The sequence below is a fragment of the Mycobacterium kyorinense genome, assembly GCF_002101735.1.
Taxonomy (GTDB): domain Bacteria; phylum Actinomycetota; class Actinomycetes; order Mycobacteriales; family Mycobacteriaceae; genus Mycobacterium; species Mycobacterium kyorinense.
The window spans coordinates 1-50,075 of sequence record NZ_LQPE01000022.1 but is presented as its reverse complement, the minus strand read 5'-3'; the positions used below and the strand labels follow the sequence as shown (position 1 = coordinate 50,075).

Annotated in this window: 47 protein-coding genes and 2 pseudogenes; 16 read left to right on the top strand and 33 right to left on the bottom strand. The window is 68.0% G+C overall.

The features are described from left to right. The 3 genes and pseudogenes from AWC14_RS27990 to AWC14_RS04700 all read right to left on the bottom strand — a co-directional run. Positions 1–73: pseudogene (locus tag AWC14_RS27990) on the bottom strand (type VII secretion protein EsxS); the annotation flags it as partial. 51 nt (positions 74–124) lie between these two features. Then, positions 125–1,738, bottom strand: coding sequence for a PPE family protein (locus tag AWC14_RS04705; protein WP_057003437.1), 1,614 nt, complete (start codon positions 1,736–1,738; stop codon positions 125–127). Beyond that, positions 1,735–2,046 carry a PE family protein gene (locus AWC14_RS04700; RefSeq protein WP_057003438.1) on the bottom strand — a complete coding sequence of 104 codons (312 nt, stop codon included), beginning with the start codon at positions 2,044–2,046 and terminating at the stop codon, positions 1,735–1,737. The genes AWC14_RS04705 and AWC14_RS04700 overlap by 4 nt, the downstream gene beginning before the upstream one ends. Positions 2,047–2,365: 319 nt before the next feature. On the opposite strand from AWC14_RS04700, the gene AWC14_RS29440 reads away from it, so the two are divergent. Further along, on the top strand, positions 2,366–2,665 hold the full coding sequence (locus tag AWC14_RS29440; RefSeq protein ID WP_081968097.1) for a hypothetical protein: 300 nt from the start codon (positions 2,366–2,368) through the stop codon (positions 2,663–2,665). Positions 2,666–2,826: 161 nt separating this feature from the next. Here AWC14_RS29440 and AWC14_RS04690 read toward each other — a convergent pair whose 3' ends face one another. Together AWC14_RS04690 and mrf are read right to left on the bottom strand one after the other, a co-directional pair. Continuing rightward, a complete protein-coding gene (locus AWC14_RS04690; protein WP_045377575.1) occupies positions 2,827–3,081 on the bottom strand; it encodes a type B 50S ribosomal protein L31 in 255 nt (84 codons plus the stop codon). Beyond that, the gene (gene mrf / locus AWC14_RS04685) at positions 3,078–4,277 is read right to left on the bottom strand and encodes a ribosome hibernation factor-recruiting GTPase MRF (RefSeq protein ID WP_045377578.1); all 1,200 of its coding nucleotides are present in this window, start codon (positions 4,275–4,277) and stop codon (positions 3,078–3,080) included. Before mrf ends, AWC14_RS04690 begins: the two co-directional genes overlap by 4 nt. Before the next feature lie 111 nt (positions 4,278–4,388). On the opposite strand from mrf, the pseudogene rpmB reads away from it, so the two are divergent. The 5 genes and pseudogenes from rpmB to AWC14_RS04660 all read left to right on the top strand — a co-directional run bounded on the left by rpmB (position 4,389) and on the right by AWC14_RS04660 (position 5,770). Next, positions 4,389–4,626 (top strand): annotated as a pseudogene (gene rpmB / locus AWC14_RS04680) (50S ribosomal protein L28). Continuing rightward, positions 4,626–4,790 carry a 50S ribosomal protein L33 gene (gene rpmG / locus AWC14_RS04675; protein WP_045377582.1) on the top strand — a complete coding sequence of 55 codons (165 nt, stop codon included), beginning with the start codon at positions 4,626–4,628 and terminating at the stop codon, positions 4,788–4,790. The pseudogene rpmB and the gene rpmG overlap by 1 nt, the downstream one beginning before the upstream one ends. A 4-nt stretch (positions 4,791–4,794) precedes the next feature. Next, the gene (rpsN, locus tag AWC14_RS04670; protein ID WP_045377585.1) at positions 4,795–5,100 is read left to right on the top strand and encodes a 30S ribosomal protein S14; all 306 of its coding nucleotides are present in this window, start codon (positions 4,795–4,797) and stop codon (positions 5,098–5,100) included. Beyond that, positions 5,100–5,390 carry a 30S ribosomal protein S18 gene (gene rpsR / locus AWC14_RS04665; protein WP_045377588.1) on the top strand — a complete coding sequence of 97 codons (291 nt, stop codon included), beginning with the start codon at positions 5,100–5,102 and terminating at the stop codon, positions 5,388–5,390. The genes rpsN and rpsR overlap by 1 nt, the downstream gene beginning before the upstream one ends. Before the next feature lie 77 nt (positions 5,391–5,467). Continuing rightward, on the top strand, positions 5,468–5,770 hold the full coding sequence (locus AWC14_RS04660; RefSeq protein ID WP_235215874.1) for a hypothetical protein: 303 nt from the start codon (positions 5,468–5,470) through the stop codon (positions 5,768–5,770). 5 nt (positions 5,771–5,775) lie between these two features. Here the strand turns inward: AWC14_RS04660 and AWC14_RS04655 are convergent, their stop codons facing one another. The 3 genes from AWC14_RS04655 to AWC14_RS04645 form a co-directional block, all read right to left on the bottom strand. Continuing rightward, positions 5,776–7,263, bottom strand: a complete 1,488-nt coding sequence (locus AWC14_RS04655; protein WP_045377593.1) for a PPE family protein — start codon at positions 7,261–7,263, stop codon at positions 5,776–5,778. A 73-nt stretch (positions 7,264–7,336) separates the two neighbouring features. Continuing rightward, a complete protein-coding gene (locus AWC14_RS04650; RefSeq protein WP_057003439.1) occupies positions 7,337–8,260 on the bottom strand; it encodes a heme o synthase in 924 nt (307 codons plus the stop codon). Between the two features lie 37 nt (positions 8,261–8,297). Further along, complete coding sequence (locus AWC14_RS04645; RefSeq protein WP_428838941.1) at positions 8,298–10,298, bottom strand: transketolase family protein; 2,001 nt, start codon at positions 10,296–10,298, stop codon at positions 8,298–8,300. Between the two features lie 221 nt (positions 10,299–10,519). On the opposite strand from AWC14_RS04645, the gene tkt reads away from it, so the two are divergent. From tkt to AWC14_RS04615, 6 genes are all read left to right on the top strand, one after another. Next, positions 10,520–12,610 (top strand): transketolase, encoded by a 2,091-nt coding sequence (gene tkt, locus AWC14_RS04640; RefSeq protein ID WP_045377596.1) that lies wholly within the window; start codon positions 10,520–10,522, stop codon positions 12,608–12,610. Between the two features lie 15 nt (positions 12,611–12,625). Then, positions 12,626–13,744 (top strand): transaldolase, encoded by a 1,119-nt coding sequence (gene tal, locus AWC14_RS04635; RefSeq protein WP_045377599.1) that lies wholly within the window; start codon positions 12,626–12,628, stop codon positions 13,742–13,744. Between the two features lie 98 nt (positions 13,745–13,842). Then, positions 13,843–15,348 carry a glucose-6-phosphate dehydrogenase gene (gene zwf / locus AWC14_RS04630; RefSeq protein WP_045377676.1) on the top strand — a complete coding sequence of 502 codons (1,506 nt, stop codon included), beginning with the start codon at positions 13,843–13,845 and terminating at the stop codon, positions 15,346–15,348. 73 nt (positions 15,349–15,421) lie between these two features. After that, a complete protein-coding gene (gene opcA / locus AWC14_RS04625) occupies positions 15,422–16,333 on the top strand; it encodes a glucose-6-phosphate dehydrogenase assembly protein OpcA (RefSeq protein ID WP_045377602.1) in 912 nt (303 codons plus the stop codon). Continuing rightward, positions 16,330–17,079 (top strand): 6-phosphogluconolactonase, encoded by a 750-nt coding sequence (gene pgl, locus AWC14_RS04620; protein ID WP_045377605.1) that lies wholly within the window; start codon positions 16,330–16,332, stop codon positions 17,077–17,079. Before opcA ends, pgl begins: the two co-directional genes overlap by 4 nt. A 175-nt stretch (positions 17,080–17,254) precedes the next feature. Next, a complete protein-coding gene (locus AWC14_RS04615) occupies positions 17,255–17,647 on the top strand; it encodes a type 1 glutamine amidotransferase family protein (protein WP_045377608.1) in 393 nt (130 codons plus the stop codon). 2 nt (positions 17,648–17,649) lie between these two features. On the opposite strand, the gene secG is transcribed toward AWC14_RS04615, so the two are convergent. From secG to AWC14_RS04570, 9 genes are all read right to left on the bottom strand, one after another. Next, on the bottom strand, positions 17,650–17,883 hold the full coding sequence (gene secG / locus AWC14_RS04610) for a preprotein translocase subunit SecG (protein ID WP_045377679.1): 234 nt from the start codon (positions 17,881–17,883) through the stop codon (positions 17,650–17,652). Between the two features lie 10 nt (positions 17,884–17,893). After that, positions 17,894–18,949 (bottom strand): questin oxidase family protein, encoded by a 1,056-nt coding sequence (locus AWC14_RS30140; RefSeq protein ID WP_045377611.1) that lies wholly within the window; start codon positions 18,947–18,949, stop codon positions 17,894–17,896. A 54-nt stretch (positions 18,950–19,003) separates the two neighbouring features. Further along, positions 19,004–19,789, bottom strand: a complete 786-nt coding sequence (tpiA, locus tag AWC14_RS04600) for a triose-phosphate isomerase (RefSeq protein ID WP_045377614.1) — start codon at positions 19,787–19,789, stop codon at positions 19,004–19,006. Continuing rightward, entirely contained in the window at positions 19,786–21,000 is a 1,215-nt protein-coding gene (locus AWC14_RS04595; protein ID WP_045377617.1) for a phosphoglycerate kinase, read from the bottom strand. The genes tpiA and AWC14_RS04595 overlap by 4 nt, the downstream gene beginning before the upstream one ends. Before the next feature lie 4 nt (positions 21,001–21,004). Beyond that, positions 21,005–22,027 (bottom strand): type I glyceraldehyde-3-phosphate dehydrogenase, encoded by a 1,023-nt coding sequence (gap, locus tag AWC14_RS04590; RefSeq protein ID WP_045377620.1) that lies wholly within the window; start codon positions 22,025–22,027, stop codon positions 21,005–21,007. A gap of 140 nt (positions 22,028–22,167) precedes the next feature. Continuing rightward, positions 22,168–23,928: a DUF3556 domain-containing protein gene (locus tag AWC14_RS04585; RefSeq protein WP_045377622.1), complete on the bottom strand. Its 1,761-nt coding sequence runs from the start codon at positions 23,926–23,928 to the stop codon at positions 22,168–22,170. A gap of 72 nt (positions 23,929–24,000) precedes the next feature. Then, positions 24,001–25,575, bottom strand: a complete 1,575-nt coding sequence (locus AWC14_RS04580) for a WS/DGAT/MGAT family O-acyltransferase (RefSeq protein WP_082632585.1) — start codon at positions 25,573–25,575, stop codon at positions 24,001–24,003. 14 nt (positions 25,576–25,589) lie between these two features. Continuing rightward, entirely contained in the window at positions 25,590–27,125 is a 1,536-nt protein-coding gene (locus tag AWC14_RS04575; RefSeq protein WP_045377624.1) for an acyl-CoA synthetase, read from the bottom strand. A 66-nt stretch (positions 27,126–27,191) separates the two neighbouring features. After that, positions 27,192–27,974 carry an SDR family NAD(P)-dependent oxidoreductase gene (locus AWC14_RS04570; RefSeq protein ID WP_235215876.1) on the bottom strand — a complete coding sequence of 261 codons (783 nt, stop codon included), beginning with the start codon at positions 27,972–27,974 and terminating at the stop codon, positions 27,192–27,194. A 249-nt stretch (positions 27,975–28,223) separates the two neighbouring features. Between AWC14_RS04570 and AWC14_RS04565 the strand changes: the two genes are divergently transcribed. Beyond that, positions 28,224–28,811, top strand: a complete 588-nt coding sequence (locus tag AWC14_RS04565) for a QsdR family transcriptional regulator (protein WP_235215877.1) — start codon at positions 28,224–28,226, stop codon at positions 28,809–28,811. Here the strand turns inward: AWC14_RS04565 and whiA are convergent. The 8 genes from whiA to AWC14_RS04525 form a co-directional block, all read right to left on the bottom strand. Next, positions 28,808–29,785 carry a DNA-binding protein WhiA gene (gene whiA, locus AWC14_RS04560; RefSeq protein WP_045377626.1) on the bottom strand — a complete coding sequence of 326 codons (978 nt, stop codon included), beginning with the start codon at positions 29,783–29,785 and terminating at the stop codon, positions 28,808–28,810. The two genes, AWC14_RS04565 and whiA, sit on opposite strands and share 4 nt — an antisense overlap. Continuing rightward, positions 29,782–30,837, bottom strand: a complete 1,056-nt coding sequence (yvcK, locus tag AWC14_RS04555) for a uridine diphosphate-N-acetylglucosamine-binding protein YvcK (RefSeq protein ID WP_045377629.1) — start codon at positions 30,835–30,837, stop codon at positions 29,782–29,784. The genes whiA and yvcK overlap by 4 nt, the downstream gene beginning before the upstream one ends. Continuing rightward, positions 30,834–31,733 (bottom strand): RNase adapter RapZ, encoded by a 900-nt coding sequence (rapZ, locus tag AWC14_RS04550; protein WP_142281555.1) that lies wholly within the window; start codon positions 31,731–31,733, stop codon positions 30,834–30,836. Before rapZ ends, yvcK begins: the two co-directional genes overlap by 4 nt. Before the next feature lie 5 nt (positions 31,734–31,738). Beyond that, on the bottom strand, positions 31,739–33,682 hold the full coding sequence (uvrC, locus tag AWC14_RS04545; protein ID WP_045377634.1) for an excinuclease ABC subunit UvrC: 1,944 nt from the start codon (positions 33,680–33,682) through the stop codon (positions 31,739–31,741). Positions 33,683–33,730: 48 nt separating this feature from the next. Continuing rightward, entirely contained in the window at positions 33,731–34,186 is a 456-nt protein-coding gene (locus AWC14_RS04540; RefSeq protein WP_045377637.1) for a PH domain-containing protein, read from the bottom strand. Beyond that, positions 34,183–34,638: a 6,7-dimethyl-8-ribityllumazine synthase gene (gene ribH / locus AWC14_RS04535; protein ID WP_428838942.1), complete on the bottom strand. Its 456-nt coding sequence runs from the start codon at positions 34,636–34,638 to the stop codon at positions 34,183–34,185. The genes AWC14_RS04540 and ribH overlap by 4 nt, the downstream gene beginning before the upstream one ends. 23 nt (positions 34,639–34,661) lie before the next feature. Beyond that, complete coding sequence (locus AWC14_RS04530; protein ID WP_045377643.1) at positions 34,662–35,939, bottom strand: bifunctional 3,4-dihydroxy-2-butanone-4-phosphate synthase/GTP cyclohydrolase II; 1,278 nt, start codon at positions 35,937–35,939, stop codon at positions 34,662–34,664. Between the two features lie 90 nt (positions 35,940–36,029). Beyond that, positions 36,030–36,629, bottom strand: a complete 600-nt coding sequence (locus AWC14_RS04525; protein WP_045377646.1) for a riboflavin synthase — start codon at positions 36,627–36,629, stop codon at positions 36,030–36,032. A 70-nt stretch (positions 36,630–36,699) separates the two neighbouring features. Here AWC14_RS04525 and AWC14_RS04520 point away from each other — a divergent pair, with 70 nt between their 5' ends. Further along, entirely contained in the window at positions 36,700–37,413 is a 714-nt protein-coding gene (locus AWC14_RS04520) for an LppX_LprAFG lipoprotein (protein WP_045377649.1), read from the top strand. Positions 37,414–37,417: 4 nt separating this feature from the next. After that, positions 37,418–38,950: an MFS transporter gene (locus AWC14_RS04515; RefSeq protein ID WP_045377652.1), complete on the top strand. Its 1,533-nt coding sequence runs from the start codon at positions 37,418–37,420 to the stop codon at positions 38,948–38,950. Between the two features lie 3 nt (positions 38,951–38,953). Here AWC14_RS04515 and ribD read toward each other — a convergent pair whose 3' ends face one another. From ribD to AWC14_RS04490, 5 genes are read right to left on the bottom strand one after another with little or no spacing between them, the layout of a single operon-like run. Next, positions 38,954–39,973, bottom strand: coding sequence for a bifunctional diaminohydroxyphosphoribosylaminopyrimidine deaminase/5-amino-6-(5-phosphoribosylamino)uracil reductase RibD (gene ribD, locus AWC14_RS04510; protein ID WP_045377655.1), 1,020 nt, complete (start codon positions 39,971–39,973; stop codon positions 38,954–38,956). After that, on the bottom strand, positions 39,970–40,650 hold the full coding sequence (gene rpe, locus AWC14_RS04505) for a ribulose-phosphate 3-epimerase (RefSeq protein WP_045377658.1): 681 nt from the start codon (positions 40,648–40,650) through the stop codon (positions 39,970–39,972). The genes ribD and rpe overlap by 4 nt, the downstream gene beginning before the upstream one ends. A 5-nt stretch (positions 40,651–40,655) precedes the next feature. Then, complete coding sequence (locus tag AWC14_RS04500) at positions 40,656–42,023, bottom strand: RsmB/NOP family class I SAM-dependent RNA methyltransferase (RefSeq protein ID WP_045377660.1); 1,368 nt, start codon at positions 42,021–42,023, stop codon at positions 40,656–40,658. Next, the gene (fmt, locus tag AWC14_RS04495; RefSeq protein WP_085241001.1) at positions 42,020–42,952 is read right to left on the bottom strand and encodes a methionyl-tRNA formyltransferase; all 933 of its coding nucleotides are present in this window, start codon (positions 42,950–42,952) and stop codon (positions 42,020–42,022) included. The genes AWC14_RS04500 and fmt overlap by 4 nt, the downstream gene beginning before the upstream one ends. A gap of 27 nt (positions 42,953–42,979) precedes the next feature. Beyond that, positions 42,980–43,450: a MarR family transcriptional regulator gene (locus AWC14_RS04490; RefSeq protein ID WP_045377688.1), complete on the bottom strand. Its 471-nt coding sequence runs from the start codon at positions 43,448–43,450 to the stop codon at positions 42,980–42,982. A 139-nt stretch (positions 43,451–43,589) separates the two neighbouring features. Between AWC14_RS04490 and AWC14_RS04485 the strand changes: the two genes are divergently transcribed. Further along, complete coding sequence (locus tag AWC14_RS04485; protein ID WP_045377667.1) at positions 43,590–44,402, top strand: class I SAM-dependent methyltransferase; 813 nt, start codon at positions 43,590–43,592, stop codon at positions 44,400–44,402. Positions 44,403–44,409: 7 nt separating this feature from the next. Here the strand turns inward: AWC14_RS04485 and AWC14_RS04480 are convergent, their stop codons facing one another. The 3 genes from AWC14_RS04480 to AWC14_RS04470 form a co-directional block, all read right to left on the bottom strand. After that, on the bottom strand, positions 44,410–46,365 hold the full coding sequence (locus AWC14_RS04480) for an aconitate hydratase (RefSeq protein ID WP_057003440.1): 1,956 nt from the start codon (positions 46,363–46,365) through the stop codon (positions 44,410–44,412). 57 nt (positions 46,366–46,422) lie between these two features. Beyond that, on the bottom strand, positions 46,423–47,853 hold the full coding sequence (locus AWC14_RS04475) for a cytochrome P450 (protein ID WP_045377673.1): 1,431 nt from the start codon (positions 47,851–47,853) through the stop codon (positions 46,423–46,425). 135 nt (positions 47,854–47,988) lie between these two features. Further along, positions 47,989–49,932 carry a primosomal protein N' gene (locus tag AWC14_RS04470; protein WP_057003441.1) on the bottom strand — a complete coding sequence of 648 codons (1,944 nt, stop codon included), beginning with the start codon at positions 49,930–49,932 and terminating at the stop codon, positions 47,989–47,991. Positions 49,933–50,075 lie beyond the last annotated feature (143 nt).

Sequence of the window (50,075 nt, the reverse complement as noted above, 5' to 3'; positions counted from 1 at the left end):
TCAACCCCGCCTTGGCCGCAAACGCCGACTGCGACGCCACCAACTGCGGAATATGGGCATCCAACAAACTCATCACTCACATCCTTTCTGTTTGACTCTTTACCTTGACCCGCAATACTTCTCGTTAGTTCCGTACTTCGCCGTCCTCGCCGGCGGGTCCGTCGTGCTCCCAGCTGCCCGGCACCATCGGCATCCGAGGGTCCGCACTGAATTCATCACCTGGCAATGTCGTCAGGCCCGCCGCTTCAGCGACGGCTCCCTTGCGCACGGTCCCGGCAAAGCCCAACGGCCCGGCACCTTGATCCGACGCTGCAGAAGAGGCGGTGGCCTCCCCACCCGATGGCGTGCCCCAGTCCGGGTCGACCTCGACGTTCATATCCACGAACTCGTCACCATGCCCACGCTGCTTCGTGCGCTGGCGCCGCCGCGCCCGCGCCGACTGCCGCGCGGCCGCTGCCGCAGCCGCGCCTGCAGCGTCGGGTTCCGGCGCCTTCCTTTTCGCACTGGAGCTCGCGCTGGCGCTCATTCCGGAGCCCAATCCGATGCCGGGCGGTCCCACAACGTAGGGAGGGAAAAACCCCGCCGTACCGGCTGGCGACGGCGCCGGCGGCGGCGGCGCAGAACTGACACCGGTGCTTGCCGTGGAGGTGGGCGCGGGCGCCGGTGCGGTCGCCGGGGCAGCAGCGGGTGCGGCTACAGACGGGGCTATTGCAACTGCTGGCAGCACGTTTGGGGTTGGCGCCACCGGTACGGGCACGGGGACCGCAGCCGGCTGAGGCAGTGCGGCCAGGCCGGCCAGCCCCGCGAAACCCCCTACGGCTCCGAAGGGGGCGATCGCGATGAGCGCTCCAGCCGCCAGCAACGCCGGCTGGCTAGGCAACCAGCCGGCAATCTGGGCGATGTGGGTGGGCCAGTCGAACATCTCGAGGGCAACGAGATACTGAAATGCCAACGCCGGATTTTGTGTCAGGTATACGCCAAACTGTTGAAAATCCTCGAATAGTTCGAGGGCTCGGACAACCCAGTAGATCGGCTGGCCCGGGTTCGTGTAGGCGTCGTAAGGCAGTCCGTTCACGGTCCCCTGTGCCGGGTTCCAATTGATTCCGACGTTCTTCAGGATGTTGGCAATGAAGTCATCGATGGGATTGTCGACCTTGGGGTCGGGGAAGGGGTTGCCCGAGTCCTGGGTTGAAGCATCGCTTTTCTGGATCTGCGGCGCCGGGGCGGTCTGCGGCGTTGCCGCCACGGCCGTGCTGGCAACGGTTTGATAGGTGGTCATCGTGGTAGCGGCCTGGACCCACATCCGCGCATAGTCCGCCTCGTTGAGCGCGATCGGAATGGTGTTGATGCCAAAGAAATTCGTTGCCACCAACACCGCATGCGTAGCGTGGTTGGCCGCCAACTCGGGCAGAGTCGGCATGGCCGCCAGCGCGGCGGTGTAGGCCCCGGCCACGGTCTCATGCTGGGCAGCCGCCGTAGCACTGTTGGCGCTAGCCTGCATCAACCACTCCACATACGGCATATTCGCGGCGACATAGGACTCCGCGCTCGGCCCCTCCCATGCTCCCGCCTGCACCGACGCCACCAGTGCGGTGAGTTCCTCAGCCACCGACGCGTATTCGGTGCTCAGCGAATTCCACGCGCTCGCCGCAGCCAACAATGAGCCTGGCCCCGGGCCGCTGCTTAGCAACGCCGAATGCACTTCCGGCGGAAAGGCCATCCACACCGGCGCCGTCATAGGCCGCCTAGAACCAGATACGACGACGCTGCCGCCGCATCTCCGGCGGCGTAGCTGGCGCCCGACTCGCCCACGCCGATACCGGAGCGGCCCAGCTCCTGCACACCGTGAGCCGCCACTGCCTCGTGCGCATCGCCGCGAACGCTGAATGCGGCCGCGCTCTGCAGTGACACCGGGTCGGCCGCCGGCGGCACCACCGCCGAGATCAGCGGGGCCGCGCTGGCGTGCGCGGCCGCCAGCCGCGCGGTCAATGCTGCGACGGCTGCACTGGCGGCGGCCAAGCCTTCGGGAACGACACGCAACGTCATGGCAGGCACTCCTCGCTACCGGACTATCGACTGCAGAAGATGAACATGATTTTCATTAGCCGTTACACTGATACCACACAGATCGCGGTTTGGCGACTCGTTTGGCAAATCTTCCGCACGTGACGGCAACCAAGGCGGAATCCGGGTCAGCCGACCGCGTTGCAAATCGCGTGGCTGCATTGGTTCAAAGGCACTGCCGGGACAGCGTTCGGGAGTCGGCGGCGACGTAGAGGCGTTGTGGCGCTGCGATTTTAGGGAATCAGCGCTGCCCGCGGCGCTACCATGAGCCCACTGGCGGCCGAACAGCGGGAAGGAAACAATGACTGCCGCGCACAAGCAACACATTGGCCATGAGCATGTCCACGGCGAAGGGTGCGGTCACGTAGCAGTACCGCATGGCGATCACGTCGACTACGTGCACGACGGTCATCTTCATCGATCGCACGACGACCACTACGACGAATGCGAGCCGTCCGGGGAGCACGTGGTGCATGAGCGTCATGACCATGTTCACGGCGAGGGATGCGGACATGTGGCCGTACCACATGGCGACCACGTCGACTACATCCACGATGGGTGTAGGCACGCACCTCACGACGACCACTACGACGAGCACTGACGCCGGCGGAAAGGCGGACGTGTTGGTCGGCGGGTGGAGGTCCATTCTGACGGGTGAGCCGCGACATTACGCGAATTCGATTCGCGGATAGCCTATTGCGCCGCCGACGATGCCGGTCGTCAGTTCGAAACAGTGGCTTCGGACGGTGACAGAGCCGGCGGCTATCGCTGCCCGTACCGGCGGTGGAACTTCTCGACTTGGCCGGCTGTGTCGACGATGCGGCGGTCGCCGGTCCAGAACGGATGGGAAGCCGAGCTGACTTCAACCACCACCAGGGGATAAGTGCGTGCACCCTCGGGGGTGTGCCACTCGATGGTGCGCGAGCTGGTCATGGTCGACCGCGTCAGAAATGCTTTGCCTGTGTTGGCGTCCTGGAAGACCACCGGATGGTAGTCGGGATGGATGTCGGGCTTCATCGCGGCTCCCCGCCTCGGTTGCCATGTGATGGGAATTCGTTGGCTAATTCGGGTAACTCGTCGCAAGGGTCCTCGTGCCACTCACCGAAGGGGTCGGCGTACCGGCTCCATTGCTGCGGTGTGGCCATTTCATCGTCGGTGAGCAGCGCGCGACCCAGCGCGTCCAAAATCTCGGCGGGTTGCGCGCCGCACGCCAGGACCATGATCGAGGTATGCCGATCGCCGATGCCGGGTTCCCAGATCAACTCGGCCAGGACGCGCCGTTGCGGATCGACATAGGCCAGCTCCGAGGAACTCAGGGCCGCGAGCCATTTTCGCGCTGAACTGATCCTCATCCCGCCGCCGGCCGATTCGATCCACGCGCAGTGCTCAGGCTGGTTGGCCAGCCAGGCCCGGCCCCGGGTTCGGATCACCCCTTCCAGCAGTACGTCGACAGCCTCATGCAGGCGTTCGGGATGAAACGGGCGACGGGCGTTGAACTCAACGATCTGAACGCCGTCCTCGGCGTGCAGTGGCGGCTCACCGGCGAGCAGCGGATCATGCGGTTCATCGCTGCGGCCTCGCCGGGCAGCGGAGTCGATGTGGGCCAAGGCCATCTCGACTCGCTCGGTGCTCACGGTGATGCGCGCGCGGGGCGCCAGGCGTCGCAGCACCGCGAGCGTCGTCGGTTCAGGGTGCGTCAAAACCAGCACGTCGGCGAACTCGGCCTGACCAACCACCACCTGAGCAACCGTGCGCCCGTCGTCGAGTTCCTCGTCGCCGAGCGCCTGCTGCAGCCAGCTGTGGGCATCGACGCACGTCAGCACCGCGGCAATGGCCACATCCCGGGCCGCCGGGCCATCGATGTAGCCGGGCGCGACTCTGATGCGGACGTGGTCGATCGCCACGCAGATCGGTTCGGGCTCAAGCCACGGCGAAAGGTGAACGACGATGCGTTTGACGTCATCTCGACGATGTAACTGACGCAGCAGGATCAACAAATCGTTGCGGATCGTGCAGGCGACGCAGCCGTGGGCCAGCTCCAGGATGGTCTCGGCGGTGACCAGCTCCCCCCGCCGCAACATGATCAGGGTGCGTCGCACGATGTGCCCATCGAATCGGTGCTCGACGACCAGCGTTCCCGGCTTGCGCAACAAGCTGCCCGTTACTGCGTCGGTATCGCCCTGTCCGGCAACCAGAACAACCGGAGTACGCATCGCCCTCCCCTAGTTGGAAACGATTTTCATTAGTGCGGGAATCACGATACAGTCAGCCGTGCGCTTGTCGAAAATCATTTTCATTAAGCCGCAAGGTAGAGGAGGCGTGGCTTGTCCGCTCACTGTCAGGTCACCGGGCGCACACCCGGGTTCGGTAACTCGGTGTCGCACTCGCACCGCCGCACGCCGCGGCGGTGGTCGCCCAACATCCAGGTGAAAGACCTATTACCTGCCGTCGGAGGACCGTCGAATCAAGTTGCGTGTCAGCACTAAGGGCATCAAGGTCATCGATCGCGACGGGATCGAGACCGTCGTTGCCCGGCTGCGCCGCCAGGGCGTCGAAATCTGATGGCGCGCAACGACATTCGCCCCATCGTCAAGCTGCGCTCCACGGCGGGCACCGGCTACACCTACGTCACTCGCAAGAACCGGCGTAACGACCCCGACCGGCTGGTGCTCAAAAAGTACGACCCGGTGGTCCGCCGCCATGTCGACTTTCGTGAGGAGCGCTGAGCCGATGGCCAAGAAATCCAAGATCGTCAAGAACGAAAAGCGCCGCGCGACCGTGGCCCGCTATGCGCTGCGTCGCGCCGAGCTCAAAGAGATCATCCGTTTGCCTTCGACCAGCCCCGAGCAGCGCCTGGCCGCCCAAGCGGAGCTGGCCCGTCAACCCCGCGACGCCAGTGCGGTACGGCTGCGCAACCGTGACGCGGTGGACGGTCGGCCGCGCGGTCATCTGCGCAAGTTCGGACTGTCCCGGGTACGGGTGCGCGAGCTCGCCCACAACGGGCAACTCCCGGGCATCCGCAAGGCGAGCTGGTAATGGCCGGCAAATCGGCGCGCAACCGCCGGGGCGCCGCGCCCGAAAGCAAAAGCGCCAAGAAGAACTTGCTCGACAGCCTCGGCGTGGCGACCGTCGACTACAAAGACACCGCAACCCTGCGGGTCTTCGTCTCCGATCGCGGCAAAATCCGGTCCCGCCAAGTCACCGGCCTCACAGTCCAGCAGCAGCGGCAGGTCAGCTTGGCGATCAAAAATGCTCGCGAAATGGCATTGCTGCCCTACCCCGGCGGAAACGGCGGATTGCCGAAACCACCCGGCGGGGCGCCATGACCTCAGCACACCGCGCCACCAGGCGCCCCTTCACTCTGGCTTTGTGCCGAACTTGCACAACGCAATCCGAGCTGCCGGTGCTCGAGGCACTGCGGGCCACGATCCGCCGCTGCGATCACGGCATGCTGGTTGTCACGGGGTGCATGCTCCGCATAGCCACCTGCGGGTCGCGTTTCCACGGTCCGGGTGTGATGGTGGTGCTGCAGCCATGCTCGATCGACCGTGTTCCCAGCGAACCGGCCCTTTGGATCGGGCCGATCAACGACGAGACTGATGTCTGCATCCTGTGCGACTGGTTGCAACGGGGAGAGTGGGACTGCCATGCCCTGCCGGCGCGGCTGTGCCGAACGACCGGGCGCAACGTCGGCATATTGAATTGACCGCGTCAGTCGTGCTGTCCGCCGTCTCCCTCCCGGTCTGGATTCCAGCTGCCCGGCACCATCGGCATCGTCGGGCCCCCGCCGAACCCATCGCCGGCGAGCGTGGTCAGCCCGGCCGCCGCGGCGGCCGTTTCCGCGCGTATGGCGCCCGCGAAACCGACCGGCCCGGCCCCGTGATCCGAGGCAACAGTCGGCGCGGCCGGCCCAGCCCAGTCCGGCTCGACCTCGATGTTCATGTCCATGAATTCGTCGCCGTGCCCGCGCATCCCGGCCCGCCGGCGCCGCCGCGCCCGCTTCTGCTCTCGCGCGGCTCTCGCGGCCGCCGCGGCGGCGTCGGGTTCCGGGACCTTCCTCTTGGCGCCGGCACGGTCGCTCGCGCTCATGCCGGAATCGAATCCGATGCCGGGAGGGCCGACGAGGTAGGGCGCGGCGAAACCTGCGGCGACCGCGCCCGCCGGTGACGCTGGCGGAGTGGGGGCGCTGACCGAGCCGGGCGTCGGCGTCGATGTCGTGGTGGTCGTCGATGCTGACACAGTCGGCGCCACCGACGGCGAGAGCCCGGCGGCCGGCAACGTCTTGGACGGAGCCGGCGCGGACACCGCCTGCGGGGCCGGCGCATCGGCCGGTTGAGGTATGCCCGCCAAGCCGGCCAGCGCGGCGAAACCCCCTGCGAATCCGGCGTTGGCGGCGGTCAGACCGACTGCGGCCGCGATCAGTTCCGGTTGGAACGCATTGATGAATTCGCCGAGGTGACCGAACTCGTCGGCGATCAGGGCCCCGATGTCGCTCCAGAGCTGGGGTATCCCCTGCGACGGGTTGGACAGGATTTCGGGAAAGTCCCTGCCGAGAGTGTCGGTGATTTCCGTGACCCGGTTCACGTACCAGCTCGGGTCGTAGGGGTTGCCGCTGTCGTTGTCGATGATGTCCTGGGTGCCGCCGTTGTCGGTGCTGTCGGATTTCTGGATCTGTGGCGCCGGGGCGGTAGTGGGTGTTGACGCCACCGCGGTACCTGCGACGGCCTGGTAGGTGGTCATCGTGGCGGCGGCCTGCACCCACATCCGGGCATAGTCGGCCTCATTGAGCGCGATCGGAATCGTGTTGATACCAAAGAAATTCGTCGCCACCAACACCGCGTGCATCGCGTGGTTGGCCGCCAACTCGGCCAGCGTCGGCATCGCGGCCAGCGCGGCGGAGTAGGCCGCAGCCGCGGTCTGGTGCTGGGCCGCCGCTGCTGCGCTGTCGGTGCTGGCCTGCGTCAGCCACGCCACATACGGCACATGCGCGGCGACGTACGATTCCGCGCTGGGCCCCTGCCACGCCGCGGCCTGCACATCGGCGAGCAGCGCGGTGAGCTCGTCGGCAACCGAGGCGTACTCAGCGCTCAGCGACGACCACGCGGCGGCGGCAGCCAACAACGACCCCGGTCCGGGACCGCTGCTCAGCAACGCCGAGTGCACCTCCGGCGGTGAAGCCATCCAGATCGGCGCCGTCATCCCAGAGCCTCCCCCGGCTACGCATACCTGAGCACTAGTCGGCCGACGGCAGGAAAAAGTTCCGTCCGACGCTCTACAGCAGGGTCGGCAACGCGATCGCGGAGTCCAGTGCCAACGCGCAGAACACCACGGCCAGGTAGTTGTTCGACTGCAAAAACAGCCGCAGCGGCTTGACCGGCTCCCCGCGGCAGACCCCGGCGTAGAGCTGGTGCGCCATCGCCAGGAACCACACCCCCGCCACCACCGCAACGGCCGTGTACAGCCAGCCGGTGGCCAGCGCCAGCACCAGCGTCGCGGCCACGGTCAGCCAGGTGTAGACCAGGATCTGCCTGGTGACTTGGCGCTCGGTCGCCACCGCGGGCAGCATCGGGACGCCGGCCGCCTGGTAGTCCTCCTTGTAGCGCATGGCCAGCGCCCAGGTGTGCGGCGGCGTCCAGAAGAAGATGATCGCGAACATCACCAGCGCGGGCCAGCCGATGGTGCCGGTGACCGCCGACCAGCCGATCATCACCGGCATGCAGCCGGCCGCTCCGCCCCACACCACGTTCTGCGAGGTGCGGCGCTTCAGCAAAAGCGTGTAGACGAACACGTAGAACGCGATCGTGGCGACGGCCAGCAGTCCCGACAGCAGGTTCGTCGTCCACCACAGCCAGCAGAACGCGCCGACGCTGCAGGCCAAACCGAACACCAGGGCGTTGCGGGTCGGCACACTGGCCCGGGCCAGCGGCCGGCGCGCGGTGCGCTTCATCACCTTGTCGATGTCGGCGTCGGCGACGCAGTTCAGGGTGTTGGCGCCGCCGGCGGCCAGCATCCCGCCGATCAGCGTGTTGAGGAACAGCAGGGGGTTCACCGTGCCGCGGTCGGCCAGCAGCATCGCCGGTATTGCGGTCACCAGCAACAGCTCGATGACCCGCGGCTTGGTCAGCGCCAGGTACGCCAGCACGCTAGTGCGTACTTGGCTCGGGGCTTGCTTGGTCCAGCGCCCGCGAATGCTCACGCAATACTCCTCGGATCGCAGCGGCGCGCGGCTTCTACTACAGAGGATGGTAGACGCTCAACTGTTGGCGCGTTCCAGCACGGTCCTCGCCGTCTCGACCACCCGGTCCGGGGTGAAACCGAACTTGGTGAGCAGTTCCTTCGACGGGGCGGACGCCCCGAACGTCTCCATGCCGATCACGGCGCCGTCGAGCCCGACGTAGCGATGCCAGCCGTGCGTCGACGCCTGTTCGACCGCGACGCGCGCCCGCACCGACGGCGGCAGCACCTCGTCGCGGTAGGACTGCCGCTGATTCTCGAACACCTCCAGGCAGGGCATGCTCACCACCCGGGCCCGCACCCCCTCCGCGGTCAGCTGCTCGTAGGCAGCCACCACCAGCGACACCTCGCTGCCGGTCGCCATCAGGATCAGCTCCGGATGGTCGGCCGATGCGAGCACATAGGCGCCCCGGGCAAGACCGGATGCCGGCGCATACACCGAGCGGTCCAGCGTCGGACGGCCGGATCACCAGCAGGCCGGGGATGGCGCGCAAGGACAGCAGCTGCTCAACCGGCTGGTGAGTGGGGCCGTCCTCCCCGACCCCGATCGAGTCGTGCGTGAAGATGTTGATCGTCGGGATCTCCATGATCGCCGAGAGCCGGATCGCGCCGCGGGCGAAGTCGGAGAAGATCAGAAAACCCGACCAGTAGGCCCGGATCTTGGACAGTGCCAGCCCGTTCGTCACTGCGCCGGAAGCAAATTCGCGCACACCGAAGTGCAGGTTGCGCCCGCCCGGATTGCCCGGCTCCAAGTCACCGGCACCGTCGAAAGTCAGCAGGGTCTTGGTCGACGGCGCGAGGTCGGCGGCGCCGCCGATCAGCCACGGGTAGTTCTTGGCCAGTGCGTTGAGCACCTGCCCGGACGACGCCCGCGACGCGATGCCCTTCGGGTCGGCGGGGAAGGTCGGGATGTCGGCGTCCCAGCCGTCGGGCAGTTCGCGACGCTGCATCCGCTCGAGCTGGTCGGCCAGGTCGGGGAATTCGGCCCGGTAGGCCTCGAAGGCGGTCTTCCACTCGCCGCTCAGCCTGGCGCCGCGCGCGCCGATCCCGTCGGCGAAGTTCTCATAGACGCCCTCCGGTATGTAGAACTGCTCGTCGGGCGGGAAGCCGTAGAACGACTTGGCCGCGCGGACCTCGTCCTCGCCGAGCGGCTCACCGTGCGCGGCCGCGGTGCCCTCCTTCGTCGGTGCGCCGTAGGCGATGTGGCTGTCGACGATGATCAGCGTCGGGCGGTGTTGCTCGTGCGCGAACGTCTCGAATGCGCGGGCCAGCATCTGCAGGTCGTTGGCGTCGCCGACGCGGGTGACGTTCCAGCCGTAGCCGACGAACCGGGTTGCGACGTCCTCGGTGAACGCGATGTCGGTCGAGCCCTCGATGGTGATCTTGTTGTTGTCGTAGACCCAGCACAGGTTCGACAGCTGCAGATGCGCCGCGAGCGAAGCCGCTTCGGAGGCAACGCCTTCCATCATGTCGCCGTCGCCGGCGAGGGCGTACACGTTGAATCCGAACAGCTCGTGTCCGGGGCGGTTGTAGGTGGCGGCGAGCCAGCGCGACGCGATCGCCATGCCGACGCTGGTCGCCACACCGGTGCCCAGCGGACCCGTCGTGCATTCGATGCCCGATGTCCAGCGGTACTCCGGGTGGCCCGGGCACTTGGAGTCGAGCTGGCGGAATTTCTTCAGGTCGTCCAGCTCGACGGACGGTTTGCCCACCGTCTCATAGTCCGCGTCGACGGCTTGCACGTTGGTCAAGTGCAGGATCGAGTAGAGCAGCGTCGAGGCATGCCCTGCCGACAGGATGAACCGATCCCGGTTCGGCCAGATGGGATCGGCCGGATCGAACCGCAGAACCTTTTGCCACAACGCGTAGACGACGGGCGCCATCGCCATCGGGGTCCCCGGATGGCCGGAGTTGGCCGCTTGGACGGCGTCTATGCACAGAGTGCGAATCGTGTTGACGCTCAGTGCGTCGATATCTGGTCCCGCGACAACGGCCGTCATTTCTGTTCCCCCGGTGATCTGGTTGCTCACACACCCACTCGCCAATCGTGGCAGGCCGGCGGCGACTCGACAGTCATTCCACGCAATCGCGGTGCTCGAGCGGCCGGGCGCGCTATTTTCGCACCAGCCCTCAGCGGGTACCCGACATCTCGGCCTGCTGCGACCAGCAATCCCGCACTAGGGTGGGGAGGGATCAACTTGTCGACCCGAGGACTTGAGTCGTGACCACACTGGAAGACATCTCTACGCTCACCCGACCGCACCACCCCGACGACTGGACCGATATCGACTCGGCCGCCGTCGACACCATCCGGGTGCTGGCCGCCGACGCCGTCCAGAAGGTCGGCAACGGCCATCCGGGCACCGCGATGAGCCTGGCTCCTCTGGCGTACACGCTGTTTCAGCGAACGATGCGCCACGACCCCAGCGACACGACCTGGCTGGGCCGCGACCGGTTCGTGCTGTCGGCCGGGCACAGCAGCCTGACCCTCTACATCCAGCTCTACCTCGGTGGCTTCGGGTTGGAGCTATCGGATTTGCAGTCGCTGCGCACCTGGGGCTCCAAGACACCGGGCCACCCGGAGTTCCGGCACACCAAGGGTGTGGAGATCACCACCGGCCCGCTGGGCCAGGGCCTGGCGTCGGCGGTCGGCATGGCGATGGCCTCGCGCTACGAGCGGGGCCTGTTCGATCCGGACGCCGCCCCGGGCACCAGCCCGTTCGACCACCACATCTACGTGATCGCCTCCGACGGTGACATCGAGGAAGGCGTGACGTCGGAGGCGTCGTCGCTGGCCGCGGTGCAGCAGCTGGGCAACCTCATCGTGTTCTACGACCACAACCAGATCTCGATCGAGGACGACACCAACATCGCGCTCTGCGAGGACACCGCCGCCCGGTATGAGGCGTACGGCTGGCATGTGCAGCGGGTCGAGGGCGGCGAGAACGTCGTCGCGATCGAAGAGGCGATTGCCAACGCCAAGGCCGTCACCGACCGGCCGTCGTTCATCGAGCTGCGCACGATCATCGGGTATCCGGCCCCCAACGCCATGAACACCGGCAAAGCGCACGGCGCGGCGCTGGGCGAGGACGAGGTCGCCGCCGTCAAGAAGGTGCTCGGCTTCGATCCCGACAAGACCTTCGAGGTCCGCGATGACGTGCTGGCGCACACCCGCAAGCTGGTCGACCGCGGCAAAGAGGCCCACGAGAAGTGGCAGGCGGATTTCGATGCCTGGGTGCAGCGCGAGCCGGAGCGCAAGGCGCTGTTGGACCGCTTGACGGCCGAGGAGCTGCCCGAGGGCTGGGACGCCGATGTCCCGCACTGGGAGCCGGGCTCCGAGGAGATCGCCACGCGCAAGGCGTCCGGCAAGGTGTTGAACGCGGTGGCCCCGAAGCTGCCCGAGCTGTGGGGCGGCTCGGCAGACCTGGCCGAGAGCAACCTCACCACGATCAACGACGCGGATTCCTTTGGGCCGCCGTCGATTTCCACCAAAGAGTTCACTGCGTCGTGGTACGGCCGGGTGCTGCATTTCGGTGTTCGCGAGCACGCGATGGCCGCTATCTTGTCGGGCATCGTGCTGCACGGCCCCACCCGGGCCTACGGCGGCACGTTCCTGCAGTTCTCCGACTACATGCGCCCGGCGGTACGGCTGGCGGCGTTGATGGACATCGACACCATCTACGTGTGGACGCACGACTCGATCGGCCTGGGCGAAGACGGGCCGACCCATCAGCCGATCGAGCATCTTTCGGCGCTGCGCGCGATTCCGAACCTGTCGGTGGTTCGGCCGGGCGACGCCAACGAGACCGCCTACGCCTGGCGCTCGATCCTGGCCCGCGGCAACGGCAGCGGCCCGGTCGGCCTCTGCCTGACCCGCCAAGGCCTGCCGGTGCTGGAGGGCACCAGCTTTGAAGGTGTCTCCCGGGGTGGTTACGTGCTCGGCGACGACGGCGGCGACGAACCCGACGTCGTGCTGATCGCCACCGGCTCAGAGCTGCAGATCGCCGTCGCAGCCCAAAAAGCATTGGCGGACAAAGACATCGTCGCGCGGGTGGTATCGATGCCCTGCCTGGAGTGGTTCGAGTCGCAACCGGCCGACTACCGCGACAAAGTGCTCCCGCCGAGCGTGTCGGCGCGGGTCGCCGTCGAGGCCGGCGTCGCGCAATGCTGGCACAAGCTGGTCGGCGACACCGGACAGATCGTGTCGATCGAGCACTACGGCGAATCCGCCGACTACAAGACCCTGTTCCGCGAGTTCGGTTTCACCCACGAAGCCGTCGTGGCCGCCGCTGAACGGGCACTGGACAACTGAGAAGGAGGAAGTCCAATGACTCAGAATCCAAACCTCGCCGCTCTGAGCGCTGCGGGCGTATCCGTGTGGCTGGACGACTTGTCGCGAGAGCGGTTGCGGACCGGCAACTTACAGGAACTGATTGACACCAAGTGCGTCGTCGGCGTCACCACCAACCCGACGATCTTCCAGAAAGCACTTGCGGACAGCGACGTCTACGACGAGCAGCTGGCCGAGCTGGCCGAGCGCGGCGCCGACGTCGACGCGACGATTCGCACCGTCACCACCGACGACGTCCGCAACGCCTGCGACGTGCTGACTCCGCAGTGGGAGGCCTCCGAGGGGGTCGACGGCCGGGTGTCGATCGAGGTTGACCCGCGGCTGGCGCACGACACCGACAAGACCATCGCTCAGGCCGTCGAGCTGTGGAAGATCGTCGACCGGCCGAACCTGTTCATCAAGATCCCGGCGACCGAGGCCGGGTTGCCGGCCATCACCGCCACTTTGGCGGAGGGGATTTCGGTCAACGTCACGCTGATCTTCTCCGTCGAGCGGCACCGGGCGGTGATGGACGCCTACCTGAAGGGGCTGGAGGCGGCCAAGAAGGCCGGCCACGACCTGTCCAAGATCCATTCGGTGGCATCGTTTTTCGTGTCCCGGGTGGACACCGAGGTCGACAAGCGGCTGGAAAAGATCGGCACCGAGGAAGCGTTGGCGCTGCGCGGACAGGCGGGGGTCGCCAATGCCCGGCTGGCCTACGCCGCCTACCAGGAAGTCTTCGTCGGCGGTGGTGACTACGAGAAGCTCAAGGCCGACGGCGCGCGGGTGCAGCGGCCGCTGTGGGCGTCGACCGGGGTGAAGAACCCCGACTACTCCGACACCCTCTACGTCACCGAGCTGGTCGCCCCGAACACGGTGAACACCATGCCGGAGAAGACGATTGACGCCGTCGCCGACCATGGCGTCATCACCGGTGACGCTGTCACCGGCACGGCGTCGGCGGCACAGGAGGTGTTCGACAAGCTCGAAGCGGTGGGCGTCGACCTGACCGACGTGTTCCTCGTGCTGGAGAACGAAGGCGTGCAGAAGTTCGAGGAGTCCTGGAACGAGCTGCTGAAGGAAACCCAAGCCCAGCTCGACTCCACCGCCAAGTGAGCCCGGCCGGTGCCCGGACCGCCGCCGGGCAGTGGCAAAACCCCCGTGGTGATCGCAAGCGTGGCGAAGCCGGGCGCAGCGGGTCGCCACCAAACCCGTTGCGGGACAAGCGCGACAAGCGGCTGCCCCGGATCGCTCCGTCGTGCGGCCTGGTGATCTTCGGAGTCACCGGTGACTTGGCCCGCAAGAAGGTGATGCCGGCCGTCTACGACCTGGCCAACCGTGGCCTGCTTCCGCCCACCTTCGCACTGATCGGTTTCGCCCGCCGCGAGTGGGAGGACCAGGACTTCAGCCAGCAGGTGTACCAGGCCGTCAAGGAGCATGCCCGCACACCGTTTCGCCAGGCGATCTGGGACCGGTTGGCCGAGGGAATCCGGTTTGTGCAAGGCACTTTCGACGACGACGCCGCGTTCGCGCGGCTGGCCGAGTGCCTGGACAAGCTCGACGCCGAGCGCGGCACTGGCGGCAATCACGCCTTCTATCTGGCCATCCCACCCAAGTCGTTCCCGACAGTCTGCGAGCAGCTGGACCGCTCCGGGCTGGCCCGGCCGCACAACGGCCGATGGAGCCGGGTGGTGATCGAGAAGCCGTTCGGCCAGGACCTCGACAGCGCACGCGAGCTCAACAAAGTGGTCAACAGCGTCTTCCCGGAGGAGTCGGTGTTCCGCATCGACCACTACCTCGGCAAGGAGACGGTGCAGAACATCTTGGCGTTGCGGTTCGCCAACCAGCTGTTCGACCCGGTCTGGAACGCGCACTACGTCGACCACGTGCAGATCACCATGGCCGAAGACATCGGGCTGGGCGGCCGCGCCGGCTACTACGACGGAATCGGTGCCGCGCGCGACGTGATCCAGAACCACCTGATGCAGCTGCTGGCGCTGACCGCGATGGAGGAGCCCGTCAGCTTCCAGCCCACCGAACTGCAGACCGAGAAGATCAAGGTGCTCTCGGCCACACAGCTCGCGCAGCCGCTGGACGAGACCACCAGCCGCGGCCAGTACACCGGCGGCTGGCAGGGCGGGCAGAAGGTGGTGGGGCTGCTCGACGAGGAGGGTTTTTCCAAGGACTCGGTCACCGAGACGTTCGCCGCCATCACGTTGGAGGTGGACACCCGACGCTGGGCGGGGGTGCCGTTCTATCTGCGCACGGGAAAACGCCTGGGCCGCAGGGTGACTGAGATCGCGCTGGTGTTCAAGCGTGCGCCGCATCTGCCGTTCGACGCCACCATGACCGACGAGTTGGGCGCCAACGCTCTGGTGATCCGGGTGCAGCCCGACGAAGGGGTCACGCTGCGGTTCGGATCCAAGGTGCCCGGCACCGCCATGGAAGTCCGCGACGTCAACATGGACTTCTCCTACGGCTCGGCGTTCGCCGAGGATTCGCCGGAGGCTTACGAGCGGTTGATCCTCGACGTGTTGCTCGGCGAGCCGTCGCTGTTTCCGGTCAACGAGGAAGTCGAATTGGCTTGGGAGATACTCGATCCGGTTCTGGACAATTGGGCTGCGCACGGCAAGCCCGAGCCGTATGAGGCCGGCACCTGGGGTCCGGCGTCGTCGTTCGAGATGCTGCGCCGCACCGGGCGCGAATGGCGGCGGCCGTGATCCGCGCCGGCGGCAATCTAGTACGCAGCGATGAGGTGGGGGCACCTCCCGCTTGCGGGGGAGAGCGGCGCCATTGATCATCGATTTGCCGGACACCAGCACCACCGCCATCAACAAGAAACTCGACGAGCTGCGGGAGAGGGTCGGCGCGGTAACCATGGGCAGGGTTTTGACTCTGGTCATCGCGCCCGATAGTGAAGAGGTGCTGGAGGATTCGATCGAGGCGGCCAACGCCGCCAGCCACGAACACCCCAGCCGGGTGATCGTGGTGATGAACCGCGACGCCGATGCCCCGCAGGCACGGTTGGATGCTCAGCTGCGGGTCGGCGGTGACAGCGGCGCCGGCGAGGTGGTGGTGCTGTGGCTGTCCGGTCCGCTGGCCGGCCACTCCGCCAGCGTCGTCGTGCCGTTCCTGTTGCCCGATATCCCGGTGGTGGCGTGGTGGCCAGATATCGCACCCGCGGTCCCCGCCCAGGATCCGTTGGGCAAGTTGGCGATTCGGCGCATCACCGACGCAACCAACGGCGTCGACCCGCTGTCGGCGATCAAGAGCCGACTGCCCGGATACACCCCCGGCGACACCGACCTGGCCTGGAGCCGCATCACCTACTGGCGTGCGCTGCTCGCGTCGGCGGTGGATCAGCCGCCGCACGAGCCGATCACGTCGGCGCTGGTGTCCGGCCTGAAGACCGAGCCGGCCCTGGATGTGCTGGCCGGTTGGCTGGCCAGTCGCATCGACGGGCCCGTGCGGCGCGCGGTCGGCGAGCTCAAAGTCGAACTGGTGCGTACCACCGAGACGATCACATTGAGCCGGCCACAGGAGGGAGTGACGGCTACGTTGAGTCGCACCGCCAAGCCGGACGCGCTGGTTCCATTGCCGCGCAGGGAAACCCGCGAGTGTCTGGCCGAGGACTTGCGGCGGCTCGATCCCGACGCGATCTACTGTTCCGCACTCGAAGGCATCGACCGGGTGGAGTATTTATGAGCACCAATGTTGAGACATTCGCTGACAGCGACGCACTGGTTGCCGCGGCAGGAGAGCGACTGATCGGTGTCATCGATGCGGCGGTCGCCGCGCGGGGCCGCGCGCTGATCGTGCTGACCGGCGGCGGCAACGGCAACCGGCTGCTGAAATATCTCAAATCCCAGCAGCAGCGCATCGACTGGGCCAACGTGCACCTGTTCTGGGGCGACGAGCGCTATGTGCCCGAAGACGACGACGACCGCAACGAGAAGCAAGCCCGGGCCGCCCTGCTAGATCACGTCGACATCCCGGCCCGCAACGTGCACGCCATGCCGGCCAGCGACGGCGAATTCGACAGCGACCTGGCCGCCGCGGCGCTGGCTTACGAACAGGTCTTGGCCGCCAACGCCGAACCGGGCCAGCCCGCACCCGATTTCGACGTCCATTTCCTCGGCGTGGGGCCCGAGGGCCACGTCAATTCGTTGTTCCCCGACACGCCCGCCGTTCGCGAAACCACCCGGCTGGTGGTCGGGGTCGACGATTCGCCGAAACCGCCGGCGGAGCGGATCACGTTGACCCTGCCCGCGGTCCGGCGGGCCCGCGAAGTCTGGATGATGGTGTCTGGCGGCGAGAAGGCCGACGCCGTGGCCACCGCGGTCGGCGGCGCCGACCCGGTGTCGTGCCCGGCTGCCGGAGCCGTCGGGCGGGAGAACACGGTCTGGTTTCTGGACGGCGAAGCGGCCGCCAAGCTGCCGTCGGGCAGCTAGCTTCGCTGCTCGGCCTGCCGGTCGGCGTAGCCCGCGGCGTACTCCTCGAGCCGTCGGAGAGTGTCACGTTCGGCGGCCCTCGGCGTCGTGAGGTGTCGCCAATCCCGCTCACAGTGTCGCTGACGCATACCGATCAGATGCACTGTCGGCCGCGACGGTTCCGCCGGGGGCAATAATGAGCGCTATGGCAGACAAAACCGACCGCGCCCCCCGGGAGCGGATCAAGACCCTCGCGCAGGCGGCGATGAACGCCGACGTCACGGTGGCGCAACTCGAGTCGTTGCTGAAAGGTCTGGGACCTACGTTGAACGACCTGAACGAGTCGCTGTCGGTCTTGAATGCCACCGTCGAGCGACTGGACAACGGCCTGGACCACTTCGAGGGCACACTGACCGGCCTGGACGATCTGGCGCGACGGCTGGTCGCGCTGATCGAGCCGGTGGAGGCCATCGTCGAGCGGATCGACTACATCGTGAGTGTCGGCGAGACGGTGATGTCGCCGCTATCGGTGACCGAGCACGCCGTGCGGGGCGTACTCAACGCGTTACGGAACCGGACCGTGCGCTGACGTCAGCGGAATTTGATCAGCAGCGCCATCGCGACGATCGACACCAGCCAGATGCCGGTGACGAACAGCGTCAACCGGTCGAGGTTTTTCTCCACCACGGTCGACCCCGACAAGCTGGACTGCACGCCGCCACCGAACAGCGTCGACAGACCGCCACCCTTGGCGCGGTGTAGCAGGACCAGGAGCACCACCAGCACGCTGGTGACGACCAGGATGATCTGCAGGGCCAATTGCATGGCCGCCACCTTACCGGCTGGTGCCCGGCGGCCTGAAACGGATCCGGTCCAGCGCGGCCTGGACCGCCGCGGGGAAGCGCGGGTCGGGTTGGAGCGCGTTCTCCCGGGCACAGGCTTCGGTGAACTTGATCACGTGCTCGTCACCGTTCTCCGCTGCACGCCCGAACAGGTCCTGCCACGACGGCGGCCCATTGCGGGACGCGATGTCGAGGCTTTGTCGTTCGGCGCCGGCGTCTCGGGTGAACATCGCCAACATCGCGACGTGCACCCGCCACATGGCGGCCACCGACGGTTCGTGTAGCTCGGCCGGCAGCTGGGCCAATGCGATCCGCATCGCGGCCGGCGCAGTCACGGCGTGAATCATCGGCACCGGCGGGTCGTCCGGGTGGGCGAGGTAGACACCGGCGAACGTCGACGTCATCTCGCTCAGCCGCCGTCCTGCATCCAGCGGGCTCAGTGCGGTCAGTGCTTCGACGTAGCTGGAAGTATCGTCTGACTGTCCGCGACCCACCCGCGCGATCGCCTCGGCGATCGTCTGCTGGCCGGCGAACGCCACCTCCCCCGGCAGCGGTGCGTAGCGCGCCGCCCAGTAGGCCAGCCCGCGCGCCAATTCGGCCAGCGCCGCATCGTCGGGGTGGACGGCGGCGCTCAGGCACCGCACTGCGTGCGCGGTGCGAATCAGCCCGTGGGTCAATGCGGCCAGCAGGCCCGGCAGCAGCCGCGGCCACCACTGCGCCAGCACGTCGCGCCACGGCCGGTCGGCGAGTTCGCGGCGAAACACAGCTTCCCAATCCCCGGCCCGCGTGAACTGTCCCAGCGACTCACGCCACGACTGTTCGTCGGACGGGTCGATCCGGAATCTGGGCTCGGGTGGATCGTGATGGTCCATCCGACGCTTGTAGTGTTCGACCCAGGTCGCCACTTCGTCACCAAAACCCAAGGCGCACAACGCTTCAGCAGCCATCGGACCGTGGTTGGCGAAGTCGTGCTCGCCGCGCTCGTAGCCGAGCCCGTCGAGCCGCTGGTACGCCTCGGCCATCGCGTCGGGGTACACGTTGGGTCCCATGACCCCACGCTACGACCTCAACAGCAGTTGAGGTCAACCAGCGAGACCCGCCGGTTAGGGGATCGGCCCGCCCGCCGCGATCGCGCACAGGGTGGCGAACTGCTCCCCGTCCAGCGAGGCCCCGCCGACCAGCCCACCGTCGACGTCGTCGCAGGCGATGAGGTCGCCGATGTTCTTCGCGGTCACCGAACCGCCGTAGAGCACCCGCACCGCCTCCGCGATCTGCGGCGACGCCAGCGAGCCCAGCTCTTTGCGAATCGCCGCGCACACCTCCTGCGCGTCGGTGGCACTGGCCACTCGCCCGGTGCCGATCGCCCACACCGGCTCGTAGGCGATGACGACGCGGGCGATCTGCTCGGCGGACAGCCCGGCCAGCGAGCCCCGCAGCTGCTCGACGTTGTGGCTCACGTGATCACCGGCTTCGCGAACCTCGAGGTGCTCGCCGATGCACACGATCGGGGTCAGCTCGTGCTTGAGTGCGGCGGCGGCCTTGGCGGCCACCAGCGCGTCGTCCTCGTTGTGGTAGGTGCGCCGCTCGGAGTGCCCGACGACGACGTAGGTGCAGCCCAGCTTGGCCAGGAACGCCCCGCTGATGTCGCCGGTGTAGGCACCGGAGTCGTGCGGCGACAGGTCCTGGGCGCCGTAGGTCAGCCGCAGCTTGTCGCCGTCGACCAGGGTTTGCACGCTGCGCAGGTCGGTGAACGGCGGGATGACCGCCACGTCGACCTTGTCGTAGTACTTGTCCGGCAACGAGAAAGCGATCTTCTGCACCAGCGCGATCGCCTCGAAGTGGTTGAGGTTCATCTTCCAGTTGCCGGCGATCAACGGCTTGCGGCTCATCGGTCGAGCACCTCCAGGCCGGGCAATGATTTGCCCTCAAGGTATTCCAGCGACGCGCCGCCGCCGGTGGAAATGTGCGAGAAGCCGTCTTCGGGCAGACCCAGCGCGCGCACCGCCGCGGCGGAATCGCCGCCGCCGACCACACTGAACGCCCCCTTGGCGGTGGCCGCGGCGATCGCCTCGGCGACCCCCTTGGTGCCGGCGGCGAAGGCCGGGAACTCGAAGACACCCATCGGGCCGTTCCAGAAGATCGTCTGCGCGTTGGCCAGCAGCTTGGTGAACCGTTCCACCGACCCAGGCCCGATGTCGAGGCCCATCTTGCCTTCTGGAATCTCGTCGCAGGCAACAACCTCCGGTGGCGAGTCGGCGGCGAACTTCTCGGCAACCACGATGTCCCTGGGCAGCCGCAGCACGTCGGCGTAGGTGTCCAGCAGCCGCCGGCAAGTGTCGATCATCTCAGTCTCAAGCAGCGAGGTGCCCACCGAAAGACCTTGCGCGGCAAGGAAGGTGAAGCACATGCCGCCGCCGATCACGATGCTGTCGGCCTTGGTCGCCAGCTTCTCGATCACGCCCAGCTTGTCGGAGACCTTGGACCCGCCGAGCACGACGGCATAGGGCCGCTCGGTGGAATGCGTCAGGCGTTCAAGGACTTTCACCTCGTCATTGACCAGCGTGCCGGCGTAGGACGGCAGCAGGGTGGCGACGTCGTACACCGATACCTGTTTGCGGTGCACCACTCCGAACCCGTCGGAAACAAAAGCGCCGTCGTCGCCGACGAGTTCGACCAGTTGCTTTGCCAGTGCCAGCCGCTCGGCGTCGTCCTTGCTGGTCTCGCGTGGGTCGAAGCGAATGTTCTCCAGCAGCAGAACATCTCCGTCGGTGAGGCCCTCGGCCCGGGCGAGCGCGTCGCTGCCGACCACATCGCCGGCCAGTTGCACGTGCTGCCCCAGTTGCTCGCCGAGCGCGGCGGCGACCGGCGCCAGCGACAGTTTCGGGTCCGGGCCGCCTTTGGGCCGGCCGAGGTGCGCGGTCACCACCACCTTGGCGCCGGCATCGACCAGCGCCCGCAGCGTCGGCACCGAGGCGCTGATGCGGCCCGGGTCGGTGATCGCTCCCCCGTCGTCGAGCGGGACGTTCAGGTCGGAGCGCACCAGCACACCACGCCCCGAAACTCCTTGTGCCAGAAGGTCGTCGAGCGTCTTGATGGTCACGGCTTTACAGCGACTTGCCCACCAGGGCGACGAGGTCGACCAGGCGGTTGGAGTAGCCCCACTCGTTGTCGTACCAGGACACCACCTTGGCCTGGTTGTCGATCACCTTGGTCAGGCCCGCGTCGAATATCGAGCTGTGCGGGTCGGTGACGATGTCGCTGGAGACGATCGGGGCGTCGTAGTACTTGAGAATGCCCTTGAGCTTGCCCTCGGCGGCGGCCTTGAACGCCGCGTTGATCTCTTCTGCGGTGGCCGATTTGGCCAGATCGGCGGTCAGGTCGGTGACCGAGCCGGTCGGAATCGGCACCCGTAACGCGTACCCGTCGAGCTTGCCGTTGAGCTCCGGCATCACCAGGCCGATGGCCTTGGCGGCGCCGGTGGAGGTCGGAACGATGTTGAGCCCGGCCGCGCGGGCCCGGCGCAGGTCCTTGTGCGGCCCGTCCTGCAGGTTCTGGTCCTGGGTGTAGGCGTGGATGGTGGTCATCAGGCCTTTGACGATGCCGAACTCGTCGTGCATCACCTTGGCCAGCGGCGCAAGGCAGTTCGTGGTGCACGAGGCGTTGGAGATGATGTTCTGGCTGCCGTCGTACTTGTCGTCGTTGACGCCGAGCACGATCGTGATGTCGGGGTCGGTGGCCGGCGCGGAGATGACGACCTTTTTGGCGCCCGCGTCCAGGTGGCCCTTGGCCTTGGCGGCGTTGGTGAAGATGCCGGTGGATTCGACGACCACGTCGGCGCCCAGGTCGCCCCACGGCAGGGCCGCCGGACCCTCTCTGACCTCCAGGGCCTTGATCTTGGCGCTGCCGACGACGATGGTGTCGTCGCCTTCCAGGCTGACGCCCTGCGGCAGCCGGCCCAGGATCGAGTCGAACTTGAGCAGATGCGCCAGGGTGGCGTTGTCGGTGAGATCGTTGACCGCCACCACCTCGATGTCGGTGCTGGTGCCCTGGGCCTGCTGTGCCAGTAGGGCCCGGTAGAAGTTTCGCCCGATTCGACCGAAGCCGTTGATGCCTACCCGGACCGTCACGTCTCTCGTCTCCTTAGTTGCTGGTGTGATCCACCGGCCAGCCTAGTGGTGCGGCAATGGCATCGCGAGGGGCGGTCCGTCAGCTAGCTGACCTGCGCGTTCGCCTGTACCGCCGGCACGCCGGCACCCGACGTAGGTGGTCATCGCGGCGCGGCCTCGTTGCGGTGGGAAGTGAGGTGGACGGGGAACTGGTCGCCGGGCTCGGGCCACGGCTGGCGGGCCAGCATGTCCTCGACGTTGACGTAGCCCTCCTCGATCAGGCCGGTCTTGGCGTCGACAATGCGGTACCACTGCCGTTGGGTCTGGATCGGTTGCCCTTCCAGGATGATGACCCGGATGTCGCCCTCGTCGAAGTGGCAGCGGCGCTGCACGGCCTGGAGCAATTGCTCGTTGTGCAGGTGGCCTTCACCGAAGTTCCACCCTATGAGCGGTCCAGCGACCAGTTCGCCCTCCCGCAAGATGTAGTCGGCCTCGTTCTCGAGTGCGCGAGGCACCAGCCCGTTCAGCGCCCGGCCGTGGGCGTGCATGGACCGGAACGCTGCGCCCTTGTCGGCCATGATTTCGGCAGTGGTCGGGTCGTAGAGCTTGGCAACTTGTTTGGCAACGAGCGCGGAGCTTTTGACGACGGTTGCGTCGATCTTGTCCTCGACGCCCGCGCGGAAGCACCAGACGCTGGAGGCCCAGTTCCCCGCGTAGTAACGCATTGCGGGCAAAAACGAAATCTGTTTGGGGAACAGGTTTCCCGCAATCGGAACCACGGCCAGCGCGACGATCAGGATGGCCAGCAGGAGCAGCGAGTTCAGGTCGTACACCGTGATATCGCCGTATCGCCCGAACAGGAAGAACAGCGAAAAGATGAAGAACACATTCCACTCCAGCGGGACCCCCATCGGCAGGTTGGAAATGATGTTGAGGTGGAAGATCACCATGAACCCGATCAGGAACCAGCGCCAGGGTTGTCCGCCGGCGGCAAAGACCAGAACACCCGGCACAATGAATTCCGCTGTGGTTCCACCCATGTGGGCCATGACCTTCGGCAACCAGGAGGGCCGCAGGTCGTTGACCGGGTCCAGGTACAGCCGGTGCTTGAACCAGTTGAACGCCTTGCTGCGCAGCAGCGCGTTGTTGCTCATCATGACCGACACGACATACGGGAAATGGTGGTTGAGCTTGGAAGTCGCTGCGCCCCACCACAAGCCGAGCATGATGATCTTGAAAGCCGCGATCTGGTCGGTGAACGGGAAGAAGAACACGAACAATTTCAGCCAATAGTGTTCACTACGGGCGGCGAGGAAAATGGTCTTGTCGCGCAGACCCAGCACCGCCAGCGCGACGATCGTCGGCGCCACCAGGACGGGGTCGACCAAGCCGACATCGCCGGCGGCGGTCACCGGGCCGCCCTGGCCGGGTGACAACAACGCCCACACGGCGCCCGTCAACACGACGGCGTAGAGGGCGACGTCGACGACGGTGCGGGTATCACCGGCGGCGAAAGGAACCTTGCCGGGCCACGGCGGTAGTCGAATTGTGTTGGGCCGCAACCAGTAAAGGAATCCACCGACGGGCGGCCAGAACCGCCCGGTCAGAGGCCCCGATCCGCAACCAAAGCCCAAAACCTCGAACAGCAGCGTGAAGATGATGACCTTCTGATACACGATCGGTTGTGTCCACCACTCGCCGATGTGGCCCAGCCCGCCCAGACCGGGAGTGAGCGAAATGATTATCGCAGGGGCGGCGACGTACACGGCGATCTTGGCCAGGTAGAACAAGTACGCCACATACGGGGTGCCGAAGCCGTGTTCCACCCAGTGGCGGGTCACGACCTGCAACCGTTTGGCCCGCGGCAGGTTCAACCAGGTGTCGCGGTCGACATCCGGGAGTTCGGGTGCCATGAATCCCATGATTACCTCGCTTCGTGGTGCGAAATCCGTTGGCGAGTAAAGTGAATCGACGTCACAGTCATGGGACGCGAGCTATCGTCGACCGGCGCCGGTCGTCGAGGGCGTCTTCTTCCCCGCTCTTAGCTTGGTGACCGTCTGGGCGAGCTTGACGGGGCCGCGGCGCGGGAAGGCCGGCTGCGGCGGCTGGGCCCACTGCGCGCCGGTGGCGTCCATCAGCCGGCCGATCTCGGCGATGTGCATGTCGGCGAGGTCCCACACGTCGGGGATCAGGTCGCGGTCGGCGATGAAGCCGAAGTCGAGCCGGTCGAGGTAGCTCACCACCGTGATGTTGAGTCCCTGCCCGTCGGTGACGATCGACACCGGGAACTGGTGACACAGCTTCGCCCCGGCGAAGTACAACGGCTGGCGGGGGCCGGGCACGTTGGAGATCACCACGTTGAACGGCAGGGTGACCCGGTCGGCCAACCGTAGCCGCGACGCGAGCCGCACGGCCGCGGTGGCCAGCACCGGGGCGGAGTACTGGGTGAGGTCCACCAGTTCGGCGGCCGGCACCAGCTCGTGTGCGCGCTTGGCCCGTTGCATCGCCTCGTGACAGCGCGCCACCCGTTCGACGGGATCGGCGCAGTCGGTGGGCAACTCGGCGATGGTGGCCGACACCCGGTTGGTCCACGGGTCGGCTTCGTCGCCGGTGCGGATCGACACCGGCACCATGGCCCGCAGCGGGCGATCCGGCAGAGCGTCGTGAGCCAGCAGGTATTCGCGCAGCCCGCCGGCGCAGATCGCCATCACGACGTCGTTGACCGTCCCGCCGGTGGCGGCCTTGAGCCGCTTGATGTTCTCCAGCGACGAGGTGCGCATGGCGAATCGGCGGTGGCCGGTGATCTTTTTGTTCCACGGGGTCGGCGGCGCCGCCGTCCTGGGTAGCGAAATCTTGGGCCCGTCGGCCCTGCCCAGTTGGGCGACGCGTTTGACCGCGGTTCCGGCCACGCCCGCCGCGCCGCTGACGCCGTGGATCCCGGCGGCGTCGGCGAGCTGGCGCACAATCCGGGCCTGCACCCGCAGCGCCTTGAATGGGTTGGCGGCCAGGTGGATCAGCGCCAGCCGCAACAGTTCGGTGTCGGTGGGGATCGGCTCGGGTTCCCACGACGGGCCCGTCCCGGGCTCCGGCGCGTCGGGGGTGGTGTCGGTGACGATCTGCAGCATCAGCTGCCCGGAGGCGCCGTCGATGGTGGCGTGGTGGTATTTGGTGAGCAGCGCCCAACGCCCGTCGGCCAGACCGTCGATGACGTACACCTCCCACAACGGCCGGGTGCGGTCCATCGGACGCCCGACGATCCGGCACACCTGCTCGGCTAGCTGATCGACCAGACCCGGTCGGGCGAGATGGATCTCGCGGATATGGAAGTCGAGGTCGAAGTTGGGGTCGGCCACCCAGTACGGATGGTCGAGCCCGAACGGCACCTCGACCAGGCGCCGCCGCAGCGGCTCCAGCTCACCTACCAGCGAGGCGTACTTGGCGTACACCGCGGCGTACGGGTTGTAGTCGGGGGTGGGCCGCTCGAAGATCATCAGGCCGTTGACATGCCCGAACGTCGTCGGTGTCTCCATGTAGAGGAACGCGGCATCCAGGCCGGTGAGTTGTTTCACGAAGTGCTCCTTGACTATTCGGGCGCGTCGAACGAAAACTGCTCGCGCAGTTGGCGTTTCAGCGCCTTGCCGGTTTGGGTGCGTGGGATGGCGTCGGTGAACACCGCACGCTTGGGCAATTTGAAGCGCGCCAGTTTGCCGTGACAGTGCGCCAGCACCGCCTCCTCGTCGAGGTCCGGGTCCGCGCGCACCACCACCGCCAGCGGCGACTCGCCCCACTTGGCCGACGGGATGCCCAGCACGGCGACATCGGCAATGCCCGGGTGCGACAGCAGGACGTCTTCGATCTCGGCCGGGTAGACGTTCTCGCCGCCGGAGATGATCATGTCCTTGATCCGGTCCTGGATGTAGACGAACCCCTCGGCGTCGCGCACCGCAATGTCGCCGGTGTGCAACCAGCCGTCGGTGATCGTCTGCGCGGTGGCATCCGGGCGGTTCCAGTAGCCGGCCATGATGTGCCGTCCGCGCACCAGCACCTCGCCGGGCATATCCGGGCCGACGTCGACGCCGTTGTCGTCGACGATGCGAACCTCGGTGTGGAAGAACGCTTTTCCGGTGGATCCGATGTGTGACATCGCGTCGTCGGGGCTGATCACGCACGCGGGGCCGCATGTCTCGGTGAGCCCGTAGACCTGGTGCACCTCGAAGCCGAGACGCGCGTAGGCCTCGATCAACGAGACCGGCACCGGGCTCGCCCCGCTCATGATCCAGCGCAGCGCCAACGCTTCGCGCAGCTCGGCCCGATAGGTCGGCAGCATGAAATTCAGCATCGCCGGGACCGCCAGCGTGATCGTGACCTGCTCGTCGCGGAACACCTCCCAGATCCGCTGTGCGTCGAACTGGCGCAGCATGATGATCGTCGCGCCGCGATAGACACAGCACACCATGGGATTGAGCGCCCCGACGTGAAACAGCGGCATCGAGATCAGGTAGCGGTCGCCGAACCGCACGTCGACGCTGGCTAACACGGTGAACACGGACCACTCCACGCTGTCGTGGGTGTGCACCGCCCCTTTTGGCAGCCCGGTCGTGCCGGAGGTGTACATGATGAACAGCGGGTCGTCGCCGTCGGCGTCGACCACAACCGGATCCGCCGGGGCCGACTCGACGAGCGCGTCGAAGTCCAGCGCCCACTGGGGCCGGTCCGGACCCACCCGCACCCAATGCACCACCGGCGTCCCGTCGTCCCCGCGCCCGTGAAGATCGGCGACGACGGCGTCGTACTCGGCGGCGTACACCAACACGGTCGCCCCCGAGTCGCGCAACATGAACGCCAGCTCGTCGGCGACCAGCCGGCAGTTCAACGGGACCACGACCAGCCCGGCCCGGGCCGCGCCGTAGAACACCTCGACGAAGTGGTGCCCGTTGGGCAGCAGCATGGCCACCCGGTCGCCCTTGGCCTGCACTAGACCGGTCAGCACCTGGGCGGCCCGATCGGCCTGCCGGTTGAGTTCGGCGAAGGTGAATCGGCGGCGGGCGGCGTCGTCGACGAGCGCCTCCAGATCCGGGTTCAACTCGGCCCGCTTGGCCAGATGCACTCCGACATTCATGGCTGCCTTTCCGGTAATAGGTAGACCGGTCGCAGCAGCAGCGGCGGCCGGACGGGGCACGACTCGTCATGTGGTGAGAACGCCGCCGTCCACGGGCAGCGTGATTCCGGTGACATAGCTGCTGGCGTCGCTGGCCAGGAAGATCAGCGCGGCACTCAGCTCGTCGACATGGCCCATGCGGCCGGCAAGGGTGCGCGGGATGACGGTGGATTCGATATACCCCACGGGGAACTGGTCGGACATCTCCGACTCGAAATAGCCGGGCGCGAGCGCGTTGACCCGGATTCCCTTGCGTCCGGTCCACTGTTGGGCCAGGTCGCGGGTGAGGCCGATCAGTCCGGCTTTCGACGAGGCGTAGGCGGCCTGCGGCAGCCCGGCCGTGGTCAGGCCAAGCACGCTGCTGATGTTGACGATCGAACTGCCCGGCCGCATGACCTTCGCGCAGGCCTGCGCCATCCAGTAGCACCCGTGCAGGTTGATGTCCAGGACCGAGCGGAACTGGTCGGGGGTTTCGCGGGTGGCGGGCACCGCGGTGCCAACGCCGGCGTTGTTGACCAGGATGTCGACCCGCCCGAAGGTGTGGATCGCGGCGTCGCCCAGTGCCTGACAGTGTTCGGGGTCGCTGACATCGGTGCGTACCGCTAGGGCCTTGCGTCCCGCCGATTCCACGAGTGCCTGGGTCTGGGCCAGCCGGTCCACCCGCCGTGCGCCGAGCACCACGTCGGCGCCGGCCTCAGCCAGGGCCTGCGCGAATGCGACGCCGAGGCCACTGGACGCGCCGGTGACGATCGCGACCCGGTCGTCGATGCGGAAGCGGTCGAGGATGGTTTGCACGGTGTCAGTAATCACGCACGCAGCGTATCTATATACGTTGCACTTATGCAACTAATCTGGATCTATATCACAGGGTGACCCCGACCAGTCCCGCGTCGGTCCCGTCGCTGCCTTTAGGTGGCGTGAGCCCGGCCGACCGCCGCCTCAGCCGGAGGCCACAAGCGCACCATTTGATAGAATGTTGCAGACATACGGCATGCGCGTGCTTGAGGTAGTTCCGCAGCAGATGCGACCACCGGGAGGTGCGAAATCACCGAGACGCAGTTGGCCCGCCTGCTGGCAGCGGAGCGCCGGCCGGATCCGTTGACGGCTTTCCGCATCGCTCGCCGGTGGTTCACCTCGGGGCGGCGGATCGAAATGCAGGAATTGGCCGCCGAACTCGGCGTGAACCGAGCCACCCTGTTCCGCTGGGTCGGCAGCCGAGATGATCTGCTGGCCGAGATCCTCTGGTCGCTTGCCGAGCCGACGCTCGCACTAGCGGTCGACGGCGCAGCGGACCGCGGTGCCCCGCGAATCGTGGACATCATGGACCGGTTCGCCGCCATGCTCGACCAAGCGGACTACTTCCGGGCCTTCCTGCGGCGCGAACCCGAGCGCGCGCTGAGAATCCTCTCCACGCGCGCCAGTGCGGTGCAGCAGCGGTTGGTTGCCGCCGTGGAAACTATTCTGCGCGAAGAGATCACGCACGGGCAGCTGAAGCCGCCGTTACCGCCGCACGACTTGGCTTACCTCATCGTCCGGATCGTCGAATCGTTCCTGTACGCCGACCTCATCACCGGCGAACAACCCGACATTGCCAAGGCGAAACAGGCCATCAGCGCGCTGCTCGGCGGCGACGGAGCGGCGGCTTAGGCGTCTTCCAGCAGATCCGGGGTCACCGCCGACTCGGTGTCGGGAATGCCGTCTTGTTTAGCCTTGCGGTCGGCCATCGACAGCAATCGCCGAATACGGCCCGCCACAGCATCTTTCGTCATCGGCGGGTCGGCCAGCCGGCCCAACTCCTCCAGTGACGCCTGCCGGTGCTCGACGCGCAGCTTGCCGGCCGCGGCCAGGTGGTCGGGCACGGTATCGCCCAGGATTTCCAAAGCTCGCTCCACGCGGGCGGCGGCCGCCACCGCGGCGCGCGCCGAGCGCCGCAGGTTGGCGTCGTCGAAGTTGGCCAGCCGGTTCGCGGTCGCCCGCACCTCGCGGCGCATCCGGCGCTCTTCCCAGATCAGCCGGGTGTCCTGGGCGCCCATCCGGGTCAGCAGCGCGCCGATGGCCTCGCCGTCGCGCACCACGACGCGGTCGGCGCCGCGCACCTCACGGGCCTTGGCGCTGATCCCGAGCCGGCGCGCCGCACCCACCAGCGCCAACGCGGCCTCCGGGCCGGGGCAGCTGACCTCCAGGGCCGACGAACGCCCCGGCTCGGTCAGCGACCCATGGGCAAGGAAGGCGCCCCGCCAGGCGGCTTCGGCGTCGGCGACGCTGCCGCCGACCACCTGGGCCGGCAGGCCCCGCACCGGGCGGCCCCGCAGATCCAGCAGACCGGTCTGGCGAGCCAGCGCCTCGCCGTCGTTGGCGACCCGGATCACATATCTGGTCTGCTTGCGAATTCCGCTGGCAGACAACACATGTACCACCGCGTTGTAGCCGTAGAGATCGAAGATGTCCTTGCGCAGCCGCCGCGCGATGCTGCCCAGGTCTACCTCAGCTTCGACAACCACTCGGCCGCCGACGATGTGCAGGCCGCCGGCGAACCGCAGCAGCGAGGTGACCTCGGCACGCCGCGCGCTCACCGAGTTCACCACCAGGCGGCTCAACTCGTCTTTGACTTCGGCCGTCATTGCCACGCGTCGTCACCTCTCGGTCCTTCTGCGCCGGGTTGCTGACGTTCACCTTCGATCGGCATCGGGGCTGTCACCGGGGACGCTGCCTGACCCGTGTCGCGCACCCCCACCCCGTCCAGCGCCGCGGCCAGCTTGCCCGGGTCATGTAAAGGTGTACCAGGCCGCGAGACGTCCGCGAACTGAACCTCGGCGTCCAGCAGCTTCGCGGTGCGCCGCAGTTGATCACGCTCGCGTTCACCGGGCACCCGCTCGGCGTCGATGATGACGTCGTGCACGGTGAAATCCGGTGCGTGCTGCGCGAGCACATGCAGATGGCGTTCCACCGAGAACCCGGCCGTCTCGCCCGGCTCGGCGACCAGGTTGAGCACCAGCGCGCGGCGCGCCGTGGTCGCCCGCAGCGCGGCGGCCAACCCCGGTACCAGCACATGCGGAATCACGCTGGTGAACCAGGAACCTGGCCCCAGCACCACCAGGTCGGCGGCCATGATCGCGTCGACGGCCTGCCGGGTGGCCGGCGGGTTGGCCGGCAGCAGCCGCACCCGACGCACCTTGCCCGGCGTGGTCGCGATCGCCACCTGGCCGCGGATCAGCCGGAACATCCGGGGGTCGGCCTCCAGACCGGAGACGTCGGCCTCGATCTGCAGCGCGATCGGGCACATCGGCAGCACCCTGCCCTTGACGCCGAGGATGCGGCCCAGCTCGTCGAGCGCGGCGACCGGGTCGGCCAGCATCTCGGACAGGCCGGCCAGCAGCAGATTACCGATGGGATGCCCGGCCAGCGCGCCGCTGCCGCCGAACCGATGCTGCAGCACCGTCGCCCACAGCCGCCCGTGTGGGCTGTCGGATGCCAACGCCGCCAACGCCATTCGCAGATCGCCGGGCGGGACGACGTCGAGTTCGCTGCGCAGCCGGCCCGAGGAACCGCCGTCGTCGGCGACGGTGACGACCGCGGTGACGTGCGGGGTCAGTCGCCGGGCCGCCGACAACGTCGCGTACAGGCCGTGCCCACCGCCCAGGGCGACAATGCTGGGGCTCGTTCCAGGAGTCATTCGCGACCCAGATCCCGGTGCAGCACCCGCACCGACAATTGGCTGTCGGGTTCTAACAGGCGGGCCAGCGCTTCGGCGATGGCCACACTGCGGTGCTTGCCGCCGGTACAGCCGATGGCGACGGTCATGTAGCGCTTCCCCTCCCGGCGGTAGCCGTCGACAACCAGGGACAGCAATCGATGGTAGGTGTCGAGGAACTCTGCCGCGCCGGTCTGGCCCAGCACGTAGTCACGAACCATCGGATGCTGGCCGGTGTGTGGCCGCAATTCGTCGACCCAGTGCGGATTGGGCAGGAAGCGCACGTCCATCACCATGTCGGCGTCCATCGGCAGGCCGTATTTGTACCCGAACGATTCGACGGTGACGCTGGTGTGCGCGACGGTTTCACCGCCGAAGGCGCGTTCGATGCTTTCCCGCAGCGCCCGCACCGACAACGCGGAGGTGTCGATGATCAGGTCGGCGGTGGCGCGGACCGGCGCCAGCATCTCGCGCTCGGCGGCGATGCCCTCGGCCAGCGTTTGCTCGCCCTGCAGCGGGTGGCTGCGGCGATTCTGCTCGTAGCGGCGCACCAGCATGTCGTCGGAGGCTTCCATGAACAGCACCCGCGGGGTGATGTTGCGAGTGGCCAGGTCGTTGCGGACCCAGTCCAGGTCGCCGGTGAACCCGCGGGACCGCACGTCCATCACCACCGCCAGCTGGGTGATTCGCGAGCCCGCCGCCAGACCGAAGTCCACCATCCGGCTGATCAGCTGCGGCGGAAGGTTGTCGGCGACATACCAACCGAGGTCCTCGAGCACCTTGGCCGCGGTGCCCCGCCCGGCCCCGGACAGCCCGGTCACCAGGACGACGTCGATGCCGGATTCGGTTGCGCCGTTGACGTTTTCGGAGTTCGGCATGCTTGTCATCCCGACGCCCGCTCGACGGGCTGTGCATCGCCGCGCAACGCTTCGAGCACCGCCGTTGCGGTTGCCACGCCGATGCCGGGCACCGAGGTGATCTCCTCCACCGTGGCCTCTCGTAGCCGTGCCACCGAGCCGAAATGCGTGACCAGCGCCTTGCGCCGGTGCTCGCCGAGCCCCGGCACCGCGTCCAGCGCGGACGCCGTCATCCGTTTGGACCGCTTGCTGCGGTGATAGCTGATCGCGAACCGGTGCGCCTCGTCGCGGATGCGCTGCAACAGATAGAGGCCTTCGCTGTTGCGGGGCAGGATGATCGGGTCCGGCTCACTGGGCACCCACACCTCTTCCAGTCGCTTGGCCAGCCCGATCACCGCGACGTCGGTGATGCCGAGGTCATCGAGCACCGCGCTGGCCGCATTGACCTGCGGCGCGCCGCCGTCGACGACGTACAGATTCGGCGGATAGGCGAACTTACGTGACTTTCCTTCCGGTGCAAGGGTATTCGCCTCCTGCAGGTGGCGGGCAAAGCGGCGGCGCGTCACCTCGGCGATCGAGGCGACGTCGTCGGAGCGGCCCTGCCCCGCGGCTTCCCGGATCGCGAAGTGACGATAGTCCGACTTGCGCGGCAGACCGTCCTCGAACACCACCAGCGACCCCACGACGTCGGTGCCCTGCACGTGGCTGATGTCGACGCACTCGATGCGCAGCGGCGCCTCGGCCAGGCCCAGCGACTCCTGAATGTTCTGCAGCGCAGCAGATCTGGCGGTGAAGTCGCCGGCCCGCTTCAATTTGTGTTGCTGCAGAGCTTCTTTGGCGTTGCGTTGCACGGTTTCGGCCAACGCACGCTTGTCGCCGCGCCGCGGCACCCGCAGCGCCACCCTCGAGCCGCGCAGGTTCGACAGCCAGCTGGCCAGCTCGTCGGAATTGGGCGGCAGGCACGGCACCAACACCTCGCGGGGCACCGGGTTGGTCGATTCGTCGGCAGCGCCGTCGAGTTCGGCCTGCTCGCCGTAGAACTGCGTGAGGAACTGCTCGACCAGCTGCGCTTCACCGGAATCGCCGGGGTCGCCGGGCTTTTCGACGATCCAGCCGCGCTGGCCGCGAACCCGGCCGCCGCGGACGTGGAACACCTGGACTGCTGCCTCCAGCTCGTCGTCGGCGAACGCCACCACGTCGGCGTCGGTGCCGTCACCGAGCACCACGGCCTGCTTCTCCAGGGCACGCTTCAACGCCGACAAGTCGTCACGCAGCCGCGCGGCGCGTTCGAAGTCCAGATGCTCGGCGGCGGCGTTCATCTGCTGTTCCAGGCTGCGTGCGTATCGGTCGGTCTTGCCCGATAAGAAGTCGCAGAAGTCCAGCACGATCTGGCGGTGCTGCTCGGCGCTGACCCGCCCGATGCACGGCGCCGAGCACTTGTCGATGTAGCCGAGCAGGCATGGACGGTCGATTTGCTTGTGCCGCTTGAACACTCCGGCCGAGCAGGTGCGGGCCGGAAACACCCGGGTAAGCAGGTCCAGGGTTTCCCGGATGGCCCAGGCATGCGAGTAGGGCCCGAAATAACGTACGCCCTTGCGGCGCGGGCCACGGTAGACCATCAGCCGGGGGAATTCCTCGTTGAGCGTGACGGCCAGCACCGGATAGGACTTGTCGTCGCGGTAGCGGACGTTGAACCGCGGGTCGAACTCCTTGATCCAGTTGTATTCCAGCTGCAGCGCCTCGACTTCGGTATTGACCACCGTCCACTCGACTTTCGCGGCGGTGGTCACCATCTGGCGGGTGCGCGGATGCAGGCTGGCGACGTCGGCGAAGTACGACGTCAGCCGGCTGCGCAGGCTCTTGGCCTTGCCGACGTAGATGACGCGTCCGTGCTGGTCCCGGAACCGGTACACGCCCGGCTCGACCGGGATGGACCCGGGCGCGGGGCGATACGTAGCGGGATCAGGCACGGTTTCCAGGCTAGTCTGCCGCCGCGGGCGTCGAACGTGAAGCTGAGCTCACGCTCGCGGAGATTGGTAGCGCGCCATCAGTGTCCGCACGGTTTCCATGGCGTCCACCGCGCGGTCCTTGTCGACGGCCTGGATCGCCATCACCGGGATGTACTCGTCGTCGGGCAGATCGATGCGCGCCCAGCGGGCACCGGCCGGAAACGACACGCCCACCACCTGCGACCACGGCACCAGCCGGTAGCCGAGCAGGTTGCGCACCGACAGCCCGGCGGGGCCAACCCGCAGCCGCGGCCGGGCGAACAACAGCACCAAGCCGGCAAGGACAAGGCCCAGCACCGTCATCGCGACCTGGTCGGCCGTCTGGAAGATCACCCCGCTGGAGCGGATCTTGAGCATCAGGCCCACCGCGATGTGCGCCGCCGCGATCACGAACGCCGCGCTGTAGGCGAAATACGGTGTCAGGTGCGGACGCACCTCGGCGTCCCAGTCCGGGTTGGCGGTCACGGCGTTGCGCGCAGATCGCGCAGGGTCAGCGCGGTGCTCAGCGCCGCCGCCGTTGCCTGAGCGCCCTTGTCCTCGGCCGACTCCGGCAGTCCGGCCCGGTCCAGTGCCTGCTCCTCGGTGTTGGTGGTCAGCACCCCGTTGGCGACCGGCGTGGACGCGTCCAGCGACACTCGGGTCAGCCCCTGGGTCACCGCATCGCAGACGTAGTCGAAATGCGGTGTCTGGCCGCGGATCACCACACCCAGTGCGACGACGGCGTCGTGCTCGCGCGCCAGCGCCTGTGCCACCACCGGGATCTCGATCGCGCCGAGCACCCGCACCACCGTCGGGTCGTCCACGCCCCACTCGGCGGCCGTCTTACGGGCACCGCCCAGCAACGCGTCACAGATCGTGGTGTGCCAGGTGCTGGCCACGATCGCCAGCTTCACTCCCGACGCGTCGAGTGCCGGCATGTCCGGCACACCGGCGGCTGGGCTCACAGAGCCCCGCCGAATTCGCCTGGCAGGTGGGCGGATTCGTGATAGTCGTCCAGACCGATCAGGTCGTGACCCATCCTGTCGCGTTTGGTCATCAGGTAGCGGATGTTCTCGGCGTTGGCCCGCACCGGCAGCGGCACCCGCTCGATGATGTGCAGCCCGTAGCCGTCGAGCCCCACCCGCTTGGCCGGGTTGTTGGTCAGCAGCCGCATCGAGCGGACACCGAGATCGACGAGGATCTGCGCACCGATGCCGTAATCGCGTGCGTCGGCGGGCAATCCGAGTTTGAGGTTGGCGTCGACGGTGTCGGCGCCGGCGTCTTGCAGCTGATAGGCCTGCAGCTTGTGCATCAGCCCGATGCCGCGGCCTTCATGCCCGCGCATGTAGAGCACCACGCCGCGGCCCTCGCGGGCAACCATCGCCATCGCCGCATCGAGTTGCGGGCCGCAGTCGCAGCGGCGCGAACCGAACACGTCACCGGTCAGGCACTCCGAGTGCACCCGGACCAGCACGTCGTGCCCGTCGTAGTTGGGGCCGGCGATCTCGCCGCGCACCAGCGCCACGTGCTCGACGTCCTCGTAGATGCTCGTGTAGCCGACCGCGCGAAACTCCCCGTGCCGGGTCGGGATCCGGGCCTCGGCGACGCGCTCGATGTGCTTCTCGTGCTTGCGCCGGTACTCGATCAGGTCGGCGATCGCGATCATCGCCAGGTCGTGCTCGTCGGCGAAGACCCGCAGCTCGTCGGTCTGCGCCATTGCGCCTTCGTCTTTCTGGCTGACGATCTCGCAGATCGCCCCCGCGGGTTGCAGGCCGGCCAGCCGCGCCAGGTCGACCGCCGCTTCGGTGTGCCCGGTGCGGCGCAACACGCCACCGTCCTTGGCGCGCAACGGGACAACGTGCCCGGGCCGCGTGAAATCGTCGGCGACGCTGGCCGGGTCGGCCAGCAACCGCATCGTCGTGGCTCGGTCGGAAGCCGAAATGCCGGTCCCCACACCGTTTCTCGCGTCGACGGTGACGGTGTAGGCGGTACCGTGCTTGTCCTGGTTGACCGCGTACATCGGCAACAGGCCCAGCCGGTCGCAGATGGCGCCGTCGAGCGGCACGCACAGGTAGCCGGAGGTGTAGCGCACCATGAAGGCCACCAGCTCCGGGGTGGCCATTTCGGCGGCGAAGATCAGGTCGCCCTCGTTCTCGCGGTTCTCATCGTCGATGACGACGACGGCCTTGCCGGCCGCGATGTCGGCAACCGCCCGCTCGACGGAGTCCAACCGCGTCATCTGTGCCACCTAGTCTCTGACGAGCCCGCCGCAGGGCTCATGCGTTGCATTCAGTATGAACCACGAGGCCGGCGCGGATATTGCGGCGGCCTAATCAGCGGGACGCAGGACCAGGCGTTCGACGTATTTGGCGACCACGTCGACCTCGAGGTTTACCGCTGTGCCCACCGGAGCGCGGCCCAGCGTGGTCAGTTCCCGGGTGGTTGGGATCAGCGACACCTCAAACCAGTCCTCCCCCAGCCCGGACACGGTCAGCGAGATGCCATCGACCGTGATAGAGCCCTTTTCCACGACGTAGCGGGCGAGCGCGGCGGGCAGTTCGATGCGCACTATCTCCCAGTGTTCGGCCGGGGTGCGGGCCAGGATCTGTCCGGTGCCGTCGACGTGGCCCTGCACGATGTGCCCGCCCAGCCGGCTGCCCAGGGCCGCGGCGCGCTCCAGGTTGACCGGGCTGCCGACAACGAGCCGGCCCAGGCTGGACCGGTTGAGTGTCTCGCCCATCACATCGGCGGTGAACTGGCCGCCCGGCAACACCTCGACCACGGTCAGGCACACGCCGTTGACGGCGATCGAATCGCCGTGGCCGGCGTCGGCGGTCACCACCGGGCCGCGGATCGTGAGCCGCGCAGAATCGCCCAGGTCATCCTTGTCGACGACCTCGCCCAACTCTTCGACGATCCCGGTGAACACCGCCTCAGATTAGTGACTCACGCTTCCGCGCGCGACGCCGCCGCTGCGGGCACCCTCTACGATGCAACGTATGCAGACGCCGCGGAAAACCAGCCGCCTCATCGCCGTCCTTGCCGCCCTCAGTTTCGCCGCCGCACTGGTCGCCGGCTGCTCGTCGGCGTCCAAGAAGAACAGCAGCCCGCTGCCGGACGCGGCCACGCTGGTCAAGCAGTCCAGCCAGACCACCAAGAACGTCAGGAGCGTGCACGTCGTGCTGTCGACGAGCGGAAAGGTGAAGGGGCTGCCCATCAAAACGCTGACCGGTGACCTCACCACCGCGCCCAGCACGGCCGCCAAGGGCAACGCGAAGGTCGTCGTGGGCGGGTCTGACATCGACGCCGACTTCGTGGTGTACGACTCGAACTTGTACGCGACGCTCACCCCGAACGTGTGGACGGACCTCGGTCCGGCCGCCGATATCTACGACGTTTCCACGATCCTGAATCCCGACAACGGCCTGGGCAACGTGCTGGCCAATTTCACCGACGCCAAGGCCGAAGGCCGCGAGACCATCGGTGGCCAAGAGACCGTGCGCATCAGCGGAAAGGTCGCCCCCGACGCGCTGAACCGGCTTGCGCCGTCGGTGAATGCGACCCAACCGCTGCCGGCCACCGTCTGGATCCAGGAGAACGGCGACCACGAGCTGGTGCAGGCCAAGATGGAACCGAGCGCGGGCAATTCCATCCAGATGACGCTGTCCAACTGGGGTGAGCAAGTCCAGGTCACGAAACCCCAGGTGAGCTGAGTTCATGCGGGCTGGACGCAGAATCGCGATCAGCGCCGGCAGCCTGGCCGTGCTGCTCGGCGCGCTGGACACGTATGTCGTCGTCACGATCATGCGCGACATCATCAGCACGGTCGGCATCCCGGTTAACCAGCTGCAGCGGATCACCCCGATCATCACCTGGTACCTGCTCGGCTACATCGCCGCGATGCCGCTGCTGGGGCGCGCCTCGGACCGGTTCGGCCGCAAACTCATGTTGCAAGCCAGCCTGGCCGCGTTCGCCGTCGGCTCGGTGGTCACCGCGCTGTCCGGCAATCTGCATATGTTGGTGGTCGGCCGAACCATTCAGGGTCTGGCCGCGGGCGCGCTGCTGCCGATCACACTGGCTCTCGGCGCCGACCTGTGGTCGCAGCGCAACCGGGCCGGGGTGCTCGGCGGTATCGGTGCATCCCAGGAACTCGGCAGCGTGCTGGGGCCGCTGTACGGGATTTTCATCGTCTGGTTGACCAGCCGCTGGCAGGACGTGTTCTGGATCAACGTGCCGCTGGCCGCGGTCGCGATGGTGATGATCCACTTCAGCCTGCCGTCGCGCAACCGCACCGCCGAGCCGGAAAAGATCGACCTCGTCGGCGGGGTGCTGTTGGCAATCACGTTGGGCCTGGCCGTGATTGGGCTCTACAACCCGAACCCCAACGGCCACGACGCGCTGCCCAGCTACGGCTGGCCGCTGGTGATCGGTGCGATTGTCGCCGCGGCGGTGTTCGCAGTGTGGGAACGTTTCGCGCGAACCAGGCTGATCGAGCCGGCCGGCGTGCACTTCCGGCCGTTTCTGGCCGCGCTGGGTGCGTCGGGAGCGGCCGGCGCGGCTCTGATGGTGACGCTGGTCGACGTGGAGCTGTTCGCCCAGGGCGTGCTCGGCAAGGACCAGGACCAGGCGGCAATCATGCTGCTGTGGTTCTTTGCCGCATTGCCGATCGGCGCGGTGGTCGGCGGGTGGATCGCCACCAAGATCGGCGACCGTGCGATGACGTTCATCGGGCTGCTCATCGCGGCCGGCGGGTATGTGCTGATCTCGCACTGGGGGCTCGACCTGCTGACCGACCGGCACAACATCTTCGGCGTGTTCTCGCTGCCGGCGCTGGACACCGATCTGTTCATCGCCGGGATCGGGCTGGGCCTGGTGATCGGACCGCTGTCGTCGGCCAGCTTGCGGGTGGTCCCGTCGGCTCAGCACGGCATCGCCGCGGCCCTGGTGGTGGTGGCGCGGATGACCGGCATGCTGATCGGTGTGGCGGCGCTCAGCGCGTGGGGCTTCTACCGGTTCAACGAGATCGTCGCGACCAAGTCCGCCCAGGTCCCGGCCAACGCCAGCCTGGTGGTTCGACTGGCCCTGCAAAGCCGCCTTTACCGAGAGTCGTTCGCGGAGATGTACGGCGGGATCTTCACGGCCACCGCGTTCGTCTGCGTGGTGGGCGCGCTGCTCGGTCTGCTGCTGTCCAGCCGCCGTGTCCACGCCGAGGAGCCGGAGCTGCCGGAGCACGAGGCCATCGAGGCGTAGACGCTAGCGGGGCACCAGGCTGAGCAGGAGGTCCGGGCCGACGCGCTCGACTCCGTCGAAGCGCCACTTGAGCGCCCGCGCGATGCTGGGCACCCCGACGTCGTCGACCGCGGTGATCGGCCCGCCCAGCAGAATCGGCGCGACATAGGCCAGGATCCGGTCGATCGCCCCGGCCCGCAGAAAGGCGCCGGCCACCGTCGGACCGCCCTCAAGCAGGACATCGGTGCGATCCGACAGCGCCTTGAGCACCTCCGCCGGGTCGTGCGTGCGGATCACCATGGTGTGCGAGTCGTCGTTGAGAACGTTTGCCTCCGAAGGGATTTCGCGCTTCCCCACCACCACGCGCAGCGGCTGCCGGTCCGCTAGCGTGCCGTCGGCCAGCCGCGCGGTCAGGGTCGGGTCGTCGGCGAGCACGGTGCCGGTGCCCACCACGATGGCGTCGGCGGCGGCGCGGCGGCGGTGCAGGTCGGCGCGCGCGGCCTCGCTGGTGATCCATTGGCTCGAGCCGTCGGCGGCCGCGCTGCGCCCGTCGATGCTGGTGGCGTACTTCCAGGTCACGTGCGGCAGGCCGGTGCGCTGCTTGTGCAGCCACTCGCGCAGCGGTCCGGTGGCTACCAGGTCGGCCTCCACGTTGTCGACGACGCGCACACCCGCCGCCGCGAGCCGGGCGGCGCCGCCGGCGGCCAGCGGGTTGGGGTCGGCGACGGCGTACACCACCGTCGCGATGCCGGCGTCGAGCAGGGCGTCCACGCACGGCGGTGTCTTGCCGTGGTGGTTGCACGGCTCGAGCGTGACGACGGCGGTGCCGCCGGTGGCCAGGTTGCCGGCTCGCCGCAGCGCCACCACTTCGGCGTGCGCGCTGCCGGCGGGTCCGGTGCCGCCCACGCCGACGACGCGGCCCTCACGATCCAAAATGACGGCTCCCACAGGCGGATTGGGGTACGTCGCGCCCTTGACCAGGTCGGCATGTTCGACGGCGAGGCGCATGGCGGCGTCGTGGCTGATGGCCGCCTGGGCGCTCATCGGAGGCGCAGGTGCGGTGATGCCGCACTGGCCCGTCGCCGCAGCGCCTCGACCGCGGCTTCGGGGTCGTCCGCGTTGTAGACGGCCGACCCGGCAACAAAGCAGTCGACGCCGGCCTCGGCGGCCTGCTCGATGGTGTCGGCGTTGATGCCGCCATCGATCTCGACCAGGATGGTCAGCTCGCCGGAGTCGACCATCTTGCGCACCGTGCGGACCTTGCTCAACACCTCGGGAATGAACTCCTGGCCGCCGAACCCGGGCTCGACCGACATGACCAGAAACGTGTCGAAGTCCTTGAGTATCTCCAGATATGGCTCCAGCGGAGTCCCGGGCTTGATGGAGAGGCCGGCCTTGGCGCCGGCAGCCCGGATGTCGCGGGCCACGCCGACCGGGTTGTCGGTGGCCTCGGCGTGGAAGGTGACGTTGTAGGCGCCCGCCTCGGCGTACGGCGGTGCCCAGCGGTCCGGATCCTCGATCATCAGATGGCAGTCCATCGGGATGTCGGTGTGCTGGAGCAGGCTTTCCACCACCGGCAGGCCGATCGTCAGGTTCGGCACGAAATGAGCGTCCATCACGTCGACGTGCAGCCAGTCGGCGCCCTCGACGGCGGCGGCCTCGTCGGCCAGCCGGGCGAAATCGGCGGCCAGAATCGACGGCGCGATCAGGGGACGATTCATGCGCGTCAGCCTACTTGTAGCGCCGCCGCGAACATGGCGTCGGTGCCGTGCCGGTGCGGCCACAGCTGCACATACGGCCCGTCGCCGAGGTCGCCGGCGGGCTCGAACAGCGGCCGAGTGTCCAACGCGGACACCGGATGCCGGCGCAGCGCGTCGGCGACGACGCCGACCGTTTCGGCCAAATGCGGCGAGCAGGTCGCGTACAGCACCACACCGTCGGGGCGCGTTAATGCGATCGCGGCTTCCAGCAGTTCGCGCTGAAGCCGGGTGAGCGCCGGGATGTCGGCGGGCCGGCGGCGCCAGCGGGCCTCGGGCCGCCGGCGCAGCGCGCCCAAACCGGTGCACGGCACGTCGACCAACACCCGGTCGAAGCCCGGCTCCAGCCCGGTTTGGCGCCCATCGACGCGCAGCACCTCGACCGGCAGGCCGCGGGTGTTCTCTTCGACCAAGTCCGCGCGGTGTGCCGACGGCTCCACGGCGGTCACCCGGGCGTCGCGACCCGCAGCCACAGCGGCCAGCAACGCGGTCTTGCCGCCCGGACCCGCGCACAGATCCAGCCACCGGCCGGTGTCGCCGTCGACTGGCGCCAGCGTCAGCGCGCGGGCCACCAGCTGGCTGCCCTCGTCCTGCACGAGCGCCTGGCCGTCGCGCACCGCGGGCAACTCCCCCGGGTCGCCGGAAGGCAGGTACACCGCGTACGGCGAGTAGCGGCCGACCGTGCCGTGCACCGCCTCGGCGAGTTCCTCGGCGGTCAGCGCCCCTGGACGCGCGGCCAGGTGAACCTGCGGGCGTTCGTCGTCGCTGGCCAGCACCGCGTCGAGCTCGCCGGCGGCCGCGCCGAGCGCGTCGGCGAAGGCCTGGGCGATCCAGCGCGGGTGGGCGTGCACGAAGGCGGCGTGCCCGACCGGGTCGGCCGCCGGGTCGGGCGCGAGCTCGTCGACCCAGGCCTTTTCGTCGCGGCCGCTGATGGTGCGCAGCACGGCGTTGACGAAACCCGCGCGCGCGGAATCGAATTCGATGGCAGCTTGCTCGACGGTGGTGGACACCGCGGCGTGCGTTTCGACACGGGTGCGCAGCAATTGGTAGGTGCCGAGGCGCAGCAGGTCGAGCAGCACCGGGTCGATGGCCTCCGGTGTTCTTCCAGCAGCAGCGCCGATGACCGCGTCCAGCAGACCGCGAGTACGGCACGTGCCGTAGGTGAGCTCGGTGGCGAAGGCGGCGTCGCGCCCGGTGATGCCGCGTTCGCGCAGCAGCGCGGGCAGCGCCAGGTTGGGGTAGGCGTCGCGTTCACTGACGGCGCGCAACACGTCGAAGGCCGCTCGGCGGGCGGGATCCAGCGGTTTGCGACGCGGCCTGCGGGGCTTTTGGTTCATGACGCCCGCGCCGAGGTGTCGAGCCGGGCGCCGCGGGCCCAGTCGACGGCATTCATGAACTTCTTTCCGGGCGGCTGGATTTCGCCGAGCTGAACGGGCTGCGAGCCGGTGCCGATCCGCACGCTGCGCCGATCGGTCTGAATCTGGCCGGGCTGCAAGGTATTTGGCGTGTCAGTGTCGACGCGAACCGGGCCGAGCTTGATCCGCAGGTCGCCGATCATCGTCCAGGCGCCCGGATGCGGCGTGACGGCGCGGATGCGCCGTTCGACGACGTGGGCCGGCAGGTCCCAGCGAACCCGCGCTTCCTCCACGGTGATCTTGGGCGCGATGCTGACTCCCTCGGCCGGCTGCGGCACCGGTGTCAGCGTGCCGTCGGCGATGCCGTCGAGCGTGGTCTCCAGCAGAGTCGCACCCGAAACCGCAAGGCGCTCAAGCAAATCGCCGGCGGTGTCGGTGGGGTGAATCGTTTCGGTGACGACGCCGTAGACCGGGCCGGAGTCGAGGGCCGGCTCGATCCGGAAAGTGGTTGCGCCGGTGACCGTGTCGCCGGCGGCAATCGCGGCCTGCACCGGGGCGGCGCCGCGCCAGGCAGGCAGAAGCGAGAAGTGCAGGTTGATCCAGCCGTGCGGCGGCACCGCCAGTAGCTCGTCGCGCAGCAGCGCGCCGTAGGCCACCACCGGGCAGCAGTCCGGTGCCAGCTCGGACAATTCGGCAACAAACTCGGCGGTGTTGGGCCGGGGCGGTCGCAGCACCGGGATGCCCTCGTCGAGCGCCAGGCGGGCCACCGGCGAGGGCTGATGATGGCCGCGGCGGCCGGAGGCGGCGTCGGGTCGGGTGAGCACGGCGACAACCTCGTGGCGTGGCGAGTCGATCAGCCGACGCAGGGCGGGCAGCGCGGGTTCCGGGGTGCCGGCGAAGACGAGACGCACCGGGCCAGTGTAGGGAGATGCCGGTGCTTACGAATCGACGTCAGGTTCGCCGCCGGCCGCGGTGAATGGGGTCAGCGCGCGTACCAGGCCGTGGCGCTCCGGGGCCGGCATCTTCTCGACGATGCGGGCGATCTCCGCGCGCCGGTGCGCGGTGACTTGACGAACGACCTGCCGGCCGCGGGCGGTGGGCTCGGCCAGCAGCTCCCGGCGCGAGCTCGGGTGCGGCAGGCGGTCGATCAGCCCGGCCCCGACCAGGCGATCGACCATCCGTCCGGCCGCCGACGGCTTCACGTCCAGCAGGCCCGCCAGGGTGGCCAGGTTGACCGGGCCGCGATTGGACAAGATCACCAAGGTCCGGAACTGCGGGATCGTGATGGTCTCGTTCACTTGGGCGATCGATCGCGCCGAGATGGCGACCAGCAACCGCGATGCCGTCAACAGGGCATCGGTGATCGCGTCGAGTGAATCGTCACTCGACGCGGCGTCTTCGGCCGGTATGGCTGCCACATCGTCTCCCACAGGCGATCCCCAGAAGTCTAACAGGCGATTACTATTGCTTATAGCAATAGTTGCCTATTAGAACTACGGCCAGTGGCGTCGCTGCGGATGCCCCTCGACACAGGCACAGGAGGTCTCGATGAGCACTGATACCCGCGAAGCGTTGGCGAGCACACCCCGGGCGGTGTGGGCGATGGGCGACTACGCGCTGATGGCCGAGCAGGTGATGGCCCCGCTCGGTCCGGTCCTGGTCGACTTCGCCGGGATTGTCGCCGGCGACAAGGTGCTTGACGTGGCCGCCGGATCCGGCAACATCTCGGTACCTGCCGCGCTGCGGGGCGCCCGCGTGGTCGCCAGCGACCTGACACCCGAGTTGCTGCGACGCGCTGCACAGCGGACCGCCGAACACAGCGCGACGCTGGAATGCCGGGAAGCCAACGCCGAGAACCTGCCGTTCGCCGACGGCGAGTTCGACGTGGTGCTGTCCGCCATCGGGGTGATGTTCGCACCGCATCACCAGCGTGCCGCCGACGAACTGGTCCGGGTCTGCCGGTCGCGGGGCACGATCGGCCTGATCAGCTGGACACCCGAGGGTTTCTTCGGACAGATGCTCGCCGCCATCAGGCCGTACCGGCCGACGCTGGCGCCCGGTGTGCCGCTCGCGGCATTGTGGGGACGCGAGGACTACATCGCCGGCATGCTCGGCGACCGGGTCAGCGAGATAACCGCCCAGCGGGCAACCTTGCGAGTCGACCGATTCCGCAGCGCAGAGGAATGCCACGAGTACTTCAAGAACAACTACGGTCCGACGATCAACGCCTACCGGCTGATCGGCAACAATCACGTGTTGGCGGCCGCCCTCGACGCCCAACTCGTCGACCTCGCCCGGCGGCACTTGACCGGCGGCGTGATGGAGTGGGAGTACTTGATCCTCACCGCGCGGAAGCGGTGAGGCTGAGCTAGTGTTCTTCCTCCGCCAAGCGTGGAATCAGTCCCCCGGCTAGCACGTCCTTGACCTGTCGCGGCGAAAGACGGTGCCGCACGGTGAAAGACGTTTCCTTGGTGACGTTGTCGACCTTCAGCGTGTCCCCGTCCGCGAGGGTGTCGCGCAGGTTCTGCAGCCGCAGCGTGTCGTCCTGGTCGATGCCGTCATAGTCGTCGGCGTTCTCGAACTCCAGCGCCAGCACCCCAAAGTTGGCCAGGTTCTGCCAGTGGATACGCGCGAACGACTTGGCGATCACCACCCGCAATCCCAGGTAGCGCGGCGCGATCGCCGCATGCTCGCGGGACGAGCCCTGGCCGTAGTTCTCCCCGCCGACGATGATGTGGCCGGCCTCGCCGGCTTCCTGCGCGCGCTGCGGATAGGACTCGTCGATTTGGGTGAAGCTGAACTCCGCGAGCTTGGGAATGTTGGAGCGGAACGGCAGCGCCCGCGCGCCGGCGGGCGAGATTTCGTCGGTGGAGATGTTGTCCTCGACCTTGAGCAGGACCGGCGCCTCGATCTCGTCGGGCAGCGGCGAAAGTTCAGGCAGGTCGGAGACGTTGGGGCCCTTGACCGGTTCGACCTTCTTCGCCTCGTCTTCGGGCAACGGCGGCACCAGCATTGCGGTGTTGACCGAGCTCTTGTCGGGTAGGTCGAGCTGCGGATAGTCCATCTTCTCGTCGCGGGCCCACTCGCGCGGGTCGGTGATCACGCCCGCCAGTGCCGACGCGGCGGCGGTTTCCGGCGAGCACAGCCACACCGAGTCTTCTTTGGTGCCGGACCGGCCGGGGAAGTTGCGCGGCATCGTGCGCAGCGAATTGCGGCCGACGGCCGGGGCCTGACCCATCCCGATGCAGCCCATGCAGCCCGCTTGATGAATCCGAGCGCCCGCGATGACCAGGTCCGCGGTTGCGCCCATCTTCGTCAGGTCGGTGAGGATCTGCCGCGAGGTGGGGTTGACGTCGAAGCTGACCTGCGGCGCGGTCTGTCGGCCGGCGACCATCGCGGCGGCGATCGCGAAATCACGCAGCCCGGGATTGGCGCTGGACCCGATCACCACCTGCGAGATCTCCTCGCCGACGACCTCGCGGACGGGCACCACGTTTCCCGGCGACGACGGCTTGGCGATCAGCGGCTCGAGCTCGGACAGGTCGATGGTGTCCTCGACGTCGTAGCCGGCGCCGTCGTCGGCGACCAGCTCTACCCAGTCGTCCTCGCGGTCCTCCGCCCGCAGAAACTCACGGACCGCGTCGTCACTCGGGAAAACCGTTGTGGTGGCGCCGAGTTCGGCGCCCATGTTGGCGATCACATGCCGGTCCATCGCCGTCAGGGTTTCGAGGCCGGGCCCGTAATACTCGATGATTCGGTTGACTCCGCCCTTGACGTCGTGGCGGCGCAGCATCTCCAGGATGACGTCTTTGGCCGAACACCATTGCGGCAGTTCACCTTCCAGCCTGATGCCCCAGATTTCGGGCATCCGGATGTGCAGAGGTCGGCCGGTGATGGCCAGCGCCACCTCCAGGCCGCCGACGCCAATCGCCAGCATGCCCAGCGAACCGGCCGCCGGCGTGTGCGAGTCGGAGCCCACCATGGTCTTGCCGGGAATGCCGAACCGCTGCATGTGGGTCGGGTGCGACACCCCGTTGCCGGGCTTGGAGAACCACAGCCCGAATCGCTGTGCGGCGGTGCGCAAGTACTCGTGGTCTTCGGAGTTCTTCTCGTCGGTCTGGAGCAGGTTGTGGTCGACGTACTGCACGCTGACCTCGGTGCGGACGCGGTCGAGTCCGAGCGCCTCGAGTTCCTGCATCACCAGCGTGCCCGTCGCGTCCTGGGTCAGCGTCTGGTCGATGTGGATGGCGATCTCGTCGCCCGGCGTCATCTCACCGGATTCCAGGTGCGACTCGATCAGCTTTTGCGTGACATTGAGAGGCATAACGGGCTCCTACCTAACCGCGGTGCGCTGAATCGGCGTACCCCGATAGGGCGGCGCTTATGCCGGCGCCCGAAGCTCCGCCTGCAATGGGTGGCTCCCCGCCGGGAAACGGGCTGAGGCCCGCGCATGGACTCGGGCATCGATCGGCTCGGCGGCCACGACGGTGAACGGTGTCGCCAGTGGGAAGTCGTCGTCAAGCGAGTCGATGCGGGCGGCGCGCACGATGGTGGCCAGTGCGAGGGTGGCTTCCAGCATCGCGAAGTGGTCGCCGACACACGACCGGGGCCCACCCCCGAACGGCAGAAACTGCCAGCGGCTGCGGCCCTTCGAGCGCTCCGGCAGGAATCGGTCCGGGTCGAATGTCAGCGGGTCGTCCCACAGTTCGGGGTCTCGGTGCATGGCGTAGAAGCTGACCACCGCCATGGTGCCGGCCTCCACGCGGTAGCCGTCGACGACCAAATCAGTTTTGAGCAGGCGCGGCGTTCCGGCGCCGGGCGGACATAGCCGCAAAGCTTCGTGCAGCACTCGGACAGTGTGGCCCAGTTGGGGCACGTCGTCGGGCGTCAGCGGCCGGTCGCCGAGTGCGCTCACCTCCTCGAACACGCGGTCTTGGATGTCGGGGTGGTGGCCAAGCGCCCACAGCGAGTACGTCAGCGTGGTCGACGTTGTGTCGTGCCCGGCGACAATGAACAGCACCAGCTCATGGCAGATGTCGTCGTCCGAAAGTGGTTGGCCGGTAAGCGGATCGGTTGCGGTGATCAGTGCACGCACCAGCGGCGCGTCTAGGGCGGGGTCGGCTCGTACTGCGGCGAGGATTTCGGCGGCCAGCCGATGCAGAGTCGCATTGGCCCGGCGGGCTCGCTGCTGGCCCGGGGTCGGCAGCCATTGCGGCGGGTTCACCGGACGAGTCGCACGGTCGGCGACCCAGGTGAGCGCCGTGCGTAATGCCGGCCCGATGGTGTCGGCCCTGGCATCGAGGTCCAGTCCGAGCACCGAATGGCCGAGCGCCCGCAGGGTGAGCGCGCGGCATTCGGTGTCCAGGTCTACGGTCGCGCCGTCGCGCCAGCCGTCGACCACTGTCTGCGCCGCCGCCGCCATGTGGCCGGCATAGCGCGGGACGCGTTGTTTGGTGAACATCGGCTGCAGGGTGCGGCGGCGCGGTAGCCATTGGCGGTGCGGCAGATTCAGCAGGTTGCCGCCCATCAGCCGCTGCAACTGGAGCATGGTCGTCGTCCCGCCTCGGTCGGCGATCTCGTCGGTGCGGCCCAGCACATCCCGCGCGCCCTGCGGCGAGGCGATCAGAACGACAGTCGGGAAAAGCCGTTTGGGCGCCAGCACGATACGGGTGATCGGGCCACCGGCATCGATGAGCTCCTGGAAACCGTCGATGAGGGACCGCACGGCCCTGAGCTGGCGCCGGTAAGGCAGCGGATTCTTCGGCGCCAGAGGCAGTTCGGCGACGTCGGTCGATTCAGCCGTCTCAAGCATGGCAGCTCGCCTTTCTCGAACATCTGCCGTGACCACAGATCGACGCTGTCAGTGCCTGGCCCCGAGCACACGCGTAGTGCACTACGCGTTTTGCGGTTCGCGTGGAGGAACTCCGTGAGAAGTGGGCGCCGCCGCCTATCCGATGTGCAGCGGGTCGATCTGAACGCGGACCGGTTCGTGGTCCTGGTGGGCGCTGAGCACACCCGTGGCGCGGCGCAGCGCCGCGGCCAAGGCCAGGCCCTGCTCACGGCGCACCCGGACCAGCCTCCGGGTCACCGCCGCGTCCGCGGCGACACCGGCCGGCCGTCGCGCGCCTGCAGGCAGCTCCACCGGGCCGAGCAAGTCGGTGTCGTCGGGCAGCTCGGCCTGCTCCAGCAGCGCCGCGACGGCGTCGGCGGGCCCGTCGAGCGCGGCGATGTGCACACTCGGCGGCAGGCCCACCTCGGTGCGGCCCGTCAACTCCGCGTCCGCATGGCCGACGGGGTCCCAGCGGACCAGCGCTTGCACGGTCGGGATCGACGATTCGGCGACGACCGCCACCACCCCGCCGTCGCCGCGGGCCCGCACCAGCGCCGCGGCGGCCATCCAGCGTCGCAGCGTGTCCTCGGCCGCGCGCAGGTCCTGCCGGCCCAGCAGCGCCCAGCTGTCCAGCAGCAGCGCCGCCCCGTACCCGTCCGCTGCCCGCGGTTCGGCGCCCGGGGTGGCCACCACCAGGGCCGGACCAGGTCCGACAGCGGCCACGACGGCGTCGCCGCCGGAGGTGATCACCGTCGTTCCGGGAAACGCCCGGCCGAGTTCCTCCGCGGTGCGCCGGGCACCGACGACGACGGCGCGCACCGCGTCCGAGCCGCAGCGCGGGCAGCGCAGCGCGGCATCGACGCGGCCGCACCAGCGGCAGACGGCGCCCGACCCGCGCTCGGGCAGCGACAGCGGGCCGGTGCAGTGCCGGCAACGGGCGATCGTGCGGCAGCGGCCGCAGGCCAGCGACGGCACGTAGCCGCGGCGCGGCACCTGCACCAGCACCGGCGCGCTGGCCTCGAGCGCGGCGCGGGCGGCCCGCAGCGCCACCGACGGCAACCGGGCGCTGCGGGCGGCCGGGTCGCGGTCGTCGGCGTATCCGCTGTCGTCGAGCGCCACCACCCGCGGGGTGCGGGCGCGCACCACGTGACGGGTTGCGACGACGTCGTGCGCCCAACCGCTGCGCACCAGGGCCTGCGCCTCGGCGGTGCGGGCGTACCCGCCGATCAGGGCCGCGCAACGCATCTGGTGGGCGCGCAGCATCGCCACGTCGCGGGCATGCGGGTACGGTGCTCGCGGCTCGGCCAGCGTGTCGTCGCCGTCGTCCCACACCATGACCAGCCCCAGGTCGGCCACCGGCGCGAACACCGCGCTGCGGGTGCCGATGACCAGCCGCGCGCTCCCCCGCAGCGCCGCCAGCCAGCGCCGGTAGCGCGCGGCCGGCCCCAGCCCCGCCGACAACGCCACCACCTTGGTCTCGTCGAAAAGCGTTGTCGCGGCGCGCCACAGCGCGTCGACGTCGCGCTGGTCGGGCACGACAGCCAGCACGCCCTTTCCGGACTGCACGGTCTGGGCGGCGGCCTCGGCGAACCGGTCCGCCCACGGGTCGCCGGGCAGCGCCTGCCAGACCGCGCGGGCCGCCCGCGACTCGGCCAACGCGGTCAGGAACTGACCGCCGCGGCCGTAGAGCTCCCACCGGGTCCGGTCAACCGGCGCGACGACGGGTTGGCTTGGCGCTGTTGGGGTTTCGCGTTCCACCCGGGCATGCCGGGCGGGTATCGCCAGCCGCAGCACGTCGGCGCGGGTTCCGGCGTAGCGGGCGGCCACCGCGTCGACCAGGCGGTGGATCTCCGGGGTGAGCACCGGCTCGGGCGACACCACCCGGTCGAGCCAGGCGAGATTGCCGACGTGGTCGGTGTCGGTGCGGCGCTCCAGCACGAATCCGTCGACCAGCCGGCCGTGGAAGCGGACCCGCACCCGCACTCCGGGGTGGGCGTCGTCGGATTGTTCGGCGGCTACCAGGTAGTCGAATTCGCGGTCCAGGTGCGGCACTGACAACATCGGCAGCACCCGGGCGATCGGCTCGTGCTCGGCGGGCTGCCTTTTTCCGCGAGCCCTCTGACCCTTCCGGGGGCCGCCTCGCAGGCGTGAAAATGGGGTCGGGTCGCCCGCCACGCCGGTCACTCTATGGGACTTTGGAACCC

Excerpts from the sequence above, each read along its gene's own strand:
- AWC14_RS04705 (WP_057003437.1), bottom strand. The coding sequence starts at position 1,738 with ATGACGGCGCCGGTGTGGATGGCCTTTCCGCCGGAAGTGCATTCGGCG.
- AWC14_RS04700 (WP_057003438.1), bottom strand. The coding sequence starts at position 2,046 with ATGACGTTGCGTGTCGTTCCCGAAGGCTTGGCCGCCGCCAGTGCAGCC.
- AWC14_RS29440 (WP_081968097.1), top strand. The coding sequence starts at position 2,366 with ATGACTGCCGCGCACAAGCAACACATTGGCCATGAGCATGTCCACGGC.
- AWC14_RS04690 (WP_045377575.1), bottom strand. The coding sequence starts at position 3,081 with ATGAAGCCCGACATCCATCCCGACTACCATCCGGTGGTCTTCCAGGAC.
- mrf (WP_045377578.1), bottom strand. The coding sequence starts at position 4,277 with ATGCGTACTCCGGTTGTTCTGGTTGCCGGACAGGGCGATACCGACGCA.
- rpmG (WP_045377582.1), top strand. The coding sequence starts at position 4,626 with ATGGCGCGCAACGACATTCGCCCCATCGTCAAGCTGCGCTCCACGGCG.
- rpsN (WP_045377585.1), top strand. The coding sequence starts at position 4,795 with ATGGCCAAGAAATCCAAGATCGTCAAGAACGAAAAGCGCCGCGCGACC.
- rpsR (WP_045377588.1), top strand. The coding sequence starts at position 5,100 with ATGGCCGGCAAATCGGCGCGCAACCGCCGGGGCGCCGCGCCCGAAAGC.
- AWC14_RS04655 (WP_045377593.1), bottom strand. The coding sequence starts at position 7,263 with ATGACGGCGCCGATCTGGATGGCTTCACCGCCGGAGGTGCACTCGGCG.
- AWC14_RS04645 (WP_428838941.1), bottom strand. The coding sequence starts at position 10,298 with ATGACGGCCGTTGTCGCGGGACCAGATATCGACGCACTGAGCGTCAAC.
- tal (WP_045377599.1), top strand. The coding sequence starts at position 12,626 with ATGACTCAGAATCCAAACCTCGCCGCTCTGAGCGCTGCGGGCGTATCC.
- pgl (WP_045377605.1), top strand. The coding sequence starts at position 16,330 with ATGAGCACCAATGTTGAGACATTCGCTGACAGCGACGCACTGGTTGCC.
- AWC14_RS04615 (WP_045377608.1), top strand. The coding sequence starts at position 17,255 with ATGAGCGCTATGGCAGACAAAACCGACCGCGCCCCCCGGGAGCGGATC.
- secG (WP_045377679.1), bottom strand. The coding sequence starts at position 17,883 with ATGCAATTGGCCCTGCAGATCATCCTGGTCGTCACCAGCGTGCTGGTG.
- AWC14_RS30140 (WP_045377611.1), bottom strand. The coding sequence starts at position 18,949 with ATGGGACCCAACGTGTACCCCGACGCGATGGCCGAGGCGTACCAGCGG.
- tpiA (WP_045377614.1), bottom strand. The coding sequence starts at position 19,789 with ATGAGCCGCAAGCCGTTGATCGCCGGCAACTGGAAGATGAACCTCAAC.
- AWC14_RS04585 (WP_045377622.1), bottom strand. The coding sequence starts at position 23,928 with ATGGGATTCATGGCACCCGAACTCCCGGATGTCGACCGCGACACCTGG.
- AWC14_RS04575 (WP_045377624.1), bottom strand. The coding sequence starts at position 27,125 with ATGAATGTCGGAGTGCATCTGGCCAAGCGGGCCGAGTTGAACCCGGAT.
- whiA (WP_045377626.1), bottom strand. The coding sequence starts at position 29,785 with ATGACGGCCGAAGTCAAAGACGAGTTGAGCCGCCTGGTGGTGAACTCG.
- yvcK (WP_045377629.1), bottom strand. The coding sequence starts at position 30,837 with ATGACTCCTGGAACGAGCCCCAGCATTGTCGCCCTGGGCGGTGGGCAC.
- rapZ (WP_142281555.1), bottom strand. The coding sequence starts at position 31,733 with ATGCCGAACTCCGAAAACGTCAACGGCGCAACCGAATCCGGCATCGAC.
- ribH (WP_428838942.1), bottom strand. The coding sequence starts at position 34,638 with ATGCCGGCACTCGACGCGTCGGGAGTGAAGCTGGCGATCGTGGCCAGC.
- AWC14_RS04530 (WP_045377643.1), bottom strand. The coding sequence starts at position 35,939 with ATGACGCGGTTGGACTCCGTCGAGCGGGCGGTTGCCGACATCGCGGCC.
- AWC14_RS04520 (WP_045377649.1), top strand. The coding sequence starts at position 36,700 with ATGCAGACGCCGCGGAAAACCAGCCGCCTCATCGCCGTCCTTGCCGCC.
- AWC14_RS04515 (WP_045377652.1), top strand. The coding sequence starts at position 37,418 with ATGCGGGCTGGACGCAGAATCGCGATCAGCGCCGGCAGCCTGGCCGTG.
- ribD (WP_045377655.1), bottom strand. The coding sequence starts at position 39,973 with ATGAGCGCCCAGGCGGCCATCAGCCACGACGCCGCCATGCGCCTCGCC.
- rpe (WP_045377658.1), bottom strand. The coding sequence starts at position 40,650 with ATGAATCGTCCCCTGATCGCGCCGTCGATTCTGGCCGCCGATTTCGCC.
- AWC14_RS04500 (WP_045377660.1), bottom strand. The coding sequence starts at position 42,023 with ATGAACCAAAAGCCCCGCAGGCCGCGTCGCAAACCGCTGGATCCCGCC.
- AWC14_RS04485 (WP_045377667.1), top strand. The coding sequence starts at position 43,590 with ATGAGCACTGATACCCGCGAAGCGTTGGCGAGCACACCCCGGGCGGTG.
- AWC14_RS04480 (WP_057003440.1), bottom strand. The coding sequence starts at position 46,365 with ATGCCTCTCAATGTCACGCAAAAGCTGATCGAGTCGCACCTGGAATCC.
- AWC14_RS04475 (WP_045377673.1), bottom strand. The coding sequence starts at position 47,853 with ATGCTTGAGACGGCTGAATCGACCGACGTCGCCGAACTGCCTCTGGCG.
- AWC14_RS04470 (WP_057003441.1), bottom strand. The coding sequence starts at position 49,932 with ATGTTGTCAGTGCCGCACCTGGACCGCGAATTCGACTACCTGGTAGCC.